The sequence below is a fragment of the Micromonospora sp. NPDC093244 genome (genome assembly GCF_040683695.1).
Classification (GTDB): domain Bacteria; phylum Actinomycetota; class Actinomycetes; order Mycobacteriales; family Micromonosporaceae; genus Micromonospora.
This window is the reverse complement of record NZ_JBFBEO010000004.1, coordinates 284,102-339,664: the sequence shown is the minus strand read 5'-3', so window position 1 is coordinate 339,664 and position 55,563 is coordinate 284,102. Positions and strand designations below refer to the sequence as shown.

Annotated in this window: 59 protein-coding genes and 1 riboswitch (2 of these 60 only partly in view); of the genes, 31 read left to right on the top strand and 28 right to left on the bottom strand. The window is 72.2% G+C overall.

The window, feature by feature from the left end:
* The 7 genes from AB0N27_RS22410 to AB0N27_RS22380 all read left to right on the top strand — a co-directional run.
* Positions 1–102 carry the 3' portion of an extracellular solute-binding protein gene (locus AB0N27_RS22410; RefSeq protein WP_364372993.1) on the top strand. 1,206 nt of this gene lie to the left of the window's left edge, so only the last 102 of its 1,308 coding nucleotides appear in the window; its start codon lies beyond the left edge, outside the window; the stop codon is at positions 100–102.
* A 68-nt stretch (positions 103–170) separates the two neighbouring features.
* Positions 171–1,169 carry a sugar ABC transporter permease gene (locus AB0N27_RS22405; protein ID WP_364372990.1) on the top strand — a complete coding sequence of 333 codons (999 nt, stop codon included), beginning with the start codon at positions 171–173 and terminating at the stop codon, positions 1,167–1,169.
* Positions 1,166–1,999 carry a carbohydrate ABC transporter permease gene (locus AB0N27_RS22400; RefSeq protein WP_357993537.1) on the top strand — a complete coding sequence of 278 codons (834 nt, stop codon included), beginning with the start codon at positions 1,166–1,168 and terminating at the stop codon, positions 1,997–1,999. Before AB0N27_RS22405 ends, AB0N27_RS22400 begins: the two co-directional genes overlap by 4 nt.
* Positions 1,996–3,375 carry a GH1 family beta-glucosidase gene (locus AB0N27_RS22395; RefSeq protein ID WP_364372985.1) on the top strand — a complete coding sequence of 460 codons (1,380 nt, stop codon included), beginning with the start codon at positions 1,996–1,998 and terminating at the stop codon, positions 3,373–3,375. Before AB0N27_RS22400 ends, AB0N27_RS22395 begins: the two co-directional genes overlap by 4 nt.
* Before the next feature lie 20 nt (positions 3,376–3,395).
* Entirely contained in the window at positions 3,396–4,403 is a 1,008-nt protein-coding gene (locus AB0N27_RS22390) for a LacI family DNA-binding transcriptional regulator (protein WP_364372982.1), read from the top strand.
* Positions 4,404–4,615: 212 nt separating this feature from the next.
* The gene (locus AB0N27_RS22385; protein WP_364372979.1) at positions 4,616–5,029 is read left to right on the top strand and encodes a RidA family protein; all 414 of its coding nucleotides are present in this window, start codon (positions 4,616–4,618) and stop codon (positions 5,027–5,029) included.
* 1 nt (position 5,030) lies between these two features.
* Complete coding sequence (locus AB0N27_RS22380; RefSeq protein WP_364372977.1) at positions 5,031–5,927, top strand: GNAT family N-acetyltransferase; 897 nt, start codon at positions 5,031–5,033, stop codon at positions 5,925–5,927.
* A gap of 111 nt (positions 5,928–6,038) precedes the next feature.
* Here the strand turns inward: AB0N27_RS22380 and AB0N27_RS22375 are convergent, their stop codons facing one another.
* Both AB0N27_RS22375 and AB0N27_RS22370 read right to left on the bottom strand, forming a co-directional pair.
* Positions 6,039–6,554, bottom strand: coding sequence for an O-acetyl-ADP-ribose deacetylase (locus AB0N27_RS22375; RefSeq protein WP_364372974.1), 516 nt, complete (start codon positions 6,552–6,554; stop codon positions 6,039–6,041).
* A 1-nt stretch (position 6,555) separates the two neighbouring features.
* The gene (locus AB0N27_RS22370) at positions 6,556–7,347 is read right to left on the bottom strand and encodes an EI24 domain-containing protein (RefSeq protein WP_364372971.1); all 792 of its coding nucleotides are present in this window, start codon (positions 7,345–7,347) and stop codon (positions 6,556–6,558) included.
* Between the two features lie 197 nt (positions 7,348–7,544).
* Here AB0N27_RS22370 and AB0N27_RS22365 point away from each other — a divergent pair, with 197 nt between their 5' ends.
* From AB0N27_RS22365 to AB0N27_RS22345, 5 genes are read left to right on the top strand one after another with little or no spacing between them, the layout of a single operon-like run.
* Positions 7,545–8,453, top strand: coding sequence for an ABC transporter ATP-binding protein (locus AB0N27_RS22365; RefSeq protein WP_364372968.1), 909 nt, complete (start codon positions 7,545–7,547; stop codon positions 8,451–8,453).
* A gap of 12 nt (positions 8,454–8,465) precedes the next feature.
* Positions 8,466–9,200 (top strand): ABC transporter permease, encoded by a 735-nt coding sequence (locus AB0N27_RS22360; protein WP_364372965.1) that lies wholly within the window; start codon positions 8,466–8,468, stop codon positions 9,198–9,200.
* An 11-nt stretch (positions 9,201–9,211) separates the two neighbouring features.
* On the top strand, positions 9,212–10,480 hold the full coding sequence (locus tag AB0N27_RS22355; protein WP_364372963.1) for a sensor histidine kinase: 1,269 nt from the start codon (positions 9,212–9,214) through the stop codon (positions 10,478–10,480).
* Positions 10,477–11,118 (top strand): response regulator transcription factor, encoded by a 642-nt coding sequence (locus tag AB0N27_RS22350; RefSeq protein ID WP_364372960.1) that lies wholly within the window; start codon positions 10,477–10,479, stop codon positions 11,116–11,118. Before AB0N27_RS22355 ends, AB0N27_RS22350 begins: the two co-directional genes overlap by 4 nt.
* 23 nt (positions 11,119–11,141) lie before the next feature.
* Complete coding sequence (locus AB0N27_RS22345) at positions 11,142–12,110, top strand: YafY family protein (RefSeq protein WP_364372957.1); 969 nt, start codon at positions 11,142–11,144, stop codon at positions 12,108–12,110.
* Here the strand turns inward: AB0N27_RS22345 and AB0N27_RS22340 are convergent.
* The 6 genes from AB0N27_RS22340 to AB0N27_RS22315 all read right to left on the bottom strand — a co-directional run bounded on the left by AB0N27_RS22340 (position 12,101) and on the right by AB0N27_RS22315 (position 16,628).
* Positions 12,101–13,015 (bottom strand): SDR family oxidoreductase, encoded by a 915-nt coding sequence (locus AB0N27_RS22340; RefSeq protein WP_364372954.1) that lies wholly within the window; start codon positions 13,013–13,015, stop codon positions 12,101–12,103. The genes AB0N27_RS22345 and AB0N27_RS22340 overlap by 10 nt on opposite strands.
* A 257-nt stretch (positions 13,016–13,272) precedes the next feature.
* Positions 13,273–14,010: an alanyl-tRNA editing protein gene (locus tag AB0N27_RS22335; RefSeq protein ID WP_364372951.1), complete on the bottom strand. Its 738-nt coding sequence runs from the start codon at positions 14,008–14,010 to the stop codon at positions 13,273–13,275.
* Positions 14,011–14,021: 11 nt separating this feature from the next.
* On the bottom strand, positions 14,022–14,909 hold the full coding sequence (locus AB0N27_RS22330; protein WP_364372948.1) for an alpha/beta hydrolase: 888 nt from the start codon (positions 14,907–14,909) through the stop codon (positions 14,022–14,024).
* Positions 14,906–15,220, bottom strand: a complete 315-nt coding sequence (locus AB0N27_RS22325) for a DUF2516 family protein (RefSeq protein ID WP_030327754.1) — start codon at positions 15,218–15,220, stop codon at positions 14,906–14,908. The genes AB0N27_RS22330 and AB0N27_RS22325 overlap by 4 nt, the downstream gene beginning before the upstream one ends.
* Before the next feature lie 71 nt (positions 15,221–15,291).
* Positions 15,292–15,999 carry a hypothetical protein gene (locus AB0N27_RS22320; protein WP_364372944.1) on the bottom strand — a complete coding sequence of 236 codons (708 nt, stop codon included), beginning with the start codon at positions 15,997–15,999 and terminating at the stop codon, positions 15,292–15,294.
* A complete protein-coding gene (locus AB0N27_RS22315; protein WP_364372941.1) occupies positions 15,996–16,628 on the bottom strand; it encodes a helix-turn-helix transcriptional regulator in 633 nt (210 codons plus the stop codon). Before AB0N27_RS22315 ends, AB0N27_RS22320 begins: the two co-directional genes overlap by 4 nt.
* A gap of 114 nt (positions 16,629–16,742) precedes the next feature.
* Between AB0N27_RS22315 and AB0N27_RS22310 the strand changes: the two genes are divergently transcribed.
* Positions 16,743–17,540 carry an alpha/beta hydrolase gene (locus AB0N27_RS22310; RefSeq protein ID WP_364372938.1) on the top strand — a complete coding sequence of 266 codons (798 nt, stop codon included), beginning with the start codon at positions 16,743–16,745 and terminating at the stop codon, positions 17,538–17,540.
* 95 nt (positions 17,541–17,635) lie between these two features.
* On the opposite strand, the gene AB0N27_RS22305 is transcribed toward AB0N27_RS22310, so the two are convergent.
* From AB0N27_RS22305 to AB0N27_RS22290, 4 genes are all read right to left on the bottom strand, one after another.
* On the bottom strand, positions 17,636–18,595 hold the full coding sequence (locus AB0N27_RS22305) for an asparaginase (protein ID WP_364372935.1): 960 nt from the start codon (positions 18,593–18,595) through the stop codon (positions 17,636–17,638).
* 94 nt (positions 18,596–18,689) lie between these two features.
* Positions 18,690–19,517: a 3-keto-5-aminohexanoate cleavage protein gene (locus tag AB0N27_RS22300; RefSeq protein WP_364372932.1), complete on the bottom strand. Its 828-nt coding sequence runs from the start codon at positions 19,515–19,517 to the stop codon at positions 18,690–18,692.
* Between the two features lie 23 nt (positions 19,518–19,540).
* Positions 19,541–20,653 carry a folate-binding protein gene (locus AB0N27_RS22295; RefSeq protein WP_364372929.1) on the bottom strand — a complete coding sequence of 371 codons (1,113 nt, stop codon included), beginning with the start codon at positions 20,651–20,653 and terminating at the stop codon, positions 19,541–19,543.
* Positions 20,650–21,081: a Fur family transcriptional regulator gene (locus AB0N27_RS22290; RefSeq protein WP_364372926.1), complete on the bottom strand. Its 432-nt coding sequence runs from the start codon at positions 21,079–21,081 to the stop codon at positions 20,650–20,652. Before AB0N27_RS22290 ends, AB0N27_RS22295 begins: the two co-directional genes overlap by 4 nt.
* Before the next feature lie 65 nt (positions 21,082–21,146).
* Between AB0N27_RS22290 and AB0N27_RS22285 the strand changes: the two genes are divergently transcribed.
* On the top strand, positions 21,147–22,028 hold the full coding sequence (locus AB0N27_RS22285; protein WP_364372923.1) for an aminotransferase class IV: 882 nt from the start codon (positions 21,147–21,149) through the stop codon (positions 22,026–22,028).
* 3 nt (positions 22,029–22,031) lie between these two features.
* On the opposite strand, the gene AB0N27_RS22280 is transcribed toward AB0N27_RS22285, so the two are convergent.
* A complete protein-coding gene (locus AB0N27_RS22280; RefSeq protein WP_354820041.1) occupies positions 22,032–22,622 on the bottom strand; it encodes an FABP family protein in 591 nt (196 codons plus the stop codon).
* 55 nt (positions 22,623–22,677) lie between these two features.
* A complete protein-coding gene (gene mtfM, locus AB0N27_RS22275) occupies positions 22,678–22,782 on the bottom strand; it encodes a small membrane protein MtfM (protein WP_030327764.1) in 105 nt (34 codons plus the stop codon).
* Positions 22,783–22,794: 12 nt separating this feature from the next.
* Between mtfM and AB0N27_RS22270 the strand changes: the two genes are divergently transcribed.
* The 3 genes from AB0N27_RS22270 (at position 22,795) to AB0N27_RS22260 (ending at position 25,679) form a co-directional block, all read left to right on the top strand.
* Positions 22,795–23,169, top strand: a complete 375-nt coding sequence (locus AB0N27_RS22270; RefSeq protein WP_364372918.1) for a DsrE family protein — start codon at positions 22,795–22,797, stop codon at positions 23,167–23,169.
* 81 nt (positions 23,170–23,250) lie between these two features.
* Entirely contained in the window at positions 23,251–23,631 is a 381-nt protein-coding gene (locus AB0N27_RS22265) for an SCP2 sterol-binding domain-containing protein (RefSeq protein WP_364372915.1), read from the top strand.
* Entirely contained in the window at positions 23,628–25,679 is a 2,052-nt protein-coding gene (locus AB0N27_RS22260; RefSeq protein WP_364372912.1) for a glycogen debranching N-terminal domain-containing protein, read from the top strand. Before AB0N27_RS22265 ends, AB0N27_RS22260 begins: the two co-directional genes overlap by 4 nt.
* Positions 25,680–25,697: 18 nt before the next feature.
* Here the strand turns inward: AB0N27_RS22260 and AB0N27_RS22255 are convergent, their stop codons facing one another.
* A complete protein-coding gene (locus tag AB0N27_RS22255; RefSeq protein ID WP_364372909.1) occupies positions 25,698–26,552 on the bottom strand; it encodes a hypothetical protein in 855 nt (284 codons plus the stop codon).
* Positions 26,553–26,620: 68 nt separating this feature from the next.
* On the bottom strand, positions 26,621–27,145 hold the full coding sequence (locus tag AB0N27_RS22250) for a winged helix-turn-helix domain-containing protein (RefSeq protein WP_364372906.1): 525 nt from the start codon (positions 27,143–27,145) through the stop codon (positions 26,621–26,623).
* Between the two features lie 149 nt (positions 27,146–27,294).
* On the opposite strand from AB0N27_RS22250, the gene AB0N27_RS22245 reads away from it, so the two are divergent.
* Entirely contained in the window at positions 27,295–31,659 is a 4,365-nt protein-coding gene (locus AB0N27_RS22245) for a S8 family serine peptidase (protein WP_364372903.1), read from the top strand.
* A 69-nt stretch (positions 31,660–31,728) separates the two neighbouring features.
* On the opposite strand, the gene AB0N27_RS22240 is transcribed toward AB0N27_RS22245, so the two are convergent.
* The 5 genes from AB0N27_RS22240 to AB0N27_RS22220 form a co-directional block, all read right to left on the bottom strand.
* Positions 31,729–32,058, bottom strand: coding sequence for a DUF1416 domain-containing protein (locus AB0N27_RS22240; protein ID WP_208761171.1), 330 nt, complete (start codon positions 32,056–32,058; stop codon positions 31,729–31,731).
* Positions 32,055–32,903, bottom strand: coding sequence for a sulfurtransferase (locus AB0N27_RS22235; RefSeq protein WP_364372900.1), 849 nt, complete (start codon positions 32,901–32,903; stop codon positions 32,055–32,057). Before AB0N27_RS22235 ends, AB0N27_RS22240 begins: the two co-directional genes overlap by 4 nt.
* A gap of 209 nt (positions 32,904–33,112) precedes the next feature.
* Positions 33,113–33,190, bottom strand: coding sequence for an Ms5788A family Cys-rich leader peptide (locus AB0N27_RS22230; protein ID WP_310503780.1), 78 nt, complete (start codon positions 33,188–33,190; stop codon positions 33,113–33,115).
* 94 nt (positions 33,191–33,284) lie between these two features.
* The gene (locus tag AB0N27_RS22225) at positions 33,285–34,073 is read right to left on the bottom strand and encodes a DUF2993 domain-containing protein (protein WP_364372897.1); all 789 of its coding nucleotides are present in this window, start codon (positions 34,071–34,073) and stop codon (positions 33,285–33,287) included.
* Between the two features lie 105 nt (positions 34,074–34,178).
* Positions 34,179–35,234 carry a hypothetical protein gene (locus AB0N27_RS22220; protein ID WP_364372895.1) on the bottom strand — a complete coding sequence of 352 codons (1,056 nt, stop codon included), beginning with the start codon at positions 35,232–35,234 and terminating at the stop codon, positions 34,179–34,181.
* Positions 35,235–35,475: 241 nt separating this feature from the next.
* Between AB0N27_RS22220 and AB0N27_RS22215 the strand changes: the two genes are divergently transcribed.
* The 7 genes from AB0N27_RS22215 (at position 35,476) to pstB (ending at position 42,586) form a co-directional block, all read left to right on the top strand.
* Complete coding sequence (locus AB0N27_RS22215; RefSeq protein WP_208761169.1) at positions 35,476–36,195, top strand: response regulator transcription factor; 720 nt, start codon at positions 35,476–35,478, stop codon at positions 36,193–36,195.
* Between the two features lie 163 nt (positions 36,196–36,358).
* A complete protein-coding gene (locus AB0N27_RS22210) occupies positions 36,359–37,231 on the top strand; it encodes a polysaccharide deacetylase family protein (RefSeq protein WP_364372892.1) in 873 nt (290 codons plus the stop codon).
* Positions 37,232–37,326: 95 nt separating this feature from the next.
* A complete protein-coding gene (mshD, locus tag AB0N27_RS22205; RefSeq protein WP_364372889.1) occupies positions 37,327–38,253 on the top strand; it encodes a mycothiol synthase in 927 nt (308 codons plus the stop codon).
* A 213-nt stretch (positions 38,254–38,466) separates the two neighbouring features.
* Positions 38,467–39,573: a phosphate ABC transporter substrate-binding protein PstS gene (pstS, locus tag AB0N27_RS22200; protein WP_364372887.1), complete on the top strand. Its 1,107-nt coding sequence runs from the start codon at positions 38,467–38,469 to the stop codon at positions 39,571–39,573.
* Positions 39,574–39,612: 39 nt separating this feature from the next.
* Positions 39,613–40,704, top strand: a complete 1,092-nt coding sequence (pstC, locus tag AB0N27_RS22195) for a phosphate ABC transporter permease subunit PstC (RefSeq protein ID WP_364372884.1) — start codon at positions 39,613–39,615, stop codon at positions 40,702–40,704.
* Positions 40,701–41,789, top strand: coding sequence for a phosphate ABC transporter permease PstA (gene pstA, locus AB0N27_RS22190; RefSeq protein ID WP_364372881.1), 1,089 nt, complete (start codon positions 40,701–40,703; stop codon positions 41,787–41,789). The genes pstC and pstA overlap by 4 nt, the downstream gene beginning before the upstream one ends.
* A 20-nt stretch (positions 41,790–41,809) precedes the next feature.
* Positions 41,810–42,586, top strand: a complete 777-nt coding sequence (gene pstB, locus AB0N27_RS22185; RefSeq protein ID WP_364372878.1) for a phosphate ABC transporter ATP-binding protein PstB — start codon at positions 41,810–41,812, stop codon at positions 42,584–42,586.
* A 207-nt stretch (positions 42,587–42,793) separates the two neighbouring features.
* Here the strand turns inward: pstB and AB0N27_RS22180 are convergent, their stop codons facing one another.
* Positions 42,794–43,627 (bottom strand): NUDIX hydrolase, encoded by an 834-nt coding sequence (locus AB0N27_RS22180; protein ID WP_364372875.1) that lies wholly within the window; start codon positions 43,625–43,627, stop codon positions 42,794–42,796.
* A 166-nt stretch (positions 43,628–43,793) separates the two neighbouring features.
* Between AB0N27_RS22180 and AB0N27_RS22175 the strand changes: the two genes are divergently transcribed.
* Entirely contained in the window at positions 43,794–44,762 is a 969-nt protein-coding gene (locus AB0N27_RS22175; protein ID WP_364372872.1) for a Gfo/Idh/MocA family oxidoreductase, read from the top strand.
* 49 nt (positions 44,763–44,811) lie between these two features.
* Here AB0N27_RS22175 and AB0N27_RS22170 read toward each other — a convergent pair whose 3' ends face one another.
* From AB0N27_RS22170 to AB0N27_RS22160, 3 genes are all read right to left on the bottom strand, one after another.
* Entirely contained in the window at positions 44,812–45,819 is a 1,008-nt protein-coding gene (locus AB0N27_RS22170; RefSeq protein ID WP_139587550.1) for an inorganic phosphate transporter, read from the bottom strand.
* A 4-nt stretch (positions 45,820–45,823) separates the two neighbouring features.
* Positions 45,824–46,450, bottom strand: coding sequence for a DUF47 family protein (locus AB0N27_RS22165; protein ID WP_278142861.1), 627 nt, complete (start codon positions 46,448–46,450; stop codon positions 45,824–45,826).
* Between the two features lie 128 nt (positions 46,451–46,578).
* The gene (locus AB0N27_RS22160) at positions 46,579–47,520 is read right to left on the bottom strand and encodes a PPK2 family polyphosphate kinase (protein ID WP_364372867.1); all 942 of its coding nucleotides are present in this window, start codon (positions 47,518–47,520) and stop codon (positions 46,579–46,581) included.
* A 133-nt stretch (positions 47,521–47,653) separates the two neighbouring features.
* On the opposite strand from AB0N27_RS22160, the gene sigJ reads away from it, so the two are divergent.
* A complete protein-coding gene (gene sigJ / locus AB0N27_RS22155; RefSeq protein WP_364372864.1) occupies positions 47,654–48,619 on the top strand; it encodes an RNA polymerase sigma factor SigJ in 966 nt (321 codons plus the stop codon).
* 13 nt (positions 48,620–48,632) lie between these two features.
* On the opposite strand, the gene AB0N27_RS22150 is transcribed toward sigJ, so the two are convergent.
* Positions 48,633–49,139, bottom strand: coding sequence for a DUF402 domain-containing protein (locus tag AB0N27_RS22150; protein ID WP_364372861.1), 507 nt, complete (start codon positions 49,137–49,139; stop codon positions 48,633–48,635).
* A gap of 99 nt (positions 49,140–49,238) precedes the next feature.
* Between AB0N27_RS22150 and AB0N27_RS22145 the strand changes: the two genes are divergently transcribed.
* Positions 49,239–51,428, top strand: coding sequence for an ATP-dependent DNA helicase (locus AB0N27_RS22145; RefSeq protein ID WP_364372858.1), 2,190 nt, complete (start codon positions 49,239–49,241; stop codon positions 51,426–51,428).
* Positions 51,429–51,568: 140 nt separating this feature from the next.
* Here the strand turns inward: AB0N27_RS22145 and AB0N27_RS22140 are convergent, their stop codons facing one another.
* Positions 51,569–52,855, bottom strand: coding sequence for an AI-2E family transporter (locus AB0N27_RS22140; RefSeq protein ID WP_364372855.1), 1,287 nt, complete (start codon positions 52,853–52,855; stop codon positions 51,569–51,571).
* Between the two features lie 158 nt (positions 52,856–53,013).
* Between AB0N27_RS22140 and AB0N27_RS22135 the strand changes: the two genes are divergently transcribed.
* Both AB0N27_RS22135 and AB0N27_RS22130 read left to right on the top strand, forming a co-directional pair.
* Positions 53,014–53,352 carry a co-chaperone GroES gene (locus tag AB0N27_RS22135; RefSeq protein WP_354820112.1) on the top strand — a complete coding sequence of 113 codons (339 nt, stop codon included), beginning with the start codon at positions 53,014–53,016 and terminating at the stop codon, positions 53,350–53,352.
* Between the two features lie 81 nt (positions 53,353–53,433).
* On the top strand, positions 53,434–53,601 hold the full coding sequence (locus tag AB0N27_RS22130; RefSeq protein WP_354820115.1) for a hypothetical protein: 168 nt from the start codon (positions 53,434–53,436) through the stop codon (positions 53,599–53,601).
* Between the two features lie 10 nt (positions 53,602–53,611).
* On the opposite strand, the gene AB0N27_RS22125 is transcribed toward AB0N27_RS22130, so the two are convergent.
* Positions 53,612–55,099, bottom strand: a complete 1,488-nt coding sequence (locus AB0N27_RS22125; protein WP_364372850.1) for a PrsW family intramembrane metalloprotease — start codon at positions 55,097–55,099, stop codon at positions 53,612–53,614.
* 23 nt (positions 55,100–55,122) lie between these two features.
* Positions 55,123–55,243: riboswitch (SAM riboswitch) on the top strand.
* A gap of 46 nt (positions 55,244–55,289) precedes the next feature.
* Here AB0N27_RS22125 and AB0N27_RS22120 point away from each other — a divergent pair.
* Positions 55,290–55,563 carry the 5' end (the start) of an aminotransferase class V-fold PLP-dependent enzyme gene (locus AB0N27_RS22120; RefSeq protein ID WP_364372847.1) on the top strand. 986 nt of this gene lie beyond the right edge of the window, so only the first 274 of its 1,260 coding nucleotides appear in the window; it begins with the start codon at positions 55,290–55,292; its stop codon lies beyond the right edge, outside the window.

Sequence of the window (55,563 nt, the reverse complement as noted above, 5' to 3'; positions counted from 1 at the left end):
GAGGTGGAGAACGCCGTACGGACCGTGGAGCTGGGCCAGCGTAACCCCGCCCAGGGCTGGACGGACGCGGTGAACAACGCCAAGAAGGCCGCCGCCAAGTAGCCCGAGCGAGCGTGCGGGCGGGCCTCGGAAGCCGGGTCCCGCCCGCGCGACGAAAGGAGTTCTCGGGCATGGCCGTCCAGCTCGACGCCCGTCCGCCGGTCACACCGGCAACCGGTAACCACCGCCAGTCCTCGGGTCGGTTCAGCCGCCTCGACACCCGCTTCTCGCCGTACCTCTACATCGCCCCGTTCTTCCTGATCTTCGGCGTCTTCGGGGCGTACCCGCTGGCGTACACCTTCTGGGTGTCGCTGCACGACTGGGACCTGCTCGGCACCGACCACCCGTTCGTCGGCGCGGAGAACTACACCCGGCTGCTCGCCGACGTCGACTTCTGGCACGCGTTGGTCAACACGCTGGGCATCTTCGTGATCTCCACGGTCCCGCAGTTGCTCGCCGCGCTCTGGCTGGCCAACCTCCTGAACCGGGGGCTGCGGGCCCGTACCGGCTGGCGGATGGCGGTGCTCGTCCCGAACGTCACCTCCACGGCCGCCGTGGCGATCGTCTTCGGGGTGCTCTTCGGCCGCGAGTTCGGCATGATCAACTGGCTGCTCGACCTGGTCGGGATGGACGCCATCGAGTGGAAGTCCAACCGGATCGCCTCCTGGGTGGCGATCTCCGCCATGGTCGACTGGCGGTGGACCGGCTACAACGCGCTGATCCTGCTGGCCGCGATGCAGGCCATCCCCCGCGACCTGTACGAGGCGGCGGCGATCGACGGCGCCAGCCGGGCGCGGCAGTTCTGGTCGGTCACCGTGCCACTGCTCAAACCGACGATCATCTTCTGCGCCATCATCGCCACCATCGGCGGCCTGCAGCTCTTCACCGAACCCCGGATGTTCAACTCCGGCACCAACCCGATCCGGGGCGGAACGATGCGCGAGTCGCAGACCCTGACCATGTACATGTTCGAGAACGCATTCGCCCCGCACTACAACTTCGGGTACGGCTCGGCCGTGGCCTGGCTGCTCTTCGCGCTCATCGCGATCGTGGCGGCGGTCAACGTGCTGATCCTGCGCCGACTCGGCGGCGGAGCGCGTCCCAGCGCCCGGAAGGGATCCACCCGATGAGCCGGCTCTGGCGGGCCAGCCCGCTCACCTACCTGGCCCTGGTGTTCGCCGCAGTCCTGTCGATCTTCCCGATCTGGTGGATGTTCGTCGTCGCCAGCCGCAGCAACGACGCGATGGGCCAACTGCCACCCCCGGTCACCCCCGGCGGCAACCTGGGCGCGAACATCGCCCGACTGTTCGACAACACCGACGCGTACTTCCTGACCGGGCTGATCAACTCGGCGATCGTCGCGACCACGGTGACCGTCTCCGTGGTGTTCTTCTCCAGCCTGGCCGGGTTCGCCTTCGCCAAGCTGAGGTTCCGGGGCCGCAACGCCCTGCTGCTGGTGATCATCGCGACCATGATGGTGCCGACGCAGCTCGGCGTGATCCCGCTCTACCTGCTCATGACCAAGCTTCAGTGGAACGACAGGCTGCCCGCGGTGATCGTCCCGGTGCTGGTCACCGGGTTCGGGGTGTTCATGATGCGGCAGTACGCCGGCCAGGCCATCAGCGACGAACTGATCGAGGCCGCCCGGATGGACGGCTGCGGCACCGCCCGCATCTGGTGGCACGTGGTGGTTCCCGCACTACGCCCGGCCGCCGCAGTACTCGGTCTGCTCACGTTCATGACCACCTGGAACGACTTCCTGTGGCCGTACGCTGTGCTGAACGACCCGGCAAACCCGACCGTGCAGCTCTCCCTGCGGGCGCTGTCGGACGGCTACTACCAGGACATGTCGCAGGTGTTCACCGGAACTGCCATCGCGACGCTGCCCCTGCTACTGGTCTTCGTGCTGTTCGGCCGTCAGATCATCGGCGGGATCATGGAAGGTGCGGTCAAGGCGTGAACGAGATCCGTTTTCCCGAGCATTTCCTCTGGGGGGCGGCCACCGCCGCGTACCAGATCGAGGGCGCCGCCCACGACGACGGCCGCGGTCCGTCCATCTGGGACACCTTCAGCCGCACACCCGGCAAGGTGTACCAGGGCCACACCGGCGACGTCGCCTGCGACCACTACCACCGGTACGCCGACGACGTGGCACTGATGGCCGACCTGGGGCTGCGGGCGTACCGCTTCTCGGTCTCCTGGCCCCGGATCCAGCCCGACGGCACCGGCCCGGCCAACCCGCGCGGTCTGGACTTCTACGACAGGCTCACCGACGCGCTCCTCGAGCAGGGCATCGACCCGATCGTCACGCTCTACCACTGGGACCTGCCGCAGACCCTCGGCGACCGGGGCGGCTGGACCAACCGGGACACCGCCGAGCACTTCGCCACGTACGCCACAGCCGTGTACGCTCGCCTCGGCGACCGGGTGGACGTGTGGACCACCCTCAACGAGCCGTGGTGCTCGGCGTACCTGGGGTACGGCAACGGGGTGCACGCCCCGGGCGAGCAGGACCCGGCGGCGGCGTTCACGGCCGTACACCATCTGCTGCTCGGGCACGGCCTGGCGGCGCGGGCGCTGCGCGCGGCCGGCGCGCGCAGCGTGGGCATCACCCTCAACCCGGCCGACGTACGGCCGGCCGACCCCGACAGCGCGGTGGACGCCGCAGCGGTCCGCCTGGTCGACGGCCTGCACAACCGGATCTTCCTCGACCCGCTGCTGGCCGGCGGCTACCCCGACGACGTCCTCGAGCACGTGGCCCGCATCGTCGAGCCCACGTTCATCCGGGACGGCGACGAGAAGCTGATCGCCGCCCCGATCGACCTCCTCGGCATCAACTACTACGCACCCGGCTACGTGGCGGGTCGGCCGGACGGCGCCGGCAACGCCGCGTACCCGGGCACCGAGGGTGTCGTGCACTTCGTGCCGCCCACCGGACCGCTCACCGACATGGGGTGGATGATCGAGCCGGCCGGCCTGACGCGGCTGCTGGAGCGGATCGCCGCCGACTACCCGGGCGTGCCACTGCTGATCACCGAGAACGGCGCGGCGTTCCCCGACAAGCCAGGCGCCGACTCGCCCGACGGACCGGCGCAGGTGATCGACGCCGACCGGATCGCCTACCTCGACGGGCACCTGCGTGCGGCACACGAGGCGATCGCCCGGGGCGTGGACCTGCGCGGTTATCTCGTATGGTCATTCCTGGACAACTTCGAGTGGGCGGAGGGTTACCGCAAGCGGTTCGGGATCGTGCACGTCGACTACCTGACCCAGCGGCGCACACCGAAGGCCAGCGCCCGCTGGTACCAGGAGGTGATCTCCCGGAACGGGCTGTGACGAGCGGGGGGAGGGTCGCGATGACGACGGCACACCGGCCGACGCTTGAGGCGGTGGCGGCACGGGCAGGGGTTTCCCGGGCCACCGTCTCCCGCGTGGTCAACGGCTCCACCACCGTGGCCGAGCCGATCCGCGAGGCCGTCAACCGGGCCGTCGCCGAGCTGGGGTACGTCCCCAACCTGGCCGCCCGCAGCCTGGTCACCCAGCGCACCGACTCGATCGCCCTGGTCATGCCGGAGGCGGCCACCCGCGTCTTCTCCGACGACCAGGTCTTCCCCGGCATCATCCGCGGCGTCAGCCAGGAGCTGGAGGCGGCCGACAAGCAACTGGTGCTGATGCTCGCCGGCTCACCGGCCGGGCACCAGCGGGTCGAGCGGTACACCACAGGCCGGCACGTGGACGGGGTGCTGTTCGCGTCGCTGCACGGCGCCGACCCGCTGCCCGGCACCCTCGCCCGGCTCGGCATCCCTGTGGTGTGCAGCGGCCGACCGCTCGGCGACGTGCCCGTGCCGTACGTCGACGTCGACCACGTGGGTGGGGTGACTGCCGCCGTCCGGCACCTGATCGACAGCGGTCGCCGACGGATCGCCACGATCGCCGGCCCGCAGGACATGGTCGCCGGCATCGAACGACTCACCGGCTACCGCACCGCAGTGGCCGCCGCCGGACTGCCCGAACTGGTCGCCTTCGGTGACTTCACCCGGGAGTCCGGGGGCGCGGCGATGCAGCGACTGCTCGCCGAGCATCCCGACCTGGACGGCGTCTTCGCCGCCTCCGACCTGATGGCGCACGCCGCCCTGCGCACACTGCGCGAGGCCGGCCGCCGCGTGCCCGAGGACGTGGCGGTGGTCGGCTTCGACGACATCGAGACCGCCGCGTACACCGAACCGCCGCTGACCACCGTCCGGCAGCCCATCGTCGAGATCGGCCGGCGGATGACCCGGCAACTGCTCCGCCTCGCCGCGGGCGAGGAGATCGAGCAGGCGGTCATGCTCCCCACCGAGCTGATCCGACGCGCCTCCGCCTAATCCCGCCCCCGCGCGCCCCGCACGCCCCGCGCGCCCCGCACGCCCCGCGCGCCCCGCACGCCCCGCGCCCCCGGCAAGATCCGCGCAACTTCCGGGTTGTTGCTGCCTCCCGGCGTCGTGAGGCAGCAACAACCCTGAACTTGCTGCCTGCGCAGGGGGTGGAGGGATTTATTGCGTCGCACTTGGGGGCGGTTGTGGTTAGCCTCCCCGGCATGCCGGATCCTGTTGCGCTGCTGCACGTGCCCGCGCTCTCCGACGTCGCCGAGTACGCCTACGCGGCCACCGTCGACGCACCCGCCCGGCTGGTGTTCACCGCCGGGGCATGCCCGCTGGACACCGAGGGGCGCACTGTCGCGCCGGGAGATCACGCGGCGCAGGCCCGGCAGGTGATGACGAACCTGACGACCGCTCTCGACGCGGCCGGCGCGCGGCTGACCGACGTCGTGAAGACCACCGTCTACGTGGCGTCGTCGCAGCAGAAGGACCTGGTCACCGTCTGGGAGGTGGTGCGGGCCTTCTTCGGCGACCACGACCCACCCAGCACCCTGCTCGGGGTGACGGTGCTCGGCTACACCGACCAGCTCGTCGAGGTCGAGGCCGTCGCCGCCGTACGGACGGGGGCCTGACATGCGTATCCGTGTGGCGCAGCCGGACGATGCCCAGGCCGTGGTGGCCCTGCGGGCGACCGTCTACCCGTACCTGGTGCGCGGGGTCGAGTCGACCCGGAAGATGATCGCTGAACCGCCGCCCGAGGGGGGTTGGACCGCCTTCGTGGCCGAGGTCGACTCCCAGGTGGTCGGGTGGGTGTCGGCCCAGCGCGTCCACTGGACCTCCACGCCGGACTTCGGTGAGCTGAACCTGCTGCATGTACACCCGGAACACCGGCGACGCGGCATAGGCAACGCCCTGCTGAGCGCCGCGACCGCCCACCTCAGGCCGCTGGGAGTCCGCCAGGTGCGGGGCACGGCACAGCCCGAAGCGCTCCCGTTCGCCCGTCAGCACGGCTACGAGCCCAGCCGGGAGCTGCGCTACTCGGCGCTCGACCTGGCCCCGGCACCCGAGCTGTCCGATTCGCCTCCGGGCGTACGGCTGCACCCGATCGCCGACGTGGACCCGCACCTGCTGTACGCGGCCGAAGTGGCAGCGGCCCGCGACGAACCGGGCGACGTGCCGGTCGACACGATCAGCTACGACATCTGGCAGTACGAGGTGTGGAACAACCTGGGCCTGGACAAGGCGTCGAGCGTCGCCGCCGTGGTCGACGGGGAAGTGGCCGCCTTCAGCCTGGTCAAACGGGACGGTGACCGGATGTGGTCGGACTTCACCGGCAGCGTGGCGGCGTACCGGGGACGCGGGCTGGCACGGCTGGCCAAGACCGCTGCGCTCAGCCGGGCCGCCGCCGACGGCGTACGCGTGGCGTACACCTCGAACGACGAGGCGAACGCCCCGATGCTGGCGATCAACGCACGGCTGGGCTACCGGCCCGTCGCAACCCAGTGGTCCTGCCTCGCCGATCTGAGCTGACCGCCCTGGCTGGTCCGCCGCCCGGGCACCTGCGGGAACGCACGCGAGTGGCTCCCTTGGCTCACATCCCAGTTGTCGGTGATGAGGCAGTGACTGCCGCAGGCGAAGTGATCAGGCGGCGTCGAGGACGCGGCGGGCCGTGGCGTGGGTGTCCGCCCCGAACAGCACCAGGCGAGCCTCGGCGACAGTGGCGGGCCCAGCCGACCGCAGCACCGACAGGGCCTGCCGGACCGCATCGTCGACCGGCCAGCCGTAGATGCCGGCGGAGATCAGCGGAAACGCCACGCTGGCCGCGCCCAGCTCGTCGGCCACCCGCAGGCTGTTGGCGTAGCAGTCGCGCAGCAGCGCCGACCGGTCCTCGCTGGCCGACCACACCGGTCCGACGGTGTGGATGACCCAGCGGGCCGGCAGCTCCCCCGCGGTGGTCGCGACGGCCTGGCCGGTTGGCAGACCCCTGCCGTAGTGGGACGCGCGCAGCGCCCGGCACTCGGCCAGGATGGCCGGTCCACCACGTCGGTGGATGGCGCCGTCGACCCCGCCACCGCCGAGCAGGGACGAGTTGGCGGCGTTCACGATCGCGTCCACCCGCTCGGTGGTGATGTCCCCCTCGACCAGGGTGATCTGCATGTCAGCGCTCCTCGGTCGACTGGCCCAACGACCGGCGGGCCAGCAGGGTCGCACCGGCGACCGCCGCTGGCATGATCAGTACCGCGCCGAGCGGAATCAGGAAGCAGAGGAAGACCGCCACCCCGAAGCCCAGCGCCGCCGGCCGGTCCGCCTTGAGGATCGTGCGGCGCTGCGGCAGCCGCATCCCCCGCCTGTAGAACGGCGCCCCGACCAGCTCCACGGCGAGGAACCAGCCACCGACCGCCGCCCCGATCACCGGTACGACCGTCTGTCCGACCACCGGGATGAAACCGGCCAGGAAGAGCGGGATGCCGACGAGCGCGGTGAGCGCCACCAGGCGTACCGAGTCGGCGGTGCTGCGGCGCAGCGACGACCAGAAGGGCACCTCCACCGCCTCGGGGGTGCCGCCGAGGCGCTCCTCCACCCGCTCGGAGATCTTCTCGTAGAACGGGTCGCCGATGACCAGGGTGACGGCGGTGAAGGTGAGCACGCCGAGCAGCCCACCGAGCCCCAGGAAGGCCAGCCCGGCGATCACCCGGACCAGGCTGCGGCCGGTCGTCGACCAGTCGTCCGCGAACGGGGTGACCAGGGCGGCGAGGTCGTCCACGAAGTACACGAGGGTGGCCAGCGCGGCCAGGAAGAGCGCACCGGAGATCAGCGCCGGCACGATGCCGAGCAGCATCAGCCCCGGGCTGCGGACGTACAGGCCGAGCCCGCGCAGGAGCAGCCCCGCACCGGCGAAGAAGCGTCCGACGACTCCGGTGACCGGGCTGGCGACTCTGCTGACATCCACGATCGAGCAGCCTATCGACAGGTGATCCGGTCCGCCGGGTGGAGCCCTAGCAGCGACTCTTCGCGTCCACATCAACCGGTTGGCGGACGTGGATGATCCACCGGGAACGCCGGGGATCACCGCTGACCAGTCGATTCGCCGCCGGGTCACCCCGACAACCCTTGAGGGGTACGAAGACAGCGGCGAAGGGCGGCACGATGTCGGTCATCGAGGTGACCCACCTGAGGAAGCGGTACGGCGATCTGGTCGCCGTCCAGGACGTGTCGTTCACTGTGGAGGCCGGCGAGATCTTCGGCGTCCTCGGCCCGAACGGCGCCGGCAAGACCACCACAGTCGAGTGCGTCGCCGGGCTGCGCGTCCCAGACGGGGGCGGGGTGTCCGTCCTCGGGCTCGACCCCCGCCGGGACGCGATCCAGCTCCGGCAGCGGGTCGGGGTGCAACTGCAGGAGAGCCAACTGCCGGACCGGCTCCGGGTCGCCGAGGCCCTGGAGCTGTACGCCTCGTTCTACCGCGACCCGGCCGACCCGGCCGCTCTGATCGACAAGCTGGGCCTCGGCGAGAAGCGGAACACCGCGTACAAGAAACTCTCCGGCGGTCAGAAGCAGCGGCTCTCCATCGCGCTGGCCCTGGTCGGCAACCCGGAGATCGCGATCCTCGACGAGCTGACCACCGGGCTGGACCCGCAGGCGCGCCGGGACACCTGGGGGCTCATCGAACAGGTCCGGGACAGCGGAGTGACGATCGTGCTGGTCACCCACTTCATGGAGGAAGCGGAGCGGCTCTGCGACCGGGTCGCGGTGATCGACCGGGGGCGCGTCGTCGCCCTGGACAGCCCGGCGGGCCTGGTGTCGGCGGTGGCTCCCGAGCAGCGGATCCGGTTCCGGCCGTCCGCCCCGGTCGACGACCGGCTCCTCACCGACCTGCCCGAGGTTTCCGCCGTGCAGCGCACCGGCAGTCAGGTGGTGGTGACCGGCACCGGTGACCTGCTGCACGCCGTCACCTCGGTGCTCGCCCGCCACCAGATCGTCGCCGCCGACCTGCGGTTGGAGCAGTCCACCCTCGACGACGCCTTCGTCGAGCTGACCGGGCACCGGCCCGTCGACTGAAGAGAGGCAACCATGCACGCCTTCCGTCAGATCCTGAGGATCGAGGCGCGGCTCTACCTGCGGGACCTACCGAACCTGCTCACCATCGTAGGGCTGCCCACACTGATCATGGTGGTGATCGGGTTCATCCCCTCGCTCCGCGAGCCGGATCCGAACTTCGACGGGCAGAACTTCGTCAGTTACTTCGCCCCGTCGCTGTTGGTGGCCACCCTGGCCATGGTGGGGGTGAACACGATGCCCATGGCGATGGCCACCTACCGGGAACGCGGCGTGCTGCGTCGGCTGGCGACCACTCCGGCGCACCCGGCCGCTCTCCTCGCCGCCCAACTGGTGGTGGCCCTGGCCGCGATCCTGGCCAGCGCGCTGCTGCTCATCGTCGTCGGCCGGTTGGCGTTCGGGGTGCCGTTCCCCCGGCACCCGCTCGGCTTCGCCCTGGCGTTCGTCCTCGGCACGGCGGCGCTGTTGGCGCTCGGGCTGCTGGTCGCCGCCGTCGCCCGCACGACGAAGGCGGCTCAGGCCCTGGCCGTGCCGCTGTTCCTGCTCACCATGTTCTTCGGCGGGGTCTACCTGCCCCGGTTCCTGCTACCGGACGCCGTGGCGCGGATCGGCGACTACACGCCGCCCGGGGTGCAGGCGCTCCTCGATGCCTGGACCGGCCCCTCGCCCCAGCCGCTGCACCTGGCGATAATGGCGGTGATCGCCGTGGCGGCCGGCGCCGGCGCGGCGAAACTGTTCCGCTGGGAGTGAGCGGAGATGCGATGACCAGCAGCGGCGGGCACGACCGTCTGACCAGGTGGCGGGAGCACGAGGCGATCCTCTACCGCGTGGTTCCCTACGGCGGGCTGGCTCTGGGCACCGTGCTGGCCCTCCTCGCACCGGCACCCCACGGCCTCGGAGTGTTGCCCACCCTCGCCGTCGCTGTGGCGGCCGGATGCTGGGTCGCCTGGTTCGTCACAGTGCACCCGGAGTGGCAGAGCCGGCGCACGCTGATGGCGGTCTACTACGCCGGGTTGATCACTTTCAGCGCCGCACTGGTGGCCGCCAGTCCGTGGTACGGCCTCTTCGCCTGGATCGGTTACATCCACGCCTTTCCGGTCCTGCGCAGGCGCTGGCGGATCGCCGGAGTGACAGCCACTGCCGTCCTCGTCGCCACCTCCCAGGGCGGTGGCCTGGCGATAGCGATCGCGCACTGGCCGCTCTGGCTGCTGCTGGTGCTCTTCAACCTGGTGGTGGCCGGCTCGGTGAGCTGGTTCGCGATGATCGCCGAACAGGAGGACGTCAAACGCCGTCGACTGATGGAGGAACTCGGCGAGGCCAACAGTCAACTCACCGAGACGGTCCGCGAGAACGCCGGGCTGCACGCCCAACTGCTCACCCAGGCACGGGAGGCAGGCGTGCTGGACGAGCGCCAACGGATGGCTCGGGAGATCCACGACACCCTGGCCCAGGGACTGACCGGGATCATCACCCAACTGGAGGCGGCCGAGCAGACCCGCGACCGCTCCGCCGACTGGCGGCGGCACGTCGACAACGCGCTCGCACTGGCCCGGGAGAGCCTCACCGAGGCCCGCCGCTCGGTGCGGGCCGTCCGCCCGGAGACGTTGGAGACGGCCCGGCTGCCGGACGCGCTCGTCGAGCTGGGCGGGCGCTGGTCGGCTCTGAACGGGGTACGGGCCGAGGTCGCCACCACCGGTACGCCCCGTCCACTGCACCCGGAGATCGAGGTGACACTGCTGCGGGCCGCCCAGGAGGCGCTGGCCAACGTGGCCCGGCACGCCGCCGCGTCACGGGTCGGGCTGACCCTGTCGTACATGACGGACGTGGTCACCCTCGACGTCCGCGACGACGGGACGGGCTTCGACGCCGCCGGGCAACCGGCGTCCCGCGAGCCGGGCGGCGGGTACGGGCTGACCGTGATGCGGCAGCGGGTGACCCGGGTCGGTGGCGAGTTGGCGGTCGAGTCCGAGCCGGGAGGCGGCACCGCCGTTTCGGCGTCCGTCCCCGCGCTGCCGGGCGGTGCCGGTTGACCGCCCCGATCCGGCTGCTGATCGTCGACGACCATCCGGTGGTGCGCGACGGGTTGCGCGGCATGTTCACCGGCGACCCGGGGTTCGAGGTGGTCGGTGAGGCGGCGGACGGCTCGGAGGCGTTGGCCCTGGTCGCGACGCTGCGGCCGGACGTGGTGCTGATGGACCTGCGGATGCCCGGGATGGACGGGGTGACGGCCATCGGCAGGTTGGCGCGCTCCGGCAACACCGCCCGGGTGCTGGTGCTCACCACCTACGACACGGACGCGGACGTGCTGCCGGCGATCGAGGCCGGTGCCACCGGCTACCTGCTCAAGGACACGCCCCGCGAGGACCTGGTCCGCGCCGTACGGGCCGCCGCCCGGGGTGAGTCGGTGCTCGCGCCGAGCGTCGCCGGCCGGCTGATGGGCCGACTGCGCGCACCTGCCGAGGAGCCGCTCAGCCAGCGTGAACTGGAGGTGCTCACCCTGGTGGCTCGCGGCGCCTCCAATCGGGAGGCGGCTGCTCGACTGTTCATCAGCGAGGCCACCGTCAAGACGCACCTGCTGCACCTGTACGCCAAGCTCGGGGTCAACGACCGGGCCGCCGCGGTCGCCACCGCGTACGACAGGGGGCTGCTGACCCCCGGCGGGCGCTGAGCCGGGCCGGGCAGGATGGGCGGGTGCGCGCGTCCCGATTGATCTCGCTGTTGCTGCTGCTACAGGCGCGCGGGTCGATGACCGCGGGCGAGCTGGCGCGGGAGCTGGAAGTCTCCGAGCGGACCGTCTACCGGGACGTGTTGGCGCTGTCCGCCGCAGGCGTGCCGGTCTATGCCGACAGGGGGCGCGCTGGCGGGTACCGGCTGCTCGGTGGTTACCGGACCAGGCTGACCGGGCTGAACCGGGACGAGGCGGAGGCACTCTTCCTCGCGGGCCTGCCCGGACCGGCCGGCGACATGGGACTCGCCAACGCGGTGGCCGCCGCCGAACTGAAGGTGCTCGCCGCGCTGCCGCCGGCCCTGCGGGACGCCCCGGCCCGTGCCGGGCAGCGGTTCCACCTGGACGTGCCGGGCTGGTTCCGGGAGACCGGACCGCCGCCGTGGTTGGCCGATCTGGCTCGGGCGGTCTGGGCCGACCGGGTGGTGGAGGTGCGCTACCGGCGCGGCGACCGGGAGGTGACCCGCCGGGTCCAGCCGTACGGGCTGATCCTCAAGAGTGGCGTCTGGTATCTGGTCGGCCGGGTAGGTGACGACACGCGCACCTACCGGGTCGACCGGGTCACCGGCGTCGAGGTGGGCGACGAACAGTTCGAGCGCGACGAGGGCTTCGACCTGGCCGGGCACTGGCGCGAGCAGGCCGGCTCGTTCCTGCGGACCATGCTGCGGGCCGAGGTCACCGTCCGGCTCAGCCCCGCCGGCCTGCGCCAGCTCCGGCACCTGGTCGATGCCCCTTTCGTGTACGACGAGATTCTCGCCGCCGCCGACGAACCCGACGGGCAGGGCTGGGTGGTGGCCCGGCTGCCCGTCGAGTCCGTCGAGGTGGCGTACCACCAGTTGCTGGGGCTCGGCCCCGAGGTGGAGGTCCTCGAACCGCCCGAGCTGCGGCGGTTGTTCGCCGAGGCTGCCGAGCGTTCCCGGGCCCTCTACCGGTAGCCGGTCACGTCTGCCGGTTTGCCGGCGTCCACCACCTCCACGATGTACCGGAAGCCCTCCGGCTGGCTGCCGTCCAGGTCGGTGAACCCGTACACCTTCGACAGCGTGCCCGCGTCGACCGACTGGCCGTTCCAGCGGGCCCTCTCCTCGTCGGCGGCGAGCGCGGCCACCGCGCGCCCGACGAAGGCGGGGGTCTCCGAGATGAGGAAGTTCGGGTCGGTGGCGGCGCCGTCGCGCCAGTTCTCCTCGGTCACGCCGAAGTGCTCCAACATCGCCTCGGAGCGGATCCAACCGGGGGTGAGCGCGACAGCCGTGCAGCCGTGCGGCTTCAGCTCGTGCGCCTGGCTGAAGGCGAGCCGGTTGACCGAGACCTTGGCCAGGTCGTAGAAGACCGACAGCCGGTAGTTGTCGTCGTTGTACGCCTTGGTGCCGTCGCCCATCTCCACGAGCAGGCCGCCGGGCCGGCGGATCAGCAGCGGCAGGGCGAAGTGGCTGGTGATGATGTGGGTGTCGATGGCCAGTCGCAGGGTCCGGAAGCCCGCCTCCAGCGGCTGCTCCCAGACCGGCTTGTCCCAGGTGACAAGCGGGTCGCCGCCCCAGATGTCGTTCACCAGCACGTCGAGTCGGCCCTGCTCGGCGTCGATCCGGGCGACGAGGTCGCGGACCTGGTCGGGCACCAGGTGGTCGACCTGGACGGCGATGCCGGTGCCGCCGGCCGCGGTCACCAGCTCGGCTGTCTCCTCGATGGTCTCCGGCCGGTCCATCTCCGAGCGGCCGGCGCGGCTGCTGCGCCCGGTGGCATACACGGTGGCACCGGCGGCGCCGAGCTGGACCGCGATCTGCCGGCCGGCACCCCGGGTGGCGCCGGCGACGAGCGCGATCTTTCCTGTGAGCGGTTGCGTCATACCGGCGAGGTTGTCAGCGATACCTGACAACCAGCGTCCGAATTACCAGACCGCTCTGGCGAACCGCGGGAGACCTCGGCGCTCCCTGTAGAGCTGCCCCACAAACGGGGCGCGGCGCTGGCGGACACTCGCCTTCCGCACCGCGCCCCATATCTGAGGCAGCTCTACAGGGCCATTGCAGGTATCCGGCCGCCCGGCGACCTCTGCCGCATCAGGGCGAGGAGCTTCTCCACCGTGTTCCAGTTGCGCACCGTGCCTCAGTCAACCAGGCGGACGCGGACCCGGCGGTTGGCTCGGCCCTTGCTCTCCACCTTCACGACCTGCACCTTGCCGATCTGGGCGGTGGACGCGACGTGAGTGCCGCCGTCGGCCTGCACGTCCAGGCCGACGATGTCGACGATCCGGACCTCCTGCTCATCCGCGGGGATGAGATTGGACTGGGTACGGATGATGTCCGGCAGGGCCAGCGCCTCGGTGCGCGGAAGCACCCGGGTGGCGACCGAGCGGTCGGCGGCCACCTCGGCGTTGACCAGCTCCTCGATCCGACTCTTGAAGTCGGGCGGGACCTCGGGGAGGTTGAAATCCATCCGGGCCTCACCCGGTTCCATCGAGTTGCCAGTCACGAGCGCGCCGAAGTCGCGGAACACCACACCGCAGAGCACGTGCAGCCCGGAGTGGGTACGCATCAACCGGGTCCGGCGCTCGTCCTCCACGGCGCCGACGACCTCGGTGCCGACCGGCGGCAACGGGTCACCCTCGGCGGGGATCAGGTACGGGTCGTCGCCCTTGCGGGTGCCGACGATCCGGGTCTGCACGCCCTGCCACAGCAGCACGCCGTGGTCCGGTGGCTGACCACCGCCGCCCGGGTAGAACGCCGAACGGTCCAACACGATGCCCTGCTCCGGGTCGGCGTGCAGAACCGTGCACGTCCACTCGCGCAGGGTCGGGTCCGCGAGGTCCAGCCGGTGCGTCCGGCCATGTTGTGTGACGCCCATGACAGGGCAGGCTACTCGTTGAGGAAGCCGGAGATGCGCTCACGCAGGTCGGCGCGTTCCGACCAGAGCACGCCGGGGCGGTCGTACACGTGCAGGGTGGCCTGGGGCAGCGCGGCGGCGAGCCGCTCGGCGACCTCGACCGGGTGCAGGTCGTCGCCCGCGCAGCCGATCACCAGCGCCGGCGCGGTGACCGCCGCCAGGGCCGTCGCGTCGCGCAGCGGCGCCTGATCCGGCAGGGTGGCCAGGCCGTCGGCGAGACCGTCGCGGAGCAGCTGGTCGAGCCGCTGCCGCAGGTACGCCCAGCCGGCCGGAGTGTTCCGTACCGCCGCCGGCAGCTCCAGCGACACGACATCGGCCACCGCCGAGGCGTCCCCGCTCTCCACCGCCTCGATCAGGTCGGTGACGCGCTCCCGGGCCACCGGCCCGCGTGGCTCGTCGAGCACGGCGGGCAGGAAGAAGACAAGCTTCTCGAAGCGTTCCGGGCTCTCGGCCAGCAGCCGGCAGAGGGCGCCCGCGCCGAGGCTCGCCCCGAACGCCCGATCCGCACCCGTGAGATCCGCGACCGCGCGCAGGTCCCGGGCCAGGTCCAGGTACGTCCATGGGCCGTCCGGGGCGTCCGAACGGCCGTGCCCGCGGAACTGGAAGAACACCTTCCGGCCTGTCACGCCGCTGCCGAACGGGCGGGTGGTGGCAATGCCGTTGCCCAGCCCGTGCGCGAACACGGTGACCGGATCACCGGTGCCGGTGACCAGCCGCTCCAGGCGTACGCCGTGCGGGGTGGTGACCAGTTCGGTCTCCGGCTCCGGTAGCGCGGGCCGGCCGGTGCGTGGCCCGCCCGGGCCGGGGCCCCAACTGCGGGGCCCGCTGTCCGGTGGGGGCGGCCAGCGGAAACCTCTCACCAGAAACCTTTGCCGTCACTGAGGTCGCGCAGGCCGACCCGGACATCGAGCAGGTAGATGAGCGCGGCGGCGATGCCGATCAGTCCGAAGAGACTGATCGGACCGAAACCGAGCAGGGTGAGCACGAGGCAGACCGCCAGGATAGCGATCCAGCCACCCTTGGGCAGCGTCCCGATGGCGGGGAAGGCGTCGGAGCGCTGCGTGACGGCGTGCACCAGTGCGACGCCCTGGATGATCAGCGCGAAGACGAGCAGGATCAGCTCGATCACGTAGCGGACTTCAAAGGCGAAGATCGGCGCGGCGTTGGCCATGCCGGCAAGCTTATGTCGGCGACCCCGGCTTCGTCCGACAAGGACGCCGCCGGGGTCGTCGACGCGGCGAACTACTCGGCCGCCGGGCGGGTCCGCTTGGTGGCCCGGGGCAGCTTCGCCGACGGGGTGGCGGCGGCCTTGGCGGGCTTGGCGGCCTTCGGCGCGCGGGCGGCCTTCTTGACGGCGGCCGGCTTGGCCTCGGCGATCTCGGCGACCTCGGCCGGGGACGGCACCTCGGCCGGGGCAGCAGCCGGGGTGGTGGTCTCGACGGCAGGGGTGGTGTCCGGCGTCACGGCCTGGGTGGCCTCGATGTCGGCGTTCACCGTCTCGGCGGCCTCCAGCACACCGGCGCCGACGACCCGCTCACCGCGGGCGACGAGCGCGCCGTACGCGGCGAACGCCCGCTCCTGCGCGGCCTGGGCGCTCGCGACCATCACGGCGGCGTTGCGGGTCGCGGCGGCGCGCAGCTTGTCGAGGTCGGCGACCTCGCGCAGCTTGGCCAGGTCGGCCGACTCACGGAGCTTGGCGAGGTCCAGTTCGGCCTGCGCCCGGCCGCGCAGGCTCTCGGCGGTCTCGTTGGCGGTACGCAGCGTCTCGGTGGCCTTCTGGCGCAGCTCGAAGCCGGTCAGCACGGCCCGGCCGCCCAGGTCGGCGACGACCCGGGTGCCGAGGACGCCTACCACGCTCGGCAGCTTGCGCAGCTGCTCCAGGGCCAACTCCCCGGCGCCGGCGGCGGCGTAGATCGGGGCGGGGATGCGGTTGGTCTTCGGCTCGGTCATGACGTCTCCTCTTCGGCCGCCTCGGCGGCCTTCCGGACCGCCGGACCGGCGGCCTTCTTCTGGGGGGTGTTGGTGCTGCTCGGGACGGGAGCGGCGCCCGCCTCGGTGACGGCGACCGACTCGAGGACGGCCTCGGTCGGCGTGCCGCCCGCGGTGGTGGGACCGGTGGCCGCGAGGTTGGCCAGGTCGGCCGGCTGGTCGGCGACATCGGTCGGGGTGGTCGTCCCGGCCGGATCGGCGGTGGTGCTCGCGCCGGAGGTGTCGGCGGCGGCCTGCGCCTCGGCCAGCCGCGCGTTCTCCCGGCGGAACGTCTCGTAGATCTGGCTGAGGGACTGCTTCTGGGCCATCGTCAGGTCGGTGTCCATCGCGATGGCGGCGAGCACACCGTGACCCTCCTTGTCGTCGAGCAGCCCGGCCCGCAGGTACATCGCCGGGGTCGAGACCCGCAGCGCGCTGGCCAGTTGTTGGAGCACCTCGGCGCTGGGCTTGCGCAGACCACGTTCGATCTGGCTGAGGTAGGGGTTGCTGACCCCCGCCTGCTCGGCGAGCTGCCGGAGCGAGATCTTGGCGTTGCGCCGCAGATCGCGGATGAACCCGCCGACGTCGGGAAGGTCCTTCGGTGTGGCCATGACGCTGACGCTAATCGGGAGTGCTAGCTCCTGCAAGCAAAACGCTAACCAGAGTTAGCAAGGTCTCAGCATCCCGTTTGCGCCCCGACTCGTCCGGTCCGTACCGTCCCCTCCGTGCACAAGATCACAGTCAACGGAGCAGTTCTCGCGTACGACGAGGCCGGCGCCGGCTCGCCCGTCGTCCTGCTGCACGCCGGCATCGCCGACCGGCGGATGTGGCGCGGACAGGTCACCGCGCTCGCCGCCCGGCACCGCGTGATCGTCCCCGACCTGCGCGGCTACGGCGACTCCGAACTCCCCCCGACCCCCTTCGCGCACCACGACGACGTGGCAGGTCTGCTGGACGCGCTCGACCTGCCCCGGGCGGCACTGGTCGGCTGCTCCTTCGGCGGGGCGGTGGCCATCGACACCGCCCTGGCCCACCCCGACCGGGTGAGCGCGCTCGCGCTGTTCGACACGGCCGTCTCCGGCAACGAGTGGTCCGACGAGGCGAACGACCTCTGGGACGGCCTGGTCGGCGAGGTCGACCCGGATGACTTCGTCGCCGGGGCGGCCGGCGAGGTGCGCTTCTGGGTGGTCGGCCCGGGCCGCCAGCCGGCCGACGTCGATCCCGGCCTCGTCGCGTTCGCGCAGGAGATGGACCAGCGCGCCCTCGCCGCCGAGCTGGCGCTCGGTGCGGTAGAGGTGGGCGAGCTGTCCCCGCCCGCGATCGGCCGCCTCGGCGAGCTGAGGGTGCCCGTCCTGGTCACCGCCGGCGCGGCGGACGTGCCGGACATCAGCCGGCTCGCCGACCGGATCGCCGCCGAGGTCCCCGGCGCGGTACGACTGCCCGACGTGCCGGACGCCGCGCACCTGCTGCCGCTGGAGCGCCCCGAGCCGGTAAACGCGGCCCTGCTCGACTTCCTGAGCTGACCGTCGCGTCGGCGCCGCCCGAGACGCGACGCGCGCGAGGCGGCGGGGCGTGCACCCGGCCTGCCCGAACGCGCACAGCCAGCGCCCCGGTGGCGTCACCAGAGCGGGCGGACCGCCCCGACCGGAACGCCACCACCGAAGAGCGGCACCTCGGCGTACTCGGTGAGCACCGGGGCGTCCACGCCCAGCCGGCGCAACGCGGAGACCAGCACCGGCATCCGGGCCCGGTCGGCGCCATCATCAATCTTGAGCGCCACGGCGCCGACGCCCGGCAGCCCCACCGCGATCACGCCCTCGGCACCGACCTTCGCCAGCAGGCCCGGGACGCCGCGCATGAGCCTGGTGTCGTCGGCCCGGGTACCGCCGACGATCTCCGGGTGGGCGCGCATCGCGTCGGCGACCGCGCGCGGCGCGGAGCCGGGCTCGGCGTCGACAAGCCGCAGGTACGCCCCGGCCAGCCCGGTGAGCGACACCGCGAGCACCGGGGCGCCGCAGCCGTCCACCCCCACGGCCGCCGCCGACTCACCAGTGAACTCCTCCACGGCGGCCCGCAGACCCTTCTGCAACCGGTGCTCCGGCCGCCAGTAGCCGTCCAGCGGCCACCCGGCCGCCTCGCAGGTCAGCAACATGCCGCTGTGCTTGCCGGAGCAGTTCATCTGCACCCGGGTCGGGCCGCCGCCGGCACGCAGCACCGCCTCCCGGGCCGCCGCCCCCACCGGCAGGTCGGGCGGGCAGTGCAGGGCCGAGTCGTCGAGCCCGGCCCGGGCCAGCAGCGCGTGGACCCCGGCCAGGTGGAAGTCCTCACCCGCGTGGCTGGCCGACACCAGCGCCAGGTCGGCCGGGTCGGTCACCGGCAGGCCGGCGCGGAGCATCCCGATCGTCTGCATCGGCTTGCTCGCCGAACGGGGAAAGACCGGAGAGGTCACATCCCCGGCGGCGGCCACCGGCGCTCCGGCGGCGTCCAGCACCACCACCGAGCCACGGTGCACACCCTCCACGAACCCGGACCGGACCACCTCGGCGAGCGGCGCGCCGCCCTCGTACGTCTTTCCCACGTGCTGGACGGTACCGACGCTCCCGGGGGCAGCGGCGGCGGGGTGACCAGGACGTCCACCGCCCGAGTGACAGGGGCGGGGGACGGTCGCGGCCTTACAGCCCGAGCAGCCCGCGGGCCTCGGTGGTGGTCAGCGGTGGACGCTGGGCGAGCTGCGCGAAGCCGACGGCCCGGGCGACCAACTGCATGTTGGACTCCACCGGGCGGCCCTTGGCGTACGTCACCGTGTCCTCCATGCCGACGCGCAGGTGCCCACCCGTCGACAGCGAGGCAAGCATGACCGGGATGGTGCTGCGCCCGATGCCGGTGGCCGAGAAGGTGGTGCCCTCCGGCAGGTCCCGCAGCATCCGGTGGGCCGCCACGAGCGTCTCGGTGGTGCCCGGCATACCGCCCGGCACACCCATCACGAAGTCGACGTGCACGTGCCCGCCCGCCGGCAGCCCGTACCTGCCGAGCAGCCGCTGCAACGCGGACAGGTGCCCGAGGTCGAAGATCTCGTACTCCGGCACGATCCCGCGCTCCTGCATACGGGTGTGCAGGTCGACGATGAACTCCCAGCGGTTGAGGAACACGTCGTCGCCGAAGTTGACAGTGCCCATCGTGCAGGAGGCCATGTCGGGGCGGGCGTCGAGCACCGCGAGCCGGGACGCCTCCGGGTCGGTCACCGCGCCGCCCGAGGAGAGCTGCACGATCAGGTCGGTGCTGTCCCGCAGCGCCGCCACCGTCTCGGCCAGGCGGGCCGGGTCGAGGGTGGGCCGCGCCGCGTCGTCGCGGATGTGGACGTGGATCACGGCGGCGCCGAGCGCCTCGCACTCCTTGGCGGTGAGCAGCAGCTCGTCGAGCGTCACCGGCAGTGCCGGCACCTCCGCCTTGGCCGACTCCGCGCCGGTCGGGGCCACCGTGATCAACGTCCCTGTCGTCATGCCGGCGATCCTAGACGGCCGGCTCAGGACGGGTCGATCGCCGCCGCCGTCGCACCGATCAGCAGAGCGGCGTCGTCCGGAACGTTCCGCTTCAGCACGGCGAGGGCGATCTGGCCCAGCTCGTGGTGCAGCACGGCGGTACCGACGAAGCCCACCGCCCGACCGTCCAGGGTCACCGGCGTACCTGCCGTCGGCGGCTGGTCGGTGGTCACGCCGTCCAGGTGCAGCAGCACCAGGCGACGCGGCGGGCGGCCCATGTTGTGCACCCGGGCAACCGTCTCCTGCCCCCGGTAGCAACCCTTGTCGAGGTGCACCGCCGGGCCGATCAGGTCCACCTCGGCCGGGATGGTCCGGTGGTCGGTGTCCACCCCGAGCCGGGGCCGACGGGCGGCCACCCGGATCGCCTCGTACGCCCACAGGCCCGCCACCGGCACGCCCGCGCCACGCAACTCCGCCACCACCTCGTCCATCGCCGAGCGGGGCACCAGCAGGTCCACGCCGAGCGGCCCGCGTCGGGCCCATCCGCCGATCGGCAGCGGCCGTACGTCGTACCGAACGCTCGCCCGCGGCGGCACGGCCCCGGCGGCGAACTTCGGACCGGGCACCGCGACCAGGTCCGGTTCGGCCAGACCGGTCACGCCGAGCGTGCCAAGCGCCTCCGGCGCGGCGGGCCCGACCAGCGACAGCAGCGCCCGTTCGGCGGTGGCGTCACGCGGGTCGACCTTGCTGAAGAACCGCATCTTCTCCAGGTAGGCCAGCAGGCCCTCGGTCGCGCCGGGCTCGGTGTCCAGCCAGGTGGTCTCGCCGTCCTCGGCCACCAGCGCGTGCTGCTCGACGTGCCCGTGTGGGGAGAGCACGAGCAGTTCGGTGCCGTCACCGGCGGCAAGCGCCGTCAGGTGCTGCGAGGTGATCGTGTGCAGCCAGCCGGCGCGCTCCTCCCCCGGCACCGCGATGACGCCCCGGTGCGATCGGTCGACGAGGCCGACCTCCGTGTCCAGGACGCGCTGCTCGCGCAGTGGATCGCCGTAGTGCGCGGCGACGCCCCGCACCCCGGCCGCGACGTGCGCCGGATCCGGCTGGTCGCGGCTGGCCTCGTCGATGCTCTCGACGGCCACCGCGCCCGCGATGTCGATCATTTCTGGTCCCCGTTCTCGCAGCGTGCGCAGACGCCGAAGAGTGACACGTGCCCGATGTCCACCCGGAAACCCCGCTGCGCGGCCAGTTGGTCGCTGAGCGGGCGGAACAGCTCCGGATCGACCTCGTCGATCGCGCCGCACTCCCGGCAGACCAGGTGGACGTGCTGGTGCTCACCTGCCGCGTGGTACGTCGGCGAGCCGTGCGAGAGGTGGGTGTGGGTCACCAGGCCGAGCCGTTCCAGCAGTTCCAGCGTGCGGTAGATGGTGGTGATGTTGACGCCGGCGGCGACCTCCCGGACCGCGGTGTGCACCTGCTCCGGTGTGGCGTGACCCAGATCGAGCACCGCCTGGAGGACGAGCTGCCGTTGCGCTGTCAGCCGCAGGCCACGGGCTCGGAGCATTTCCGCGAGGGAGGATTCGGACACCATCCGATCATAGTTCGGCAATCGCGGCCCCTCCTGCGTGCGACCGTCCGCCGCTACGCTCGACGGTCATGGTGACGCCATCCGTCGGCACGGCCCCGACCACCGCCAACGCCCGGATCGCCGTCCTCGGGCGGGGCCTCCTCCCGGCCGACGAACCCGTCCTGCGCGGCGACGACCTGGGCGTCCTACGCGGAGACGGGCTCTTCGAGTCCATGCACCTGCGTCAGGGCCGGCCGTGGCTGCGCGACGAGCACCTGGCCCGGCTGACCACGGCGGCGGCCACCGTCGACCTGGATCTGCCCCCCGCCGAGGCGCTCATCGACCTGCTCGACACGGTGCGCGCGGGCTGGCCCGCCGCGGTGGAGGGAGCGCTCCGGCTGGTCTGCACCCGGGGCTCGGAGGCCGGCGGCCCACCTACCGTCTACGCCACGCTCACCGAGGTGCCGGCGTCCTCGCAGGCGGCCCGGCGGAACGGGATCACCGTGGCCGTCCTGCCGCTGGGGGTGCCCGCCGACGCGCGTACCGGACTGGACTGGCTGCCGGCGGGCATCAAGTCCACCTCGTACGCGGTGAACAGCGCCGCCCGCCGCTGGGCGCGCCGGGCCGGGGTGGACGACGTGCTCTGGGTCTCCTCCGACGGGTACGCCCTGGAGGGCCCCATCGCCAACGTGGTGTGGCTCACCGGGGGCACGCTGTGCACGGTGCCGGCCGCCACCACTGGCATCCTGCCCGGCACGACAGTGGCCTGGCTGCTCGCCCACGCCGGCGAACTGGGCCTGGACGCCGCCGAACGGATGGTCACGCCAGCGGAGCTGCACGACGCCGACGGGGTCTGGTTCAGCTCGTCGGTACGCGGGCTCACCGAGGTCCGGATGCTCGACGGGGTGCGTCGGGACCCCTGCCCGCGCACCCCGGCCCTGCACGCCCTGCTGGGCTTTCCCGTCGACTGAGCGTCAGCCGCCGACCCGGACGAGCCGGGCGGACAGGTGTGGGCTGAGCGGGTGCCCCATCGCCGCCATCTCCTGCGCGTAGAGCAACGCGCCCTCGACGATGCCGAAGAGCCGGTGCCCGCCGGTGACCTCCTTGGCGGTCGGCGACCGCACCACCGCGTCGGTGGCGAACTCGACCTGGGTGCCGGTGCGCTTGCCGAGGTGCAGCTCCATCACACCGGTGGGGGTCGTGATCAGGGCCTCCAGCTCGTCGGTGGCCCGGCCGTCCACCATGACCGGCCGCCACCAGCCGACCTCACGCCCGGCGGGGCGGACCGGCCGGCTCTGCTCGTCGAGGAGCCAGGCACGGGACTCGTAGTGCAGGAACGGCCGGCCGTCGTGGCTGATCCGGATCTCCTGCGCGTAGTCGAAGTCCTCGATGGTGGGGAAACCGCCCTTGCCCCGGCCCCGCCAGAGACCGATGTAGGGCAGCAGGCCGTCGAGCGCCGGGTGCAGCTTCGGCCCGACCCGCAGGTCGTGGCTCTCCTCGTACGGGTACTCCTCGACCGGAGGCGCGTTCAACCACGGCGGCTGTAGCGGGTTCTCGTCGCTCACCGGGACACCTTCGTTCGCGACTGCGGGGCTCGCAGACCCGGCTCACTCCTCGCGCTCACCAACGTCCTCTCGATATGCGTACGGCCAGGTAGACCAGACCACCGGCGAGCCCGCCCAGGCCGGCCACCAGCAGGCTGACGAACCCGATCTCGGTAACCATCCCGACCATCCTATGCTGGGCCCCATGGCCCGCACTCTCGTCGTCAAGGCCACCGCTGGGGCGGACGCCCCGGAGCGGTGCGCGCAGGCGTTCACGGTCGCCGCGACCGCAGTCGCGGCCGGTGTCGACGTGTCGCTCTGGCTGACCGGGGAGTCGACCTGGTTCGCGGTGCCCGGCCGGGCGCAGGAGTTCGAGTTGCCGCACTCCGCGCCGCTGGCCGAGCTGCTGCACGTCATCCTGACCAGTGGCCGGGTGACCGCCTGCACCCAGTGCGCGGCCCGACGGGAGATCGGGCCCGACGACGTCCTGCCGGGTGTACGGATCGCGGGCGCCGCGGCCTTCGTCGAGGAGGCGTTGGCCGAGGGCGCGCAGGCGCTCGTCTACTGACCTCCACGACGAGTCGGCCCGACGGGCGGGCGGAGTGCGGATACCGACCCGACAACTCGGACAGCTGCCTACGATTCGAATGTGACCGAGGCGACGGAGAGGTTCTTCGAATCACTGCCGGCTCGTGCCCCCGCCGTCCTGCGCGGCCTGGCCGACGGCACCCTCCAGATCGACCTCGGCACCGGCAACCGGACCGAGCACTGGCTGGTCCGGATGCGACCGGGTGCGGTGGAGGTCAGCCGGAACCGGGGACCTGCCGACGCCATCTGGTACAGCAGCGTCGAGTTGTTCGACAGGCTGATCGCCGGCGAGGCGCAGGGGATCGCGGCGGTACTGCGCAACGAGAGCACGTTCAGCGGAAACGTGGTGCTCTTCCTGGCCTTCCGACGGTTCTTCCCGGACCCGCCGGGCACCCGCGACCCGCGCGAGGTCGCCCGTAAGGCAGCCGGGCGGCTGGGGTGACGGACCTCGTCAGCATCCTGGACGGCAACACCTTCATGGTCAGCGACCGGCGGGGGGACATCGAGCCGTCGTACGACTTCCCCACCGGCTTGTTCTCCTTCGACACCCGCTTCCTGTCCAAGTGGGTGCTCACCCTCGACGGTGAACGGCTGCACCCGCTCTCCATCGACGCCGGCGAGTCGTACCGGACCAGGTTCTTCCTGGCCCCCGGTCAACCCACGCACTACCTGGACGCCAAGGCGTCGGTGATCCGCAACCGGGCGATCGTGGGCAGCTTCGAGGAGGAGCTGACCGTGCTCAACCACTCCGGCGGGGAGGTGGAGTTCACCGTCCGGATCGAGATGGCTGCCGACTTCGCCGACCTGTTCGAGATCAAGCACGCGCGGCAGAAGAAGGGCCGGACGACCGTCACGGTCGCCGAGAACGAGTTGCGGCTGGTCTACCGGCGGGAGGCGTTCCACCGGGAGACGGTGATCCGCTCCAGCGCGCCGGCGCAGGTCGACGCCGCCGGCATGACCTTCCGGATCCGGATCGACAGCAACAGCGAGTGGACCACCCGGCTGCACGCGTCCACCGTCGTCTACGGGGCGCGCGGCGAGGACATCCGGGCCACCCTGCCGTACGCCGGCAGCCGCAGCGCCGACGCCATCCGCGCCGAACAGCAGGAGCTGATCGACCGGGCGCCGAAACTCGGCTGCGACTGCGAGCCGTTGGCCGGGGCGTACCGGCGCAGCCTCAACGACCTGGCCGCGCTGCGCTACGAGTCGATCGCCCTGGGCGTACGGCTGATCGCCGCCGGACTGCCCTGGTTCATGACCCTGTTCGGCCGGGACAGCATCATCACCTCCTTGCAGGTGCTGCCGTTCCTGCCGGAGCTGATCCCGCCGACCATCCTGATGCTCGCCGGTCTCCAGGGGCACCGCGTGGACGACTTCCGGGACGAGGAGCCGGGCAAGATCCTGCACGAGCTCCGGTACGGGGAGACCGCCGGCTTCGAGGAGCAGCCACACTCGCCGTACTACGGGTCGGCCGACTCGACGCCGCTGTTCATCATCCTGCTCGACGAGTACGAGCGCTGGACCGGCGACTCCGCGCTTGTGAAGCGACTGGAGCCACAAGTCCGGGCGGGCCTGGAGTGGATCGACACGTACGGCGACCTGCTCGGCACCGGCTACGTGTGGTACCAGACCCGCAACCCGGAGACCGGCCTGCAGAACCAGTGCTGGAAGGACTCCTGGGACGCCATCTCGTACGCCGACGGCCGGATGCCCGGCTTTCCCCGGGCCACCTGTGAGCTTCAGGGCTACGCGTACGACGCGAAGATCCGGGCCGCCCGGCTGGCCCGGACGTTCTGGAACGACCCGGAGTTCGCCAACCGGCTGGAGCGGGAGGCCGCCGAGCTGAAGCAGCGGTTCAACCACGACTTCTGGATCGCCGACCGGGGCTACTACGCGCTCGCCCTGGACGCCGACGGCCGGCAGGTGGACGCGCTGACGTCGAACATCGGGCACCTGCTGTGGAGCGGCATCGTCGACGAGTCGCGGGCCGGCAAGGTGGTCGAGCACCTGCTCGGGCCGCGCCTGTTCTCCGGCTGGGGGGTGCGGACCCTCGCCGAGGACCAGGGCCGGTACAACCCGATCGGCTACCACGTGGGCACCGTGTGGCCGTTCGACAACTCGATAATCGCCTGGGGCCTGTGGCGGTACGGCTTCCGGGACGAGGCAGGGCTGATCTGCGACAGGATGCTCAGCGCGTCCCGCTACTTCGACGGGCGGCTGCCTGAGGCGTTCGCCGGGTACGCCCGCGACCTCACCGACTATCCGGTGCAGTATCCGACGGCGTGCAGCCCGCAGGCCTGGTCAACGGGCACCCCCCTGCTGCTGCTGCGGGTGATGCTCGGGTTGGAGCCGCAGGGCGAGCACCTGATCATCGATCCGGCGGTGCCGCCGGGCATGGGCCGGGTGGAGCTGCTGGACATTCCGGGCCGCTGGGGGCGGGTCGACGCGCTGGGTCGTAGCCGTGAGACGCATGACGGGCAGGGCAGGTGACCGGGGAGGTGCCCCCGCTCAGCCCGGGCAGCCGACGGTGGCGGTCAGCCGGGAGGCGTCCGGGGTGAGGTCGGCCAGCACGGTGACGGTCCCGGCGCGGTACGCGTACACCGGGGGGTTGTCCAGCAGCGGGGTGCCGCCGGCCAGCGGGGCGAGCGCGGCCGCCGAGCTGGTCGGGCCGGCGGTGGAGCGCGCGGTACGGGCCGTCGCGCCACCCGGGCAGGGCGCGGTGACCAGCTCCGGTGCGGCCTCGACCGGCTGGTCGAGCGCCCGCAGCGCGGCGGCAAGGGCAGCGGCCTCCCCGCCGTCGCCGGTGGCCGGCGGCGCCGTGTAACCGGAGCCGACGGGCCGGCAGCCGGTGTCGACTGTCAACCGGACCCGGCCGTCCCCGGTCGGGCGACCCGCCACGGCGACGAACTCCCCGGCGTCGGCGTACAGCTCCGGGCCGTCCGGACCGGAGGCGACGCCCGCGCGCCAGCTCGCCGGCAGTCGCTCGGCGAGCCCGTCCAGCACTGACCGTTCGGTGCCGTCGGGCGCGAGGACGCCGACCTCGCGCCGCAGCCGGGCGCCGTCCGCGAACGGGGTGACCCGGCAGCCCGCGGCGATACGCGCGGGGCCGAGTTCCAGCAGCGTGGACGCGCCTGCCGCCCGTGCCAGTTCGCCGACCGCCCGGTCCACCACCGGGCCGGCCTGATCGAGCGTGCGCTGCTCCCGGACGGTGGGTGGATCGTCGCGGACCGACGTCCAGGTGAGCGCGGCCAGCAGCACGGCCCACAGGACGGTCACGGCCAGCAGCCAGCGCCGCCGCCGGGCGGGTGCCGGGGCGGCGGGGCCGGTCGACGAAACGCTCCCCGTCCGCACAGCACCGCTCACCCGGCAATGGTGTCACGGGCGGTCCTCCCCTCCGGCGGCGGTCGGGAGGGGTCCGGCGGGCCCAGTGGTCAGGCGGGTCCCGGCGGCGGGTCGAGCCGGTAGCCGACGCCCCGCACGGTGTGCACGCGGGGCCCGCCCGGCAGGCTCCGCAGCTTGTGCCGCAGCCGCCTGATCGCGGAGTGCAGGACCGCGCTGTCACCCGGGTACGCGTCGCTCCACACCGAGGCGAAGAGCTGTTCGTGGCTCCACACCACGAGCGGCGGGCCGATCAGTCGGGCGAGCAGCTCACGTTCGGTGCGGGTGAGCGGAAGCGGGTCACCCCGCCAGGTGACCCGCTGACCGCCTCGGTCGACGACCAGCCCACCCCAGCTGACCGGCCCCGGCGGCACAGTCGTCGCTCCGGATGGCGCCGGGAACAGCATCGTGCGCAGCTCGGTGAGGTCGGCGCAGCTCACCACCGGGCCGACGCCGTCGAGTTGGCGGACCACCCGCTCCCGCACCGAGACGTCCGCGCCGACGCAGACGACGATCGGGACCCCTGCGCCGGCGACGCCGCCTCCACCAGTGAATTCCACCTGTTGATAGTGACGCATGCCGATGGATTTCGTCGGTCCGACCCCGCTCGGGATCACCTGTCGTCACTGACCAGGCACTGACAGGCGTTATCCATTCGGCAGCGGGCGGACGCGCGGTGCGCGCACGGGCCCCGAGCCACTCGGGACCCATGACGTGGGGAGGAAGAATGTTCCGACCATCAGCCACACGGGCCGCCCTCCGGCGGGCGGCCCTGGCGTGCGCCGCTGTCGGGTTGGGCCTCACCGCCCAACCCGCGGTCGCCGCCCCACCCCAACCCGCGCCGGCCCGGGCAAGCGTGGACCACCGTCTGCTCAGACAACTCGGTACGACGGGCAGCGGAAGCTTCCTGGTCTACCTGCGCGACACCGCGCCGGTGGCCCGGACCACGCGGCTGCGCGACCCGGACGACCGGGCCCGGGAGGTGCACCGGCTGCTCACCACCACCGCCGCGCGCACCCAGAAGGGCCTACGCGCACTGCTGACGGCCCGCCGCGCGCCGCACACCACCTACTGGATCGCCAACGCCGTACGGGTGACAGGCGACCGGGCGCTGGCCGAGGAGATCGCCGAACGGCCCGAGGTCGCCCGGATCGAACCCACCCGCAGCTACCCGCTGGTGCGGCCGAAACCCACCACCGCCAGTCGCGCCCGCACCGACGGCGCCGAATGGGGGCTCACCAACATCAACGCCCACCAGGTGTGGAGCGAGTTCGGCGACCGCGGCGAGGGCGTGGTGGTCGCCAACATCGACAGCGGCGTCCAGTACGACCACCCGGCGCTCGTCGGCACGTACCGGGGGAACCTGGGCGGCGGCACCTTCGACCACGACCACAACTGGTACGACCCGGCCGGCATCTGCCCCAGCGCCGCGCCCTGCGACAACAACGACCACGGCACCCACACGATGGGCACGATGGTCGGCGACGACGGCGCCGGCAACCAGGTCGGCGTAGCCCCCCGCGCGACATGGATAGCCGCGAAGGGCTGCGAGGCCACCTCCTGCTCGGACGCCTCCCTGCTCGCCGCCGGCCAGTGGGTGCTGGCCCCCACCGACCTGAACGGGCGGAACCCCCGCCCTGACCTGCGCCCCGACGTGGTGAACAACTCCTGGGGAGGCGCCGGCGGCGACCCGTGGTTCCAGCAGACCATCGCGGCCTGGCGGGCGGCCGGCATGTTCCCCGTCTTCTCCGCCGGCAACGACGGCCCGGCCTGCGGCAGCGCCGGCTCCCCCGGCGACAACACCAACGCGTACGCGGTCGGCTCGTACGACGCGCGGAACGCCATCTCCGACTTCTCCGGCCGGGGCGACGGCACCGATCCGCGGTCCGTCAAACCCAACATCTCCGCCCCCGGCAGCGACGTGCGTTCCAGCGTCCCCGGCAACGGTTACGTCGCCTTCGACGGCACCTCCATGGCCGCACCGCACGTCTCCGGCACCGTGGCGCTCGTCTGGTCTGCGGCACCCGGCCTGAAGGGCGACGTCGCCGCCACCGAGGAACTGCTCGACCGCACCGCCCGCGACGTCGACGCCACCACCTGCGGGGGCACCGCCGCCGACAACAACGTCTTCGGCGAGGGCCGGCTCGACGCGTACGCGGCGGTGCGGGACGCTCCGCGCGGCGCTGTCGGACGGGTCGCCGGCACGGTGACCGCTGCCGGATCCCCCATCGCGGGCGCGACAGTCGGCGACGGCACCCGCAGCGTCACCACAGGTGCGGACGGCAGGTACGCGCTCACCGTGCCGGCAGGCGAGACCACGGTCAGCGTCAGCGCGTACGGCTACGCGGGGCAGTCGAGCACCGTCACCGTCGCCGAGGGCGGCGCTGTCACCCGTGACTTCGCCCTGGTGGCGAGCCCGTCGGTCACCGTCAGCGGTCGGGTCACCGACGGTTCCGGGCACGGTTGGCCGCTCTACGCCCGTATCGAGGTCGCCGGACGACCCGGCGCGCCGGTCCACACCGACCCGGCCACCGGGCGGTACTCGTTCACAGTGGCGGGCAACGCCACCTACCGCCTCACCGTGGCCGTCCGCTACCCCGGCTACCGCACCGTCAGCCGGGACGTGGTGACCGGCGCAGGGCCGGTGACGGCCGACATCGCGGTGCCGGTCGAGCCCGCCTGCACGGCGGCCGGCTACACAGGCAGCTTCGCCACGCCCGTGCTGAACGAGGGCTTCGACGGGACCGACACGCCGCCCGGCTGGGCCGTGCACAACCGCACCGGGGACGGCGGCTGGAGCTTCACCGACCCGGGGCAGCGGGGCAACCTCACAGGTGGCAGCGGCGCCTTCGCGATCGTCGACAGCGACCGGCTGGGCTCCGACCGGACCCAGGACACCGACCTGGTCACCCCGACGCTCGACCTGAGCGCGGCACCGGCGCCTGTGCTGCGCTTCCGCAGCGACTGGCGGGCGGTGGGCGTCACCGACGCGGCCGACGTGGACGTCTCCACCGACGGCGGCGGCACCTGGACCACCGTCTGGCACCAGACCGGCAGCCGGCGGGGGCCACGAATCGAGGAGGTGCCGCTGGACGCGGCGGCCGGAGCCGCCACCGTCCGGGTCCGGTTCCGCTTCCACGGCACGTTCGCCTGGTGGTGGCAGGTGGACGACGTGCAGGTGGTCAACCGCGACTGCGTACCGGCACCCGGTGGGCTGCTGCTCGGCGTGACCACCGACCGCAACACAGGCACACCGCTCAACGGAGTCACAGTCGCCGGCGCCGACCGGACGCAGGACCGGGGAGTGTCGGCGGCGACACCCGACGACCCGAACCTTCCGGACGGCTTCTACTGGCTCTTCTCCGCGTCGACCGGGGCGCACCGGTTCAGCGCCACGCGACACCCGTACCGGGCGATGACGATCATGGCGACTGTCGCGCCGGACGACGCCCGCCGGACGGACCTCGCGCTGTCCGCCGGCCGGCTCAGCGTCACGACCACCGACGTCGAGGCCTACCAGCCGTACGGCAGCACCCGGACCACGACTGTGACGGTGCGCAACACCGGCACCGCGCCGGCCACGGTGAACCTGGTGGAGCGCGACGGCCGGTTCGACGTGCTGTCCCGCGCCGGAGCGCCACTGCGGGAGCAGAAGGTGAAGGGGATCAGCAGGGCCCGCACCGGCGCGACGTACGGCGGCACCGGTGACGCGCCACGGGCGGAGGACGCCTGGACGGGGATCCCCGACCTGCCGGCGGCGGTCTTCGACAACGCGGCGGCCAACCTGGACGGCGACATCTACTCGGTGGGCGGTGGCGGCGGCTCGGGTCTGGAACGCAAGGCCTGGCGGTACGACCCCACCGTCGGCGTGTGGTCCGCGCTCCCCGACCTGCCGACCGCCCGGTCCAAGCCGGTCGCGGCGGCGGTCGGCGGCAAGCTGTACGTCCTCGGCGGCTGGGGCGCGGACGACGTCACGGTCGCCTCGGTGGACGTGTACGACCCGGGGGCGGGCACCTGGACCACGGTGGCCGGGGCGACCAACCCGTTCCCGGCGGCGGCGGCCGGGCAGGCGGTCGCCGGAGGCAGGATCTACCTGGTCGGCGGATGCCTCGACAGCGACTGCACCGACTCCGACCGGCTGGTCGTGTTCGACCCGGCGACCGGCGCCTTCAGCACCGGCGCGGCCTACCCGCACCCGGTCTCCTGGCTCTCCTGCGGCGGGATCGGCGCTGCCGTGTACTGCGCCGGTGGCACCGGCAGCACCGAGCACACCGACGCCTACCGGTACGACCCGGCGGCGGACGCGTGGAGCCCGCTGCCGAACCTGCCGCTGGACCTGTGGGGCTCCCAGTACGCGGCCGCCGGTGGCCTGCTGGTGCTGGCCGGCGGAGTCACCGCGGCGTCGACGACGGTGACCAACCGGACCATCGCGTACGACCCGGTGGCCGGCAGTTGGCGGGACCTGCCCAACGTCGGGTTCGGCCGGTACCGGGGCGCCGCCGCCTGCGGCGCGTACAAGATCGGCGGTTCGCCCTCGCCGTTCGTGGGATCGGCGGACAGCGAGCGGCTGGACGGCCTGGGCCTCTGCGCCGGGGAGGCGGACCTTGCCTGGTTGTCCACCGCGCCGAACGCCTTCACCCTGGAACCGGGCACGGCCCGGGCGGTGACCATCACGCTGAGCGCCACCGAGGCGGCCGGGGTCGTCCAGCCGGGCGCCTACTCCGGTGAGCTAGGCATCGCGTCGGACACCCCGTACCGGGTGCCCGCCGTCGCGGTGACGACGCACGTGTCACCACCTGCCAGTTGGGGCCGCGTCCAGGGCACCGTCACCGGGATCACCTGCGGTGGAGCGACAGTCGGGGTTCCCGCGACGGTACGCGTCAACCGGGCGGGCACGAGCACCGGGCACACGCTCACGGCGGACGCCCGGGGCAGGTACGTCTGGTGGCTGCCGAAGGGCCGCTACGACGTGATCGTGGGCAAGGACAGCTGGGTGCCGCAGGTGCAACGCACCCGGATCGAGGCGGGCGTCGTGAACACTGTCGACTTCACCCTCGACCCCGCCTCGTCCTGCCGGGCCACCGGCCTCTGATCCCTTCGGACACGACCGGGCCGGTCACCCGTTCGTGGGGTGACCGGCCCGGTCGATCAGAGCAGTGGGTCAGGCGACGGTGACGGTTACCTCGTTGATGCCCCGGCCGGCGGTGACGGCGGTGTCGCCGTTGCCGTGCCGGGACAGCGCCCGCAGGGTCCAGGAACCCGGCGCGGCGAAGAACCGGAACTGGCCGGCGGCCGAGGTGACCACCTCGGCGGTGAACTCACCTGTCGAGTCGAGCAGCCGGACGTACGCGCCCGCCACGGCCTCGTCCGACGCCGAGCGCACGATGCCGGTGATGACGGTTTCCTTCTCCAAGTCCAGGCTGGCCGGCAGTGGGGCGGCCTGGTCGGGTGCGGCGCAACCCGCAGCGGTGGGTGCGGTCATGGCGATCAGGCCTCCCCGGGTTCGTCGCCGAGCGCGACAGGCACGCCGACGAGCGAGCCGTACTCGGTCCAGGAACCGTCGTAGTTCTTGACGTTGCGGTGACCGAGCAGCTCCTGGAGCACGAACCAGGTGTGCGAGGAGCGCTCACCGATCCGGCAGTACGCGATGGTCTCCTTGCCGTCGTCGAGCCCCGCGTCGCCGTAGATCTTGCGCAGCTCGTCGTCGGACCGGAAGGTGCCGTCCTCGTTCGCGGCCTTGGACCACGGGACGCTGATCGCGGTGGGGATGTGGCCGGCCCGCTGCGCCTGCTCCTGCGGCAGGTGGGCGGGGGCGAGCAGCCGACCGGCGAACTCGTCGGGGCTGCGCACGTCGACCAGGTTCTTGGTGCCGATCGCGGCCACGACCTCGTCGCGGAAGGCACGGATGGACGTGTCGGGCTCCTGCGCGACGTACTGCGTGGCCGGGCGGGTCACCGTGTCGGTGACCAGCGGGCGGGCGTCCAGCTCCCACTTCTTGCGGCCGCCGTCGAGCAGCTTGACGTCGCGGTGGCCGTAGAGCTTGAAGTACCAGTACGCGTACGCGGCGAACCAGTTGTTGTTGCCGCCGTACAGGATGACCGTGTCGTCGTTGCTGATGCCCCGCTCGGAGAGCAGTGCCTCGAACTGGGACTTGTTGACGAAGTCCCGACGGACCTGGTCCTGGAGGTCGGTCTTCCAGTCGATCTTGATGGCGCCGGCGATGTGGCCGGTCTCGTAGGCCGAGGTGTCCTCGTCGACCTCGACGAAGACGACGCCCGGGGCGTCGAGGTTCTTCTCGGCCCACTCGGCCGAGACGAGTGCGGTGTCGCGACTCATCGAATCACTCCCTGGTGAGGATGGATGGTGAGCCAGCGCGTGAGTATCGATGGGTGTAACTGTCGCACCACGCGCGGGACCCAGCGGAAGGACGGGATCACGGGTTCGTGCGACGGCGCCGCTGCCGGGCGTTCGATGGGATCACCGGAGGGTACGAGAACCCTGCTTGCCGGAGGCCGCCGATCAGGCGGCCAGAGACAGCCCCGCCGTCAGATGACGGGGCGACACAGGCAGGTGGCCACGCGGCACAGGTCGACCGCGCGCCGTTTGGTGAGGTGAGTCCCCATGGTCAGGGAGCCTACCAGCCAGTGACCGGCCTGCCACTGAGCCGACCACCATCCGGGAATCGCCAGGGCCACCGGCTGTTCCCTGTCCCACCGGTCAGCTGACGGAGTTGATCGGCACGTCCTTCGCGTCGGCCGTGACCGCCAACCCCTCGGGCAACGGCCGGACCTCCCGAAGCGCCAACTGGAACGGCAGGTCGGGCAGCGGCACGTCGATCGAGATGCCCTTGGCGTAGTTGTTCAGCACGGCGCGGGCCAGTGGCAGGTTCGGCAGACCCTCGGCGTCCAGGTTGTTGAAGCGCAGGGCGACGGCGCCGTTCTTGGCAACTGTGACGTCGGCGGTGCCGGCCACTGTGAACTTCTGGCCGAGGACGTCGACCGGAGCGGTGACGGCGAGCTTGCCGCCCTGCTCCCCGAGGGTGAGCCCCGGCCGGTCCAGCAACGCGGCGAGGCTGTCGTAGCTGATCGTGCCGGTGCCGTTCACGGTGTCCGCCACGACATCGCCCTGCCCGGTCCGGAGCGTGTCCAGGGAGGCCCGCACGTTACGCGCGTCGACGTCAAGCACCGGCAGCCGTACGGCATCGCCCTCGACCGACGCCTGCACGTCCCGCAGCTTGATGGTGATCCGCTCGTAACGGCCGTCGAGCACCTGCGTCAGGAACGGCGTACCGCCGACCTGCACCTCTGGTGCGGCCGACTGCGCGCCCTGCTTGGTGACCTCCTGGCTGACCCGCTTGGCGATCTCCCTCTCGGCCACGCCGACCGCGACCCGGTCGGCCACCACCAGCAGCCCGGCCACCACCAGGAGCAGGACGACCAGGCCGATGAGCAGCTTGCGACCGCGCCGTCGGGGCCGGACCTCGTCCGCCGGAAAGTCCTGGGCCACGCCGCCTCCTGTCTCCGCCCGCCGCGGTGCGACGGGGCGCTCGTACCAGTTGCCGCAGGGCGGCGCACCCGTAGGTACCCGACCGGCTCCGGGCTCAACCGTGGGTCAGAGGAAGAGCATGCACATGGCGTACGCGGTAGGTGCGGCAAGGGCGAAGCCACCGAGCGGACCCTGCATGTGCCGGGCGACCCACATGGTGGGCGGCTCGCCGGCCATCAGCCGACCCGCCTCCGCGTACCCGACGGCGAGGTCGGTGAGGACTGCGGTGACCGCCGCGACCAGGCCGATCACCGCGGCCCGGGTGGGCGTGAAGGGCGCCACCAGGTAACCGCCGAGCAGCGCGCTGATCAGCGTGCCGACCATGGCGCCCGCCACCACTCCGGCGGCGCCCCGGGGCACCTGCGGGGCCAGCCGGGGCCAGGGCAGCACGGCGTCGGTGAGCCGGGCGACGGTGAGCGCGACCCCGCTCGCGGTCAGGCAGACCGTGATCGCCTGGGTGCCCGCCGGGATGCGGCTGAGCACGATCAGGGTGCCGAAGGCCACCACCCCGACGACGATGAGCAGCGTGGCGCCGAGCGAGTCGGTGACCCGGACCCGGTCGACCCGGCGGACCAGCTGACCGAGCACGGCGGCGAGGAAGCCACCGGCGGCCAGGTAGCCCAGCGGCGCCAGGCCGGCGACGTCTGTCTGCACCGCGGCGATGTCGGCGAGTGCGGCGACCACCGCGCTGACACCGGCGACGAGCAGCAGGGCGGGCGGGCGCATGGCCATCGCCCAGGCGAGCACGAACAGCAGCTGGACGCCGAAGACGATGAAGGCGAACGGCAACCGGTGGCCGGGGCCCGACGTCTGCGCGCCGAGCACCAGGCCGACGCCGAGCAGCGCCGCGAATCCGGCGATGGTCAGCGCCAGCGGACGGTGCACCTCGACCGGGGGTACGACCTCCTCCTCCGGCTCGTCGACGTCGTCCTCGGAGCGGCGGGCGGGCTCCCCGGCGCGACGGGCGCGGCGGGGACCACCCCGTTCGCGGCGGTCGCCGTCGGCGACGGCCGGACCGGTGCGCGGCGCGGGCGGTTGGCCACGGGTCGGTGCGGCCGGGCCCGGACGAGACCCGTCGGGCCACGTTTCGCGGCCGGCGTCCGGCGAGGTGGAGGGAAACACGCCCCGATCGTGCCAGACCGGCCGGCCGGTGCGGTGGTCAAGGGTTTCAGCAACGTTAAAACCTGCGCCACGATCAGGGGCAAGCTAGACAAACGGGAAATCGCCTGACGGCGCCGCCGAGGCGATCGGTTACGCTCAACGCGTTACCCGCCCGTCAGCGACGCCGGGACCACGCAATTTCTCAGCGCACTCCCTCACGAGTGTGTCTGGTCGCGTGCGGCCACGCGCCGCCGGGACGGAGGTGATCGTGGAGATCCTGTTGCTGGTGACCGCACGCGCAGGGGAACCGTCCGCTGTGCTGCCGGCACTCGACCTGTTGCCGCACTCGGTCCGCACCGCACCACGCGACGTCCGCACCCTGGTCGCCGGGCCCAGCCCCGACGCGGTGCTGGTGGACGCGCGCTCGGAGCTGAGCGAGGCCCGGGCGACCTGCCGGATGCTGCACGCCACAGGGCTCGGGGTGCCGCTCGTGGCGGTGGTGACCGAGGCCGGGCTGATCGCGCTGAACGCCGACTGGGGCGTCGACGACGTCATCCTCGCCTCGGCCGGCCCCGCCGAGGTGGAGGCGCGGCTGCGGCTGGCCGTGGGCCGGCTGAGCAACGCGACCGCCGGCGCGGGCGGTTCGATCCGCGCGGGGGAACTGAGCATCGACCCGGACACGTACGCCGCCAAGCTCAAGGGACGTCCGCTCGACCTCACCTACAAGGAGTTCGAGCTGTTGAAGTTCCTGGCGCAGCACCCGGGCCGGGTGTTCACCCGGGACCAGCTGCTGCGTGAGGTCTGGGGCTACGACTACTTCGGCGGCACCCGAACGGTGGACGTGCACGTCCGGCGGTTGCGCGCCAAGCTCGGCTCGGAGTACGAGTCGATGATCGGCACGGTCCGCCAGGTGGGTTACAAGTTCGTCGTCCCGCCGTCGCGGTCGCTGCCCGAGGCGGAGCACGCCCCACTGCCCGTCTGATCGGTTGCCAGCCTCCCGCCCGGGAGGATTCCCCATATGCCCCTTTTGCGCATCTCGTCGGTTCTATTCTGACTGCCGGGTTTGTCAGCAGAGGGGGGTCGACGGTGCGCGCAAAGACCACGGGGGCGACGGGCCGGCGTGACCGGTCGGCGGGGTGCAGGCCGTGACGCGGGGCAACCCGACCGTACGGGCGGCCGGAATCGTGGCACTTGTGGTGACGGCGCTGCTCGGCTCGGCCTACGTGCTGGGCCGCAGCCTCATCCCCGACCAGCCGCAGGCACGCAAGACCACAGGTGTCACCACCAACGCCGACGGGCCGTACTACGCGGACCAGCCGACCGAGGCCGAGCCGAGCGGCGCACCGAGCCCCAGCCGCGGCGCCGGGCCCACCGAGGCAGGCCAGGACGGGTCGGGACGGGACTCCGGCGGCGGCCAACTGTTCGGGGCGCACACCAGCACCGGCACGCCCCGCCTCGCGTTGACCTTCGACGACGGGCCGGATCCGCGCTACACCCCGCAGGTGCTCGCCATGCTGCGCGAGTTCGACGTCAAGGCGACCTTCTGCGTGGTGGGCGAGAACGCGCAGAACCACCCCGACCTGATCCAGGCGATCGTGGACGGCGGGCACACCCTGTGCAACCACTCCTGGCACCACGACGTCACCCTCGGCAACCGTTCGGCGGACATGATCCGCGCCGACCTGCTGCGTACCAACGAGGCGATCCGTGCTGCGGTGCCTGACGCGCCGATCGTCTGGTACCGCCAGCCCGGCGGCGCCTGGACCTATCCCGTGGTGTCGGTGGCGCAGCAGCTCGGCATGACCCCGCTGCACTGGTCGGTGGACCCACAGGACTGGGAACTCCCCGGCGCGAGCAAGATCGCCGCGACCGTGACCAGCCAGGCCGAACCGGGGTCGGTGGTGCTGCTGCACGACGCTGGTGGCGACCGGCAGGGCACCATGGACGCGCTGCGGCGGATCCTGCCCGACCTGACCGCGCGGTTCGAGTTGGAGGCTCTGCCCACCGACCCCACGTGAGACCCGGGCGGGCCGCGGGGGGTGTCGCCTCGGCACCGGCGCCTTTCCTCGGCGACCCTCCGGGTGTCCAGTGGCGCAACGGATACGGTGACGGGATGAGCAGCGCGGAGCCGACCAGCGACCAGGTGACCCGGAGCGACCGACTGGCCCCGGCGGAGATCGCCGATGTGCTGGCCCTGGCACGTGCGGCGGGCGACACCGACGGCGCCGACCCCCTCGACGAGCACGTCCCGCTCCGGCTGCGCGACCCCGACGCCCCCGCCGTGCACCTGGTCGCCCGCGCCGACGACGGCACCCTCACCGGGTACGCGCACCTCGACACCACCGACCCGGTGGACGGCATCGGGGTGGAGCTGGTGGTGCACCCCGCGTACCGGCGTCGGGGCACCGGTCGGGCACTCGCCCGGGGCGTCCTCGCCTCGGCAACCGGGCCGCTGCGGGCGTGGGCGCACGGCGACCACCCCTCGGCCGCCGCGCTCGCCGTCGACCTCGGGTTCACCCGCGCCCGGGTGCTCTGGCAGTTGCGCCGGCCACTGGCCGCCCCGCTTGGTGAGCCGCGCCTGCCCGACGGGGTGACGCTTCGCGCGTACCGGCCCGGGGCGGACGACGCGGCCTGGCTGACCCTCAACTCGCGGGCCTTCGCCAAGCACCCCGAGCAGGGCCGGTGGACCTCGGACGACCTGCGGGTCCGCCTGGCCGAGCCGTGGTTCGACCCGGCGGGCTTCCTGCTCGCCGAGGAGACCGCCACGGGTCGGCTGCTCGGATTCCACTGGACCAAGGTGCACGAGCGGCCGGGATCGGCCCGCATCGGCGAGGTGTACGTGCTGGGCGTGGAGCCGACCGCGCACGGCGGCGGGCTGGGTCGGGCATTGACCACCGCGGGTCTGGCGTACCTGCGGGACAAGCAGGGCCTGGACCGGGTGATGCTCTACGTGGACGACTCGAACACCGGGGCCGTCGCGCTGTACGAGCGGATGGGCTTCGCCCGCTGGTCCGCGCACATCAACTACCACCTCGGCTGAGCGGGAACGGGCACTGAAGTGCCCCGGTTCACTTAACGGACAACTCACCCTCAGCAAGCGGTCACCTGACGGGCCGTACGTGTTCACCTCGCGTTCATTTGCGACCGGCGAACCGGCCACCTGGCACTTCTAACTTTCGTGTCAGCCGGTCACTGCCGGTCCTCGGGCCCCGGGATCGGGGCGCCAAGTCAGACGCGAAGGGAAACCCCTCAGGTGAAGCTCCAGCGGTACGGCACTATTGCCTGCCTCGCTCTTGCCGCGACGCTCGGCCTCAGTGCATGCGGCTCGGACAACAACGAGCCCGCCTCCGGCGCAACTGCTTCGGGCTCGGCCGCCGCGGTCGACTGCGCTACCGGCACGCTGAACGCCCAGGGCTCGTCGGCGCAGAAGAACGCCATGGCCGAGTGGATCAAGGCGTACCAGCAGAAGTGCCAGGGCACCACGATCAACTACGAGGCCTCCGGCTCGGGCGCCGGCATCCAGGCGTTCATCGCCGGCACCGCCGACTTCGCCGGCTCCGACTCCGCGCTCAAGCCGGAGGAGCAGCCGAAGGCCGACGCCAAGTGCGTCGGCGGCAAGGCCATCCACCTGCCGATGGTGATCGGCCCGGTGGCCGTCGCCTACAACGTCAGCGGCGTGGACAACCTCCAGCTCAAGCCGGCCACCCTGGCGAAGATCTTCGCCGGCACGGTGACCAAGTGGGACGACGCGGCGATCAAGGCCGACAACCCGGCCGCCAAGCTCCCGGCGACCACCATCCAGACCGTCCACCGCTCGGACGAGTCCGGCACCACCGACAACTTCACCAAGTTCCTCTCGAAGACCTCCGAGGCGGACTGGACGCTGGGCAACGCCAAGGCCTGGAAGGCCCCGGGCGGCACCGGCGCCAAGGGCTCGGACGGCGTGGCCAGCTCGGTCAAGGGCGCCGACGGCTCCATCGGTTACATGGAGTGGTCGTTCGCCGAGAACGCCGGCCTGAAGATGGCCAAGATCGGTAACGGCAACGGCGAGTTCGCCGCGCTGACCGCCGAGGCGGCCGGCAAGACCATCGCCGGCGCGGCGGTCGAGGGCCAGGGCGACGACCTCAAGCTGAAGATCGACTACAACACCAAGGAGGCCGGGGCCTACCCGATCGTCCTGGCGACGTACGAGATCGTCTGCAGCAAGGGCCTCGCGGCCGACAAGTTGAAGCTGGTCAAGGGTCTGCTGGGCTACGCCGCCAGCGCCGAGGGCCAGAACTCGCTTACCGACCTGGGCTACGCCCCGCTGCCGGAGACGGTCCGCACCAAGGTCGAGACCGCGGTCACGAACCTCTCCTGACCCGACCCCACCACCTCCGCAACCGAATCGAGCGAGCAGATGGGTGAAACCCCTCACCGCTCGGCCGACGCCGGCACCGGCGGGACGCGCGTGACCCAGAGTCACGAGTGGCCCGCTGGTGCCTCGGCGCGTGTGGCCGAGGCACCAGTCAGCACCCGTTCCCCGGGCGGCGCCGGGCTGGGCGGCGGCGGCGCGCTGCCGCGCAGCCGGAAGTTCGGCGCCGAGCGGGCCTTCCGCGGTCTCACACTTGCCGCCGGCACCGCCGTTCTGGTCATCATCGCCGCCATCGCGATCTTCCTGGTCGCCAAGGCGGTACCGGCCCTGCGCGCCAACACCGAGAACTTCTGGTCCTACGAGGGCTGGTCCCCGAACGAGACAGAGCCCAAGTTCGGCATCGGTACGCTCGCCTTCGGCACCGTGCTCAGCTCGGCTCTCGCGCTGCTGATGGCGGTGCCGGTGGCGCTGGGCATCGCGCTCTACCTCTCGCACTACGCGCCGCGCCGGCTGGGCACCGCGCTCGGCTTCCTGGTCGACCTGCTGGCCGCCGTGCCGAGCGTGGTCTTCGGCCTCTGGGGGCGGGACATCTTCATCAACCCGGTGCGGGACTTCTCGGTCTGGCTCAACGAGTACTTCGGCTGGATCCCGATCTTCGGCGGCGACGGCCCGTTCGGTAAGTCGATCATGCTGGGCGCCCTGGTGCTCGCCATCATGGTGCTGCCGATCATCACCTCGCTCTCCCGTGAGGTGTTCCTCCAGACGCCTACCGCGAACGAGGAGGCCGCCCTCGCGCTGGGCGCCACCCGCTGGGAGATGCTGCGTACCGCGGTTCTCCCCTACGGCCGCCCCGGCATCATCGCCGCGGTGATGCTCGGCCTGGGCCGCGCCCTCGGCGAGACAATCGCCCTGGCGCTGACCCTCGGCATCACCTTCGGCATCTCGTTCAACCTCATCCAGAACGGCGGCAACACCATCGCCGCCAACATCGCCAACGCGTTCGGCGAGGCGAACGAGACCGGACGGGGCGCGCTCATCGCCTCCGGCCTGGTGCTGTTCACCATCACGCTGATCGTCAACATCACGGCGCGGGCGATCATCTACCGCCGCCGGGAGTTCACGGAGTCGGCCGCATGACCACAACCGTCACCTCCCACCGCACCCGCCCGCCGGCCCAGCCCGCGTCACTGCGGGGTCGGCGACTTCCCTGGTACGCCGCACCGGCCATCGCCGTCGCGGCCCTGGCGCTCGCTGCGGCGGTCGTCTACGGCGCCGGCATCGGCGGCCCGGTCCTCGTGGTCGCCCTCGGCGCGGTCCTCTACCTGGTCGGGCTCTTCGCCGCGGCCAACGCGGTCGAGGGGCGCCGGTCGGCCCGCAACCGCACCTGGAGCGCGCTGATCCACTCCGCGTTCGTGCTGGCGGTGCTCCCGCTCGTCTCGGTGGTCTGGACGCTCGTCAGCAAGGGCACCGAGCGGCTGGACGTCAACTTCTTCCAGACCTCGATGAACAACATCGGGGCCCGGGACGCCAACGGCGGCGCGTACCACGCGATCGTCGGCACGCTGGAGCAGGTGGGCATCGCCACCCTGATCACCGTCCCACTCGGCGTCCTGTGCGCCATCTACATCGTCGAGTACGGGCGCGGCAGGTTCGCCTTCGCGATCCGGTTCTTCGTGGACGTGATGACAGGCATCCCGTCGATCGTCTCCGGCCTCTTCGTGCTGGCGTTCTGGGTGCTGATCGTGTCGCCGTGGTTCAACGACGGCCGGCCCAGCTTCTCCGGCTTCGCGGCGGCGCTCGCGCTGAGCGTGCTCATGCTGCCCACAATCGTCAGGTCCACCGAGGAGATGCTCCGCCTCGTCCCGGCGCCGCTGCGCGAGGGCGCGTACGCCCTCGGCGTACCCAAGTGGAAGACCATCCTGCGGGTGGTCCTGCCGACGGCGCTGCCCGGCATCGTCACGGGCGTCATGCTCGCCATCGCCCGCGCGGCCGGCGAGACCGCGCCGGTGCTGCTGGTCGCCGGCGGCGGCGCCGCCATCAACACCAACCCCTTCGAGAACAGCCAGTCGTCGCTGTCCCTCTTCGTCTACCAGCAGGCCGGTGACGCGTCGAGGTACGCGCCGGCACGGGCGTGGACGGCGGCTCTCACCCTGGTCGCCCTCGTGCTCATCCTGACGATCGCGGCGAAGCTGCTGGCCCGTCGCAACCGGCTCAGCCGATGAACCCCGGAGGTACCACCACCATGGCCAAGCGTGTCGAAGCCTCGAACGTCACCGCCTACTACGGCGGCTTCAAGGCGATCGAGAACATCAACCTGACGGTCGAGCCGAAGACCGTCACCGCCCTGATCGGCCCGTCCGGTTGCGGCAAGTCCACGTTCCTGCGGTCGATCAACCGGATGCACGAGGTGCTGCCCGGTGCTCGGGTCGAGGGCAGCCTGACCATCGACGACCAGGACATCTACGACCGGGACGTGGACGTCACAGCGGTCCGGCGCATGATCGGCATGGTCTTCCAGCGGCCGAACCCGTTCCCCACCATGAGCATCTTCGAGAACGTGGTCGCCGGGCTGAAGCTCAACGGGGTCCGCAAGAAGTCGATCCTGGAGGACGCCGCCGAGAAGGCCCTGCGCGCCGCGAACCTGTGGGGCGAGGTCAAGGACCGGCTGGGCAAGCCCGGCGCGGGCCTCTCCGGCGGTCAGCAGCAGCGGCTCTGCATCGCCCGGACCATCGCTGTCGAGCCGCAGGTCGTGCTGATGGACGAGCCGTGCTCCGCCCTGGACCCGATCTCCACGCTGGCGATCGAGGACCTGATGTTCCAGCTCAAGGACAAGTTCACGATCATCATCGTGACGCACAACATGCAGCAGGCCGCGCGTGTGTCGGACCGGACCGCCTTCTTCTCCATCGAGAAGACAGGCGATCCCGGCCGGCTCATCGAGTACGACAACACCCAGAAGATCTTCAGCAACCCGAGCGTGAAGAAGACCGAGGACTACATCACCGGCCGCTTCGGCTGAACCGCTGGATCCGGGTCCGCGAGGGGCGTCGGTCGACCTGACCGGCGCCCCTTCGCGTACCCACAGCGCGACCCAGCGCGGCCGCCCGGCTCGACCCGACGCGGCCAAGATCTGCGCAACTTCCCGGAAGTTGCTGCCTCCCGCTCGTCGGACGCAGCAGATTCCCTGAAGTTGAGCGGATCTTGACGGCACCCGGCAGCGCGCAGGTCAGGCGAGCACGAAGCGGGGTTCGCCGTCCGGGGGGAGGTCGAGGCGCGGGGTGACAGGGGTCGCGGCGTCCCGGTCGGCCGCCGCGCGGGCCACCCCGGCCAGGTCACCGGCCGCCGCCACCTGGGCGAGTGTGACAAGGGTCGGCGGCAGCATGGTCAGCTCGCCGGCCCGCGCCCGGGCCAGGGCGTCGGCCGGCCGGATCCACAGGGTGTGGTCGGCCTCGCCGGAGACGTCGCGGGTCCGCTGCCCCGCCGGCAGCAGGGCCACGAAGAAGTACGTGTCGAAGCGACGCGGTTCGAACTCGGGGGTGATCCACCGGCTCCACGGCAGCAGCAGGTCCGACCGCAGGGTGAGACGCCGGTCGGCGAGCAGCGCCGCGAAACCCAGCCGGCGCCCCTCCAGATCCTGCCGTGCGGTCTCCCAGTCGTCGCCGCTGACGTCACCCACAACTGTCGCCTCGTCCGGGCCCGCGAGCAGCACGCCCGCCTCCTCGAAGACCTCCCGGGCGGCGGCGCAGACCACCGCCTGGGCGGCGTCCGGGGCGACCCCGAGCCGTCCCGCCCACTCGGTTGGCGTCGGGCCGGCCCAGTCCAGGTGCGCCTCCGAGTCGGAGCGGTCCACCCCGCCGCCGGGGAAGGCGTACATCCCGCCGAAGGTCATGGCGGCGACCCGGCGGATGACGTACACCTCGAAGTCGGTGTCGGTCGGACGCAGCAGCAGCACCGTGGCCGCGACCCGGGGCACCGCCGGGGTGCCGCCCTCGGCCTGGAACCGGCGGGCGTGCTCGACCAGGGCGGCCGGGGCGGCGAAGCCGTCGCTGTCGATCGTCATGCCGCGAGCCTAGTTCCCCGACCCGCCGACGCCAGCCGGCCGGCGCTCCGGTCGGCGGCAGCGGTGCAGGGCGGCACGGCGGTCGGGGCACCCCGAGGTCCCGACGGATGAGCAGGGCGGCGGCCGGGCATCGGGCGGTTCACCCGGCTCGGCTAGCGTGCCGGGCATGACTCGTTGGGGCATCCTGGCCACAGGCCACATCGCCAGTCGTTTCGCCGAAGACCTCCGGCTGGTGCCGGACGCCGAGCTCGTCGCGGTCGGGTCCCGGGCCGCCGACAGCGCGCAGCGGTTCGCGGACAAGCACGGGGCGAAGCGGGCGTACGGCTCCTGGGTGGAGTTGGCGGCCGACCCGGAGGTCGACGTCATCTACGTGGCCACGCCGCACGCCGCGCACCACGAGGCGGCGATGACCTGCCTGACCGCCGGGCGGGCGGTGCTGCTGGAGAAGCCGTTCACGCTGGACCTGGCGACGAGCACCGAGCTGGTGGACACCGCCCGCGCCGCAGGGGTCTTCCTCATGGAGGCCATGTGGATGCGGACCAACCCGCTCATCCAGCGGGTGGTCGAGCTGATCGGGGAGGGGGCCATCGGCACGGTGAGCGGCGTCCGGGCCGACTTCGGGGTTGCCGGGCCGTTCCCGCCGGAGCACCGGATGCGCAACCCGGTGCTGGGCGGGGGTGCGTTGCTCGACCTGGGGATCTACCCGATCAGCCTGGCCCATCTGCTGCTCGGGGTGCCGCAGCACATCCGGTCCTGGGCGCAGCTCGGGCCGGAGGGGACGGACGAGAACACGGGCATCCTGTTCGGCTACGACACCGGGGCGCTGGCCACGCTGAGCTGCGGCATGGTGGGGGCCAGCGAGTTGTCCGCCTCGATCACCGGCGCCACCGGCCGGATCGACCTGCCGGAGCCGTTCTTCCGGCCGGCGTCGCTGACAGTGCACCGGGCCGGCGCCGAGCCGGAGACGATAGTCGCGGAGGAGGCCGGCAACGGCTACCAGTACGAGGCGATCGAGGTGCAGCGTTGCCTGGCCGCCGGGCTGACCGAGAGCCCGCTCGTGCCGCACACCACCACACTCGAGGTGATGGCGCTGCTGGACACGATCCGCGGGCAGATCGGCGTGCGGTACGTCTGAACGCGAAAAGGCCCCCCGGTCGGGGGGCCTTTTCGCGTGCGGGGACCGGTCAGCCGAAGAGCGGGCGGACCAGCAGGTACGTGACGCAGGCGATCAGCGCCGCGGCCGGGAACGTGATGATCCAGGCGATCACGATGTTGCCGGCGACGTTCCAGCGCACCGCGGAGAGCCGCTTGGTCGCGCCCACACCCATGATCGCCGAGGTGATCGTGTGGGTGGTGGAGATCGGCGCCTTGAGCACCAGGGCGTTGAAGTAGAGCACCGCGCTGGCCACCGTCTCGGCGGCGAAGCCCTCCGGCGGCCCGAGGTCGATGATCTTGCGTCCGAGGGTCCGGATGATCCGCCAACCACCGGCGTACGTGCCGAGGGCCAGCATCGTCGCGGACGTCCAGAACACCCAGCCCGGGATGTGCGTCTTGCTCTCCTGGAAACCGCCCGTGTACAGCGCGAGCACGACGATGCCCATGGTCTTGGCGGCGTCCTGCATGCCGTGGCCGACGGACATGGCGGCGGCCGAGGCGGTCTGCGCCCACCGGAAGCCCCTGTTGAGCTTGCCCGGCTGCCCCTTGCGGAACAGCCAGAGGATGGCGAGCATCAGCAGGTAGCCGAGGGTGAGACCGACGATGGGCGAGAGCACCATCGGCAGCAGCACCTTCTCGCCGATGTTGCCCCACTGCACGAGACCGCCTGTGGACAGCAGGGTCGCGCCGACCAGGCCGCCGAAGAGCGCGTGCGACGACGACGAGGGCAGACCGAAGTACCAGGTGATCAGGTTCCAGGCGATCGCACCGAGCACTCCGGCGAAGACCACCCCGAGGCTGCTCACCCCGGTCGGGAGGGTCACCAGGCCGTCGCCGACGGTCTTGGCGACGCCGGCGCCGAAGTGGGCGCCGACGAAGTTGCCGACCGCGGCGAGCCCGAGGGCGATCCGCGGGGTCAGCGCCCGGGTGGAGACGCTTGTGGCGATCGCGTTGGCGGCGTCGTGGAAGCCGTTGGTGTAGTCGAACGCCAGGGCCACCGCGATCACCGCCAGTACGGCGATGAGTTCAGGGGACACCGGCTCAGGACTCCTTGACGGCGATGGTCTCGACGGTGTTGGCCACGTGCTCGAAGGCGTCGCAGGCGGCCTCCAGCTCGTCGGCGACCTCCTTCATCTTCAGCACCGTCAGCGCGTCGTACTCACCGGAGAAGAGGCGTACGAGCAGCTGCCTGTTGATCCGGTCGCCCTCGTTCTCCAGCCGGTTGCACTCGATCCAGTAGTCCTCGAGGTCCTTCATCGACTTCAGCCGGGGCATGGCCTCGGCGGTCAGCTTGGCCTGCTGGTCGAGCACGTTGACCATCTCGTGCAGCTCGCGGGGCAACGCGGGCAGCTCGGTCAGCCCGTACAGGTAGAGGAGGTCGCCGACCGCCTCCAGGTGGTCCATCACGTCGTCGAGCAGCGAGCCGAGCCGGTAGATGTCCTCCCTGTCGAACGGCGTGATGAATGTCGAGTTGATCTTCTTGTACAGGTCGTGCGTGATCTGGTCGCTGTCGTGCTCGACCTCGGTCAGCCGCTCGCTGACCGACTGCACGTCGACGCCGGGCAGCGCCAGCTCGTTCAGCAGCTCGGTGCCCCGGACCAGGTTCTGCGCGGCCCTGGTGAAGAGCTCGTAGAAGGCGCCCTCGGTGGGGCGGAAGGAAAACTTCACAGCACAGACCTCGTCGCGTCGGTGGAAGGGTGGCGGCACCCGTTGGGCACCCGCCCGGTGAATGCTAGAAAACGGCTGGACCGCGAATTCGGCGGCCCACCCCTGGCCAAGCCACATTCACCGGTCGTTCACCTGCCGTTCATCTCGGGCGCCCCATCCGCCCCCGCTCCCCCAGTACGCAGCCGCTCCCGTTCGTGCGCCACATCGAAATCGGCAGGCGGATACCCCAGATCAAGCGTGTCGAACGTCTCTCTCAGCAGGTGGGCCACCGCCCAGTCCCGGTACCACTTGCGGTCCGCCGGCACCACGAACCAGGGCGCGGCGTCCGTGGCACACCGGCTCAGAGCCTCGGCGTACGCGGCCTGGTAGTCGTCCCAGCGGGCCCGGGCGTCGACATCCGAGGGGTTGTACTTCCAGTGCTTGCGCGGGTCGGTGAGCCGTTGCAGCAGGCGCTCGCCCTGCTCGGCGTACGAGATGTGCAACATCACCTTGACCAGAGTCACGCCGTCGTCGGTCAGCTCCCGCTCGAAGGAGTTGATCTCGTCGTACCGGGCCCTCCAGGTGGCGTCCGGCACCAGCGAGGCGACCCGGGCGATCAACACGTCCTCGTAGTGCGACCTGTTGAACACCCCGACGTACCCGGGTGGGGGCAGCGCCCGGCGGATCCGCCACAGGAAGTCGTGTCGCAGCTCCTGCGGGGTCGGCGGACCGAACGAGCGGATGTGCAGGCCCAGCGGGTTCATGGCGCCCGCCACCCGCTTGATCGTGCCGTCCTTGCCACCGCAGTCCATGGCCTGGAGCACCAGCAGCACCCGGTGCGCCGGCCGCTCCGACCCGGCCTGGGCCATCGCGAAGAGCATCTCCTGCTGCCGGCCAAGCTCCTCGCCGACCAGCTCCACCTGCTCCCGCGCCCAGGTCTTGCGGCGGCCGCCGTCCATCTCCGCCACCGGCAGGCCGGGCGTGGACCGGGGATCGATCGCGCCGAGATCCACAGGCGCGGTGACCCGCAGCAGCTCCCGTACTCCGCCGCCGTCCGGCGCCACGATCCGCGGTTCCTGGGATGCGCTCATGCACGGATCATCGCCCACCCCCCGGCGGTCCGCCGGCCGAGAGCCGCCGCGGCCGGCATCCGGGGCTGCCCGCGCCCGGATTCGGCGGGAGGATGGACGTCCAGGAGGCAACCGGCCGGGAGGTGGTGGGTCCGTGCGGGACCTGGCGACGGAGTTCGAGTCCGAGCGGGGCCGCCTGCTCGCGGTGGCCCGCCGGATGCTGGGCAGCCGCAGCGAGGCCGAGGACGCGGTGCAGGAGACCTGGCTGCGCTACGCCGGGGCGCTCGCCGACCCGGCGGCCCGCGCGGAGATCCGGGACCTGCCCGCGTGGCTGACCACCGCGTGCGCCCGGATCTGCCTCGACGTGCTCCGCTCGGCCCGCGTCAGGCGGGAGGCGTACCCGGGGCAGTGGCTACCGGAGCCGGAGGTACGCCCACTGGACAGCCGTCCGGCACCAGACGGGTACGCCCCCGACCCGGCGGAGCGGGCGGTGCGTGCCGACCAGGTCGGTACGGCGCTGCTCGTGGTGCTGGAGCGACTCGCGCCGGAGCAGCGGGTCGCCCTCGTGCTGCACGACGTGTTCGCGGTGCCGTTCGCCGGCGTCGCCGACGTGCTCGGCACCACCGAGGGCGCGGCCCGGCAGCTCGCCTCCCGGGCCCGCCGGGCGGTGACCGCGCCGGACGCGCCCCGGCACAGCGCCGACCCGGCCGAGCAGCGGCGCGTGATCGAGGCGTTCGTCGCGGCCACCGAGTCCGGCGAACTGGACGCGCTGGTGCGGGTGCTCGCGCCGGACGTGGTCCTGCTCGGCGACTCCGGCGGGCACTTCCCGTCGGCCCGTCGGCCGGTGGTCGGCGCGGACCAGGTGGGCCGCTTCACGCTCGGCCTGTTCGGCCGTGCCGGCAGGTACACCCACCGTGTGCTGTCCCGGCTGGTGCTCGTCGACGGCGTGCCGGGCCTTCAGATGGAGACGGTGCACAGCGACGGGCGGCCGATCCGCCTGATCACCGCGTTCGCCGTGGACCACGGCCGGATAACAGGCATCTTCAACCAGCTCAACCCGGAGAAACTGGCCGACCTGCCACCGCTGGGCGACGACGACACCTGGCCGCCGCACTGGTGACCCGGGCGCCGGCTCAGACCACCAACGCCAGCCACTTGCGGTACGAGGTGGCGAACGGCTCGGTGCCGTCGCCCAACGCGCCGTACAGCCACCGGGCCGCCGCCTCGGCCTCCACCACCACGTCCTCGGGGTAGCCGAAGCGGGCCCGGTGCTCGGCGAACTCGTCCTCGTCGAGCAGCTCCACGAGACCTGTGGCGCGGCGGCGCACCACGTCCAGGTCGAGGTCGATGAGGTGGACGGTCTCGTCGGACTCCCAGCGGGCCGGGGTGGCGATGTCGCAGTAGACCTCGCTGGTGCGCGGTGGCGGGTTGAACATGCACGTCCACCACGCGTGGTGCGGCACCAGGAGGACGAAGGGAATCTTCTCCACCGAGGGCCGGCCGTGGTAGACCGACTCGGTGCCGAACGGGACGCCCAGCCAGACGCCCAGGTCGTCCTCGGCGAGCCGGCGGGCCGGGTAGTCACGGTGGGCGCTGCCGTCGTACTTGCGGTAGATCACTCGGACCACGTCGCTCGGCATGATTCGCACCCTAACCGATACTGCCCACGCGTCGTAGCGCGGTCGTAACGGGACGGCACGGCCATCGGGCGTACGGGTGGGTCCGCGCCACGCGGGCGGATGGGCGCTGCCGGTGTCGGCGGCGGCGGGTACCGTCGCACGGTGACTCCGCCCCGCACCGCCACCGGTTCCGCCTCCCCGTCGGCCCGTGCCGGGAGCCGGCGGCGGGGCGCCCGACCCAGCGGCACGGAGCTGCTGGCGGCGGCCGTGGGCGCGGTCCCCGGTGGCGCGGCACGCCCCGGCCAGCAGCAGATGACCACGGCGATCGAAGAGTGCGTGACGAGCGGCGAGCACCTGCTCGTCCAGGCGGGCACCGGCACCGGCAAGTCGCTGGCCTACCTCGCGCCCGCGCTCACCGTGGACGGCCCGGTGGTGGTGTCCACCGCCACCCTGGCGTTGCAGTCCCAGCTCGTCGACCACGACCTGCCCCGGCTGGCCGACGCGGTCGAGCCGCTGCTGGGTCGCCGGCCCACCTTCGCGGTGCTCAAGGGTCGTCACCACTACCTCTGCCTGGCCCGGTTGGACAACTCCACCGAGGAGGAGCCGGAGGACACGCTCTTCGACGCTCCGGCCGCCCGCCCCGGCGGCGGCACGAAGTGGCTCGGCGAGGCGGGCCGGCTGGGCAAGCAGATCGAACGGGTACGCGACTGGGCCGAGAAGACCGCCACCGGCGACCGGGACGAACTGGACCCGGGCGTCGACGACCAGGCCTGGCGGCTGGTGTCGATGCCGGCCCGGGAGTGCGTGGGCGCGACCCGCTGCCCGTTCGGGCAGGAGTGCTTCGCCGAGGCGTCCCGGGCCCGGGCCCGGGAGGCCGACATCGTGGTGACCAACCACAGCCTGCTCGCGGTCGACATGCTCGCGGACCGGCACATCGTGCCGCCGCACAAGCTGCTCATCGTGGACGAGGCGCACGAGCTGGCCGACCGGGTCTCCTCGGCGGCGCAGGCGGAGCTGGTGCCGGAGTTGATCGACAGGTCGACCCGGCGGGCCCGCCCGCTGCTGCGACCGGAGACCGCCGAGGCGCTCACCGCCGCCGGCGACGCCCTCGCGGTCGGGCTGGCCGAGGCGCCGGCCGGGCGGCTCACCGCCGGCCTGCCGGCGCCGCTGCGGGAGGCGTGCACACTGCTCGACGCGGCCACCCGCAGCGCGTTGGACGCGATAGGCGACATCAAGTCCGACGATCCGGACCCGGTCCGCAAGCAGCAGGCGAAGGCAGCGCTCGACGACCTCTCCACGACGGCACAGCGGTTGCTGGAGGAGGCCGAGCACGACGTGGCCTGGGTGGAGAAGAACGACAGCGGCAGCCGCCGGGCACTCGTGGTCGCGCCGCTGTCGGTGGCCGGCACCCTCGCCACCCACCTGTACGACGAGCGCACAGTCGTCGCCACCTCGGCGACCCTGGCGCTCGGTGGGCGCTTCGACACGGTGGCCCGTGCCCTCGGGCTGGACGCACCGCCGGTCCCGGCGTCCCCGGCGGCCGCCTCGCTGGCCGCCCGCACCGGGGCGGGTCGCCCGGCCGCCGAGACGCCGGGCCGCCGGTTGGCCGACCCCACCACCATCCCGGCGACCGAGGGCCCGGGGTGGCGGTCGCTGGACGTGGGCTCGCCGTTCGACTACGCGCGGCAGGGCATCCTGTACGTCGCCGCGCACCTGCCCCGGCCCAGCGTCTCCGGCCTGCCCGAGGCGGCCGGGGAGGAACTGCTCGGGCTGGTCGAGGCTCTCGGTGGTCGTACCCTCGGGTTGTTCTCCTCGCGGCGGGCCGCGCAGCAGGCGGCGGAGCTGCTGCGCGCGCGGACCGACCTGCCTGTGCTGTTGCAGGGCGAGGAAGCGCTGCCGCTGCTGGTACGCCGGTTCCGGGAGGAGCGGTCCAGCTGCCTGTTCGGCGTGATGTCGCTCTGGCAGGGGGTGGACGTGCCGGGCGACGCCTGCCAGCTCGTGGTCATCGACCGGCTGCCCTTCCCGCGACCGGACGAGCCTCTCGCGGCGGCGCGGGCGGCGGCCGTGGACGCGGGCGGCGGCTCGGGTTTCGCGGCGGTGAGCGTGCCGATCGCGGCGGTGCGGCTGGCCCAGGGCGTGGGCCGGTTGATCCGGGCGACCGGCGACCGGGGCGTGGTCGCCGTGCTCGACTCGCGCTTGGAGACCGCCCGCGGTTACGGGCCGTTCCTGCGTCGCTCGTTGCCGCCGTTCTGGTACACGACCCGTCCCGAGGTGGCCCGCGGCGCCCTGCAACGCCTCGCGACGACCTGACGCGCGTGTGCCCGCGCGACAAGCGCCCCGACGGTCGAGATCGCGCACCAACAACGAAGTAGTGGCCTCCTCCCGGGGAGGACGCCACTACTTCGAGGATCGAGCACGATCTTGACCGGGGTACGGCGCGGCGCCGGTCCCTAGGGGGCCTGGGCGGCGACCACCACGGCGTCGGGCGGGGTGTCCGGCACGGTCCGCGCGGCCAGCCGCCGCACCGCCGTGTTCAGCACGGCGATCAGGGGGACGGAGACCAGCGCGCCGGTGATGCCGGCGAGCACCACACCGGCGGCGATCCCGATGATCACCGCGAGCGGGTGCAGAGCCACCGCCCGACCCATGATCAGCGGCTGGAGCACGTGCCCCTCGACCTGCTGCACACCGATCACCGCACCCAGGATGATCAGCGCGGTGACCGGGCCGCTGTCGACAAGCGCCACCAGCACCGCCACGCCGCCGGAGAGCGTCGCGCCGACGATCGGGATGAACGCACCGAGGAAGACGAGCGCGGCCAGCGGGAACGCGAACGGGATGTCGAAGACGACCAGGAAGATGCCGATGCCCACCGCGTCGATGAAGGCGACGAGCACTGTCGCCCGGACGTACGCGCCGAGCGTCTGCCAGGAGGCGCGGCCCGCGTCGTCGACCTTCCACCTGGCGGCCACCGGCAGCAGCCGCACCAGGAAACGCCAGATCCGGTTGCCGTCGCGCAGGAAGAAGAACGTCGCGAAGAGCACCAGGATGGTGCCGGTCAGCACCTCGGCGAGCGTCGCGGCGGTGCTCAGCGCGCCGCTCGTGAACTTCGAGGTGTTGTCGTTGATCCAGGCCTGCGCCTCGTCGATGTACCGGTCGAGCTGAGTGTCGGAGAGGTGCAGCGGGCCGGTCTTCAGCCAGTTCTGGATCTGCCGGACACCCTCGGAGGACTTCTCGCTCAGCTCCGGCACGCCCCGGATGAACTCGTTCACCACAAGCGTCAGCGTGCCGATCACCGCCGCCAGGCCGCCCACAAGCACCACCGCCGTCGCCAGCGACCGGGGCAGCCGGGCCCGCAGCAGCCAGCCGACGGCCGGCGCGAGCAGCGCCGAGAGCAGCAGCGCGACAGCCAGCGGGATGATCACGATCTTGATCGTGCCGACGATCCGCAGCAGGGCCCAGGCGACCACCCCGATCACGATCAACCGCCAGCACCAGGCGGCGGCGATCCGCAGCCCGTGCGGCACGTCGGCGTCGTCCCGGCTGGACGTGGAGGTGTGCAGGTCCACCTGGGGTTCCGCGCCGACGACAGTGGCGCTCGGCGGCGCGCTCGGCCCCGGCACGGACGGCGAGGCCACCCGGGCCGGCTCCGGAGCATCCTGGTCGGCGGGGACCGGCTCCCGGCTCGACTGGTAGGCGCGGCGGAGCCGCCCGCGTACCCGCTCGAAGCGGCTCAAGCGCACCTCCTGGCAGAAGAACGGTCCGCCCACGGCGACAGGTCGGACAGCATACGTCCGTTCCCGACACCGTAGGGCAGTTCCGCCACACATTGCCCCCCGGCCTCCCGGCGTAACCACCGGAGGCCGGCCGACGGCGACACGGTAGCGTCTGCGTCGTGACCGCCGACCAGGATCTCGACGCCGGCCTGCCGATCCGCCTCCTGCACGACCGTGTGCTGGTACGGATGGAGGGCGGCGAGGGCGAGCGCCGCTCCACCGCGGGCATCGTCATCCCGGCGACCGCCGCCGTGGGCAAACGGCTCGCGTGGGCCACCGCCGTCGGGGTGGGGCCGAACGTCCGCGCCATCGTCTCCGGCGACCGGGTGCTCTTCGACCCGGACGACCGCTCCGAGGTCGAGTTGCATGGCCGTGGCTACGTGCTGCTGCGCGAGCGGGACGTGCACGCCGTGGCCGCCGAGCGGATCGAGAACGACTCCACAGGCCTGTACCTCTGACGCTCCTCCTCCCCGCCGCGCACCGTTTGCCGCGCGGCACGACGGGAAGCCATCCGGCGACCGTGGCCCTGGGGAGGGACGATGCCGGTATTCGTGAAGAAGCTGCTGACCTGGGGCGGCGTCGCGTTCCTGATCTACTTCATGGCGTTCCGGCCGGACGGGGCCGCGCAGATGTTCAAGGCGATCGGCGCCGCGCTTGTCGCGATGGCCCAGGGCCTCGGTGACTTCCTCACCACCCTGATGACCTGACCGCCCGCTGTCAGTGCTGGCCGGGCGTCCACGGCGCGGCCTGCCGCATGCCGGGCCAGCCGGGAGGCGCGTACCTGACCGGGGGCGTGGGCGGCGCGGGAGCCAGCACCACGGGGATCGGCACCACAGGCTCGTCCGGCGCGTCCACCGGGCGCTGCGTGCCGTCCGGGAAACGCAGGTGGTAGCGGCTGCCGTCCCAGACCCCCACCGGAGCCTGCGGGTCCCGACCCACGAAGAACGACCGGTACGCCCCGATCGCCTCCAGCAACTCCCGCTCCTCCCGGGCCGACCGTTCCTGGTCGGCGGGCTTGCGGTCCAGGCCACGCAGTGTCCCGTCGCGCAGCAGCGCCAGCCGGGTCGCCGCGAACTGGTACCCACGCATCGCCCGCAGGCCGGCGTCCCCGCCGACCCGACGGGCCCAACTGCGGGCCGCGTGCCGACGCCCGAGACTGCTCAGCGCGGCCACCTCGGGCGGGGTCAGCCAGCCGGCGCGTACGTAGTCCGGCAGCGTCCGCTCGGTGAGCCGCCCCTCCCAGGCGCGCAGCCACACCGCCAGCCCCACCATGCCGAAGAAGACAGGCACCATGAGGCCCAGGAAGCCGTACAGCATGATGATCGCCTCGCCGGTGGCCTGCGTGAGAGTGGGCAGCAGGTTCCAGGTGCCGTGCAGCATCATCGCCAGCAGCAGACCGGCGACCGGCGCCAGCACGCGGACCCGCCGGTCCGCCGTCCGGGCCGCGACACCCAGCCCCACACCGGTCATCGAGGTGAAAAGCGGGTGGGCGAACCCGAACAGCAGGATCCGCACGATGAAGATGGCGATCACCTGCTGGGTGCCGGTCGCGGGACCGTAGCGGTCGGCGCCTGCCGCGTAGCCGTACCCGCCCAGGTAGAGGATGTTCTCCACCATGGCGAAGCCGACCGCGGAGAGCCCGCAGTAGACCAGTCCGTCGGTGATCCCGGACCACTCCCGGCGGCGGAACACCAGCAGCAGGATCGGGCCGAGCGCCTTGGTCAGCTCCTCGATGAACGGTGCCACGAGCACTCCGGTGAGCGCGGCCGGCAGGCCCCAGTCGGCGAAGCGGCCGGCGGCGAACTCGTTCACGGTGAGCGAGGCGGCCGTGGAGACGAACGCACCCCAGGCGAAGCAGAAGATCAGGTATTTGAGGGGTTCCGGCTCGTACCGGTCCAGCCAGAGGAAGCAGGCGACCAGCACCGGCACCGGCAGGATGGCGGCGACCACCCCGACCAGCAGGGCCCGCGCGCCGAGTGACTGGCCGAGCGTGAAGACCATGAACACCGCGCACGCGGCGATCACCAGCACCACCCCGGCCAGCACCAGGAACCGCCGCCAGCCGAGCCGGCGCAGTGGCATCCGGGGTGCCTCGCCAGCGGGCGGAGCCGCGGGCGCGGGCGGCGTCGACGGCAGGGGTGAACCGGGCGGGGTGTCGGCCATGCGGTCAGCGTAGCCATCCGCCGCCGGCTGGTCCGGTCGCATCGGCAGCCGCTATGCTGCGGGCAGGTCACGAGCGCCAGCGTCAAGCCCCGGCTTGCTGGCCGGCAACCCTCGTCGAGTTCGCGGTGGGGTGCCCCGGGTGATGACCGGGCCCAGCCCGATCGGTGTGCTGGGCAAGCGCGGACCCCGTCCCGATGCCGCACCCGGGGTCCCTGACCCCGGAGGTTCCGGCGTGTCCGTCACTCTCGTACCCTCGCTGCCCGCCCTGCCCACGGCGGCGCCCGCTCCGCTCGACGTGCTCGGCGTCCCCGGCGAGATCAACCTGGACTACGCGGCAAGCGCGCCGTGCGCGCGGGCCGCGGCCGACGCGGTCACCGAGCTGCTGCCCTGGTACGCGAGTGTGCACCGGGGCGCGGGAGCGCTGTCGCGGCGCTGCACGCTGGCCTACGAGCAGGCTCGGCAGACGGTCGGCGACTTCTTCGGAGCCCGCGCCGACGACCATGTGA

What these genes read in the sequence shown, in the direction of transcription:
- AB0N27_RS22405 (WP_364372990.1), top strand. Translation starts at nt 171, where the DNA reads ATGGCCGTCCAGCTCGACGCCCGTCCGCCGGTCACACCGGCAACCGGT.
- AB0N27_RS22400 (WP_357993537.1), top strand. Translation starts at nt 1,166, where the DNA reads ATGAGCCGGCTCTGGCGGGCCAGCCCGCTCACCTACCTGGCCCTGGTG.
- AB0N27_RS22390 (WP_364372982.1), top strand. Translation starts at nt 3,396, where the DNA reads ATGACGACGGCACACCGGCCGACGCTTGAGGCGGTGGCGGCACGGGCA.
- AB0N27_RS22385 (WP_364372979.1), top strand. Translation starts at nt 4,616, where the DNA reads ATGCCGGATCCTGTTGCGCTGCTGCACGTGCCCGCGCTCTCCGACGTC.
- AB0N27_RS22380 (WP_364372977.1), top strand. Translation starts at nt 5,031, where the DNA reads ATGCGTATCCGTGTGGCGCAGCCGGACGATGCCCAGGCCGTGGTGGCC.
- AB0N27_RS22375 (WP_364372974.1), bottom strand. Translation starts at nt 6,554, where the DNA reads ATGCAGATCACCCTGGTCGAGGGGGACATCACCACCGAGCGGGTGGAC.
- AB0N27_RS22365 (WP_364372968.1), top strand. Translation starts at nt 7,545, where the DNA reads ATGTCGGTCATCGAGGTGACCCACCTGAGGAAGCGGTACGGCGATCTG.
- AB0N27_RS22360 (WP_364372965.1), top strand. Translation starts at nt 8,466, where the DNA reads ATGCACGCCTTCCGTCAGATCCTGAGGATCGAGGCGCGGCTCTACCTG.
- AB0N27_RS22355 (WP_364372963.1), top strand. Translation starts at nt 9,212, where the DNA reads ATGACCAGCAGCGGCGGGCACGACCGTCTGACCAGGTGGCGGGAGCAC.
- AB0N27_RS22340 (WP_364372954.1), bottom strand. Translation starts at nt 13,015, where the DNA reads ATGACGCAACCGCTCACAGGAAAGATCGCGCTCGTCGCCGGCGCCACC.
- AB0N27_RS22335 (WP_364372951.1), bottom strand. Translation starts at nt 14,010, where the DNA reads ATGGGCGTCACACAACATGGCCGGACGCACCGGCTGGACCTCGCGGAC.
- AB0N27_RS22325 (WP_030327754.1), bottom strand. Translation starts at nt 15,220, where the DNA reads ATGGCCAACGCCGCGCCGATCTTCGCCTTTGAAGTCCGCTACGTGATC.
- AB0N27_RS22320 (WP_364372944.1), bottom strand. Translation starts at nt 15,999, where the DNA reads ATGACCGAGCCGAAGACCAACCGCATCCCCGCCCCGATCTACGCCGCC.
- AB0N27_RS22315 (WP_364372941.1), bottom strand. Translation starts at nt 16,628, where the DNA reads ATGGCCACACCGAAGGACCTTCCCGACGTCGGCGGGTTCATCCGCGAT.
- AB0N27_RS22300 (WP_364372932.1), bottom strand. Translation starts at nt 19,517, where the DNA reads ATGACGACAGGGACGTTGATCACGGTGGCCCCGACCGGCGCGGAGTCG.
- AB0N27_RS22295 (WP_364372929.1), bottom strand. Translation starts at nt 20,653, where the DNA reads ATGATCGACATCGCGGGCGCGGTGGCCGTCGAGAGCATCGACGAGGCC.
- AB0N27_RS22290 (WP_364372926.1), bottom strand. Translation starts at nt 21,081, where the DNA reads ATGGTGTCCGAATCCTCCCTCGCGGAAATGCTCCGAGCCCGTGGCCTG.
- AB0N27_RS22285 (WP_364372923.1), top strand. Translation starts at nt 21,147, where the DNA reads ATGGTGACGCCATCCGTCGGCACGGCCCCGACCACCGCCAACGCCCGG.
- mtfM (WP_030327764.1), bottom strand. Translation starts at nt 22,782, where the DNA reads ATGGTTACCGAGATCGGGTTCGTCAGCCTGCTGGTGGCCGGCCTGGGC.
- AB0N27_RS22270 (WP_364372918.1), top strand. Translation starts at nt 22,795, where the DNA reads ATGCTGGGCCCCATGGCCCGCACTCTCGTCGTCAAGGCCACCGCTGGG.
- AB0N27_RS22250 (WP_364372906.1), bottom strand. Translation starts at nt 27,145, where the DNA reads ATGCGTCACTATCAACAGGTGGAATTCACTGGTGGAGGCGGCGTCGCC.
- AB0N27_RS22245 (WP_364372903.1), top strand. Translation starts at nt 27,295, where the DNA reads ATGTTCCGACCATCAGCCACACGGGCCGCCCTCCGGCGGGCGGCCCTG.
- AB0N27_RS22235 (WP_364372900.1), bottom strand. Translation starts at nt 32,903, where the DNA reads ATGAGTCGCGACACCGCACTCGTCTCGGCCGAGTGGGCCGAGAAGAAC.
- AB0N27_RS22230 (WP_310503780.1), bottom strand. Translation starts at nt 33,190, where the DNA reads ATGGGGACTCACCTCACCAAACGGCGCGCGGTCGACCTGTGCCGCGTG.
- mshD (WP_364372889.1), top strand. Translation starts at nt 37,327, where the DNA reads ATGAGCAGCGCGGAGCCGACCAGCGACCAGGTGACCCGGAGCGACCGA.
- pstC (WP_364372884.1), top strand. Translation starts at nt 39,613, where the DNA reads ATGGGTGAAACCCCTCACCGCTCGGCCGACGCCGGCACCGGCGGGACG.
- pstA (WP_364372881.1), top strand. Translation starts at nt 40,701, where the DNA reads ATGACCACAACCGTCACCTCCCACCGCACCCGCCCGCCGGCCCAGCCC.
- pstB (WP_364372878.1), top strand. Translation starts at nt 41,810, where the DNA reads ATGGCCAAGCGTGTCGAAGCCTCGAACGTCACCGCCTACTACGGCGGC.
- AB0N27_RS22180 (WP_364372875.1), bottom strand. Translation starts at nt 43,627, where the DNA reads ATGACGATCGACAGCGACGGCTTCGCCGCCCCGGCCGCCCTGGTCGAG.
- AB0N27_RS22175 (WP_364372872.1), top strand. Translation starts at nt 43,794, where the DNA reads ATGACTCGTTGGGGCATCCTGGCCACAGGCCACATCGCCAGTCGTTTC.
- AB0N27_RS22160 (WP_364372867.1), bottom strand. Translation starts at nt 47,520, where the DNA reads ATGAGCGCATCCCAGGAACCGCGGATCGTGGCGCCGGACGGCGGCGGA.
- AB0N27_RS22150 (WP_364372861.1), bottom strand. Translation starts at nt 49,139, where the DNA reads ATGCCGAGCGACGTGGTCCGAGTGATCTACCGCAAGTACGACGGCAGC.
- AB0N27_RS22145 (WP_364372858.1), top strand. Translation starts at nt 49,239, where the DNA reads ATGGGCGCTGCCGGTGTCGGCGGCGGCGGGTACCGTCGCACGGTGACT.
- AB0N27_RS22130 (WP_354820115.1), top strand. Translation starts at nt 53,434, where the DNA reads ATGCCGGTATTCGTGAAGAAGCTGCTGACCTGGGGCGGCGTCGCGTTC.
- AB0N27_RS22125 (WP_364372850.1), bottom strand. Translation starts at nt 55,099, where the DNA reads ATGCGACCGGACCAGCCGGCGGCGGATGGCTACGCTGACCGCATGGCC.